Genomic DNA, 48,444 nt, shown 5'->3' with positions numbered 1-48,444 from the left:
CGGGTCCGGGGCGGAGCCCCGAGAAGGTCAAGGGTGTGATGTCCATGGGAGGGACCCACTCGTGGGAGGGACCTGTGGTCATCGCACTCGCGGGTCCGGGGCGGAGCCCCGGAAAGAAGGAGGTCTGACAGGATGGTCACTCTGGGATACCTCGCAGCGGTCCTCATCGGGCTGTCGGTTGCGTTCGTGGCGGTCGGGTTGTCCCGCCGCACCAGCGCCGGTGTGGCCGCGCTGACCCGCGCCGGGGCGGGTGGCCCCGTGGCCGCCGCACCGACCGTCGACCGCGACCCCGGCCTCGGCGCCCGCCTCGGCACGATCGTCAGCCGTCGGATGCCCGGCCGCCGACGGTTGAGCCGCGAGGAGAACAACCGCTGGCGTGGCCGCCTCGACCGGGCCGGCCTGACCATGCCGCCCGAGGCCGTCATGGCGCTCAAGGTCGCCGCCATCGGCGCGGGACTGGTCATCGGGCTGCTCATCAGCCTCGTGTTCGGCCTGTCCGTCGGCGTCGCGCTGGCCACGATCGTCGGCGCCGGCGCCGTCGCCTGGCTGCTGCCCGACCTTTGGGTCCTCAACACCGCCCAGCGGCGTCAGCAGCAGATCACCCGTGCCATGCCCGAGACCCTCGACCTGCTGGCGTTGACCGCGCAGGCCGGCCTGGGACTCGAGCAGGGTGTGGCCGAGGTGGCCGGTGAGCTGCCCGGCCCCCTGGGTGCCGAGCTCGACCGGTTCCTGAAGGAGCAGCAGCTGGGCGTCAGCCGTCAGGCCGCCCTGCAGGGGCTGATCGACCGCAACGACTCCGAGGACCTCACGTCCTTCGCCCTGGCGCTGCTGCAGGCCGAGCAGCTTGGTACGCCCATCTCCAAGACGCTGCAGGTGCAGGCCCGCGAGATGCGACGGCGACGCCGCGCGAGGGCCCGCGAGCGTGCCGGCAAGGCGCCGGTGAAGCTGCTCTTCCCCCTCATCTTCGGCATCTTCCCCGCGCTGTTCATCATCATCATGGGCCCCGGCGTCCTCTCCATCATGGACGCCTTCAGCCGCTGACCCTCGACCCGGGGGCCAGCCGTGTCGCCCCGCCCCCGACCCCGTGTGCGCTGGCCCGCCCATCCCGGCGGCCACCGCACACGCCCTTGGCCCACGTGTGGCATGCCCACCCGCACGGGGCGTGCATCGCACACGTCCCCGCAGGGCGTGTGACATGGCCAGCCCCACGCGCTGCCCACCGCACACGCTGGGCGGGGTGGGCCGCCTCGACGGGGTGGGCCGCCTCGACGGGGTGGGCCGCCTCGACGGGGTGGACCGCCTCGACGAGGTGGGCCGCCCCGACCGCCCTGGCAGAGTCCGCGCGGGCCGACACCGGGTCCCACCCTCGCCCGTGGGCCCTGGGCTGCCCAATCAGGCGTCCACCGCACACGCCCTCGGCCCACGTGTGGCATGCCCACGGGCACGGGGCGTGCATCGCACACGTCCCCGCAGGGTGTGTGGCATGGCCAGCCCCACGGGCTGCCCACCGCACACGCCGGGCAGGCCCAGCCAGCCCGAGGCCCCGCACACGCCGGGGCAGGCCCAGCCAGCCCGAGGCCCCGACCGCCCCGGGGCAGGCCCAACCAGCCCGAAGCCCCGACCGCCCCGACAGACCGACTCCCCGCGGGCCAAGCCGCCGCGAGGCCCCGAGGACCTGCAGGACCAGCAGCCCTGCCCAGCCACCCGGACGGGTTAGCCCATCCCGACGCCCTGCTGGCGCTGGTAGGTCTTGCCCTCGGTCTGCAGGGAGGGGGCGACCATGACCTCGGCGCGCTGGAACTCCTTGATGGTCTGGTACCCGCAGGTGGCCATGGAGGTGGCGAGGGCGCCGAACAGGTTGCGGGTGCCGTCGTTCTCGTTGGCCGGACCGACGAGGATCTCCTCCAGCGACCCGACGCGGTCGACCCGGACACGGGCTCCGCGGGGCAGCGTCGGGTGGAACGTCGCCATGCCCCAGTGGGTCCCCTTGCCGGGGGCCTCGGCCGCGCGGGCGAGGGGCGAGCCGAGCATCACGGCGTCGGCGCCGCAGGCGATGGCCTTGGCGATGTCACCGCCGGTGCGCATGCCGCCGTCGGCGACGATCTGGACGTAGCGGCCGGTCTCCTCGAGGTGGCGGCTGCGTGCGCCGGCCGCGTCGGCGATGGCGGTGGCCTGCGGGACACCGAGGCCGAGCACCCCGCGGGTGGTGCAGGCGTTGCCCGGTCCGACGCCGACGAGGATGCCGGCCGCACCGGTCCGCATGAGGTGCAGGGCGGAGGAGTAGGAGGCGCAGCCGCCGACGATCACCGGGATGTCGTAGCGGGCGATGAACTCCTTGAGGTTCAGCGGCTCGCTGCGGGTGGACACGTGCTCGGCGGACACGACGGTGCCCTGGATCACCAGGATGTCGAGGCCGGCGTCGAGCGCCAGGGAGTGGAACTCGTTGACCTTCTGCGGCGTCAACGAGGCCGCCACGGTGATGCCCGCGGCCGCCATCTCCTCCACACGGCGACCGATCAGCTCGGGCTGCACGGGCTGGGCGTAGATCTCCTGCATCCGTGCGGTGGCGACCTCCTGGTCCAGCTCGGCGATCTCCTGCAGCAGCGGCTCGGGGTCCTCGTAGCGGGTCCACAGGCCCTCGAGGTTCAGCACACCGAGGCCACCGAGCTTGCCCAGCTCGATGCACGTCGCCGGTGAGGACACGCCGTCCATCGCCGACGCCAGCACCGGCAGGTCGAAGGTGTAGGCGTCGATCTGCCAGCTGATGTCGACGTCCTCGGGGTCTCGGGTCCGTCGGGAGGGGACGATGGCGATGTCGTCGAGGCCATAGGCCTGACGACCGCTCTTGCCGATGCCGATCTCGATCTCCGCCATGGTGGGTCCTCACATGGGTTCGTGTGCGTGTGCACCTCGTGCACGACGCGTGGGAAAACAACAAGCCCCGGCGTGAGAACCGACTCACCCGGGGGTCGGGGGCGGATGATACCGAACAGCAGGAAACCCCGCCGCGTGGTGCGACGGGGTCCCTCGGGTTGTCGGTCGACCGCTACTCGGCGGTGCGGCGACGGCTCAGCAGCAGGAACAGCCCACCGGCCAGGAGCGCACCCAGGGTCATGGCGCCCATGCCCTCGGCGTCGATGCCCGTGTCGGCGATGGTGTTGTCAGGCGAGACGGCGACGGAGGGGCCGTCCTCGCACTCCTCGGGGAGCGCGTCGGCGTCGAGGACACCAGCGTCGATCAGGGTCTGGACGGTGTCGCAGCCGCAGTCCTCGAGGAGGCCCTCGGGGAGGTCGGCCGGGTCGATGTCGCCGGCGACGACCGCGTCGGCGAGCGCCTCGCAGCAGGTGGCGAGCAGGTCGCCGAGGTCACCGGGGAGGTTCATCGGGTCGACGGTGCCAGCCACGATGGCGGCGACGAGCTCGTCACAGCCGCACTGGGCGAGCGCCTCGGCGGCCGCAGCCGGGAGGTTGTCGGCGTCCAGCGTGCCAGCGGCGATCGCGTCGAGGATCTCCGCGCACCCGCACTGGGCGAGGGCCTCAGCGGCACCCTCCGGCAGGTTGCTGGCGTCCAGGGTGCCAGCGGCGATCGCGTCGAGGATCTCCGAACATCCGCAGTCCGCCAGCGCGTCCGGTGGGAGGTTGGCCGGATCGATCTCGCCAGCGGCGATCGCGGCGATCAGCTCCTCGCAGGTGCAGGAGGCAGGAAGGTCCTGCTCGTCGAGCACGCCATCCCCGTTGGCGTCCATCTCGGCGAGGGTCTCGTCGCTGGGGTCACCGGCGACGATGGCGGCGACGACGTCAGCACACTCGGGTGCCACGTCGGGGCAGCCGCCCGGCGGGACCGGGTAGCAGGAGTCGTCCTGGGCGCTCACGGGGGTGGCGACTGCCATCATCGTGAACATGCCCACGAGCAGCACGAGGGCGTACATCCCCGTTTGCCGCAGGATCTTGGTCATCTGTGATCATCTCCGTCTGTGGTCGCCCCACCCCTGGCGCCCAACGGGCACCACTGCAACGCGACACGCATGCTGGTCAGAACGGGACGGTAGGCGTCTGATACATGCGTCGTCAACTCTCGGAGGCGATTCACTATGCCTCACGCAGCGCCGAACCCGAGGAGCGTGACCGAACGGCCATGTCCGATACATCCCGAAACCAGCAGTTCAGACGGCGGGGAGGGGGGTCCTTGCGCTACAACGCCCCGCTCTCGCGGTTCCGTGCAACCCGTCTGGCCGGGGTCGTCGCGTCCGACCGACCGGCCACGGTGCTGGACCTCGGCTGCGGTTCCGCCTCGCTGCTGCACGACGTGCTGCTCGCCGCGCCGACGACTCGAGGGCACGGGATCGACGTCGATGCCGAGGCCATCGGACGCGCCCGTCGCGCAGCCCGGACCCTCGGGGTGCACGACCGCGTCACCCACGACGTCGCCGACGCCGGGCAGTCGTCCCTGCAGGCCGATGCCGTCCTGTGCGTCGGGTCGAGCCATGCCGTCGGCGGACTCGACCGTCTCCTCCACGACGTCGACGCCGACACGATGCTGCTCGGTGAGGGCTTCTGGCACGGCAGCCAACCCCTCGCGTGGGCGGAGGCCTTCGGCCGGCTGCCGGAGGGACTCGGCGGGCTCGTCGAGCGCACGCGGGCTGCCGGGTGGTCGGTCATCGGCGCGGAGGCCAGCGATCCCTGGGAATGGGACGCGTTCGAACGGGCATGGGGGGACGGGGTCAGGCGATCGCGCCTGCCCGGGGCAGCCGCCTTCGCCGACCAACGGTGGGATGCCTACGCGACGGGGTATCGGGGTCGGCTCGGCTTCGGCTGGCTGCACCTGCGTCGGTGAGCCGCCGGGCATCGCTCAGGCCTGCAGCAACACGCTCACCGAGAGGGCGACGACGCTGAGGACCGCGACCGGCAGGCCGAGCCTGGCGAAGTCCCCGAACCGGTAGCCGCCCAGCCCGTAGACCATCAGGTTGGTCTGGTAGCCGAGCGGGGTCACGAAGGACAGGGACGCGGCGACCGCCACGGCGAGGAGGAGTGGGCGTGCGGCCAGGTCGGCCCGCTCGGCGGTGGCCACGGCGACGGGGAAGGCCAGCACGGCGGCGGCGTTGTTGGTGATCAGCTCGGTCAGCACGACCACGAGGAGGATCAGCCCCACGACCAAGCCGGCGGCGCCGAAGGGACCCGCCACCTGCTGGACGAGGCCGGCGATGGCGTCGGCCAGCCCGCTGGACTCCACCGCAGCGCCCAGCCCGAACGCGGCGGCGATGACGACGATGACGGGCACATCGATGGCCTGCCGGGCCTGTGCCGGCGACATCACCCTGGAGGCCACCAGCGCGAGGGCGGCGGTCAGCGACGCCTCGAGGATCGTCAGGAGCCCCGAACCGGCCAGCACCAGCATCCCGGCAAGCACCAGCAGCGCCAGGCGGGTACGTCGCTTGTCCAGCGGCGCCTCGGCCCCGATCGCCGCGACCAGCGCGAAGGTGCCGCTGTCCTGCGCCCGAGCCGCGAACCCGGCACCCGCGAGGCACAGCAACGTGTCGCCGGTCCGGAGGGTCACCTCGCCCAGCTTGTCGCCGACGGGGGCGCCGGCGCGGTGGATCGCCACGACCGCGGCGCCGTAGCGGGCCCGGAAGCCAACCTGCTTGAGGGTCTGCCCGACCAGCGGCGAGGACGGGCCGATGACGGCCTCGTAGAACATCTGCGCCGTGCCCCCGATGGCGCTGGCGTGGTGGGCCTCGGAGGAGGAGAGGCCTCGTCGGTGCTGCAGGTCGACCACCCGGTGCACGTTGCCGACGAAGGTCAGCTCGTCCCCGCCGAGCAGCTGGATGTCCGGGGCGACGGGCGCCATGACCTGCTCGCCGCGACGGACCTGCACGCAGTACACCCCGCGCAGTGCACGCAGGCCGGCGTCGGCGATCGTGACGCCGTCGACCGGCCCGTCGGCGACGACCTGCACCGACAGCGTGAACGCCTTGGCCCCGACGCGGAAGGATTCGTGTGCGGCGGTTCGGGTGGGAAGCAGCCGCGGGGCAGCCAGCGCGATCACCGTTCCTCCGACGACGGCGACGGGAAGGCCGAACCGGAGGGGTTCGAGCAGGCCGAGCGGCGCCAGCCCGGACTGCTCCATCAGGCCCGAGACGACGAGGGTCGTCGAGGTGCCGACGGCGGTCAGGACACCCCCGAGGATCGCCGCGTAGCTGAGGGGGATGAGCAGCTTGGACGACGACAGCCCTCGTTCCTCGGCCCACGTGGCGAGGTTCGGCGCCAGGACGGCCACGATCGGCGTGTTGTTCAGCAGCGCCGATGTCGCCATGACCGGCGGCAGCATGCGGACCAGGACCCCACGGGCCGAGGGTGGTCGCTCGCCGTCGTGTGCGCCGGCCAGCAGCATGTCGACCGCGGCGGTGACACCGCCGGTGCGCTGCACGGCCCGGGCCACCACGTAGAGGGCTGCCACGGTGAACGGCGCGGGGTTGGCGAACCCGGCCAGCGCCTGCTCGGTGGTGATGACGTCCAGCAGGAGCAACCCCACCACCGCCCCGAGGATCACGAAGGGTGGCGGTGCCAGCTCGCGGGCCAGCGCGACCAGCACGCCGACGACGACCGCGGCGGTGATCCAGCCGTCGACGGTCACGCCGAGGCGTCCTGTCCCTCGGGCCCGCCGGTCGGCGATGTCCCGGCCGGCAGCAGGCCGCGGTCCCGCAGGGCGGCCATGACTCGTTCGGCGGCGGTGGCGATGGAGATGTCGGTGGTGTCGAGCACCAGCTCGGCGTCCTCGGGAACCTCGTAGGGGTCGGAGATGCCGGTGAACGAGCCGATCTCACCGGCCCTTGCCTTGGCGTACAGGCCCTTCCGGTCACGGGCCTCGCACACCTCCAGCGGCGTGGCGACGTGGACGAGCACGAACCGACCGTGGCGCTCGACCATCTCGCGGACGGTACGTCGCGTGGCGTCGTAGGGGGCGATGGGCGCGCAGACCGCGATGCCCCGGTGCTTGGTGATCTCCGCCGCCACGAACCCGATACGGGTGATGTTGAGGTCGCGGTGCTCCCTCGAGAACGTCAGCTCGCTCGACAGGTGCTGCCGCACCAGGTCCCCGTCCAGCAGGGTCACGGTGCGGTCGGTCTCGGCATGCAGACGCGCCATCACCGCCCCCGCCACCGTGGACTTCCCCGACCCCGACAGGCCGGTGAAGAAGATGGTCAGGCCGGCGCGGTCCGGCGGGGGGTTGCGTGCGTCGAGCAGCGCGGCCACCGAGGCATCGAGGTCCCCGTCCGGGTCCCCCGGCCACCGGACCCGTCCGCCCTCGCCCGCCAGGACGCTGGTGGCCAGCGCGGTGACGGCCGGGACCTCGCCGTCGGCAGGCGGCGGTGCCGGGAGGACGACGTGGTGCACGACGACACCGTCCGCACGCAGCCGGTCGACGTGCAGGCGGTGGGCCCTGACGAGCGAGTGCATCGTCGTGTCGTCGGCCGGTGCGTCGCCGACCAGCGAGACGATCGCCAGCGAGCCGCTCCCCTCGAGGTCGTCGAGCTCTCCGGCGGTCAGCGGCCTGGCCGCGGGGATCACGACGTCCACGCCGTCGGGCGCACCGTCCCGGGTCACGCGCACGTCCTGGTGGTCGTAGCGGACGGCCGGGAGGTCGACGGACTGGGCCCCGTGCAGGTGCACCGTCCCGGGCCCCACCCATGGGGCAGGGGCCGCTCCGGCCACCTCGATGGTTCCCAACCGGACACCCTCGGGTTCGCGCAGCTCGACGGTCTGCCCGACCAGCGACGAGCCGAGGTCGGCGGGCACGTCGAGGGTGACCCGAGGCAGGCCGGCCGCGAGCTCGTCGGGGGACACGAACCCGTCCAGCGGCGAGAGCCACCCGCCGGCCAGCAGCTCCCATGCGGCCAGCTGCGGGCGGCTGAGGGTCAGGGCAGTCATGGGCGGCAGCATAGGGCCGGCCACGACGGACCGACCCGTGCCAACGCCTAGAACTCGAACTCGGTGGGGACCTCGTGGAGGCATTCCAGCAGCGGACGGGCGTCGGAGAGCCGGTCCCGAACCGTGGACAGGTCACCGTCGACCTTGACCTTGCGCATCAGGAACGACATCACGAAGTCGGCCTTCCCGGTGATCAGCCCCTTCCACCGGGGGTAGGCGGCGGTGACGGTCAGGGTGGCGGGCATCGACTCGTCACCGCGTTCGGCGACGAACAGCCCGCCGGGGGCGACGACCATGTCGTGCACCAGGCGGGACTGGAGTCCCCCGCCCTCCTTGACCACGAAGCGGAACCGTCCGGCCAACGCCGTGGAGATCGCGTCGGCACGGGGGTGCGCCGCCACGGTCTCGGCGTAGGCGGTCATCCACTCCGCACGGGGGAAGGTGGGCACTGTCGCTCCTGTCAGGGGGTCTCGGACGGACCCAAGGGTGGCAGGGCGGCGTCCTTGTCGCTGAGGACGGTCACCGGCAGCGGCCAGTCGATGCCGATGGTCGGGTCGTCGAAGCGCACCCCCTGCTCCGTCCCGGGGGCGTAGAACTCGCTCATGACGTAGACCATCACCACGTCGTCGGTCAGCGCCTGGAAGCCGTGTGCGAACCCCTTGGGGATGTGCAGCCCGCGCCCGTTGGCCGCCGACAGCTCGGCCGCCACGTGCTGGGTGCGGGTCGGCGACCCGTCCCTGAGGTCGACCGCCACGTCGAGGATCGCGCCGGACACGACCCACACCGTCTTGGCCTCCGCGTGCGGATCCACCTGGCGGTGCAGTCCGCGGATGGTTCCCCGCCGGGACGTGGAGCTGAAGTTGACCTGCGCGGCGACCGGATCCAGACCAGCGTCGGTGTACTCGTGCTGGCACCACGCCCGTGCGAACCAGCCGCGTTCGTCACCGTGGCGTTGCTGCCGGAGGACCTTGACGTCCTCCAGCGCGGTGTCGAGGACCTCCACCTACCCCTCGTCCTTCCAGGTCCTCCACGGCGGGTCGCCGGCGTCCCACATGTCGTTGAGCGCCACGTAGTCCCGGTAGGTGTCCATCGAGTGCCAGAAGCCGTGGTGGCGATGCATGCCGACCTGCCCCTCGGTGACCAGGCCGGGCAGGACGTCGATCTCCATGAACCCCGTCGGGTCGTGCCCGTCCAGCCGGTCGAACAGCCCCGACGACAGCGCGAAGAACCCCCCGGAGACGTATCCCTCGGCGATCTCCGGCTTCTCGTCGAACGCGGTCACTCGCTCGCCGTCGTGGAGCAACAGCCCGTACCTCGACATCGGCTTCACGCCGGTCACGGTGACCAAGCGGTCGGCCGCGACGTGCTGGCTGTGCACGGCGTCGAGGTCGACGGTGCCGACCCCATCGCCGTAGGTGTACATGAAGTAGGGCGTGTCGATGTACCGCTGCACACCCTGCAGGCGCCCGGTGCTGCCGGAGTTCAGGCCCGTCTCGACGAGGGTGATCTCCCAGTCCTCGACCATCGAGTCACCCAGGTACTCCACGCTGCTGTGGCGGCCCAGCTGCACCCGGAGGTCGGCGGTCTCGGAGTGGTAGTTGAGGAAGTACTCCTTGATCGCCCAGCTCTTGTAGCCGAGGCAGATCGTGAACCGCCGGAAGCCGTAGGTGGAGTAGTGCCGCATGATGTGCCAGAGGATCGGCTTGGTCCCGATCTGCACCATGGGCTTGGGCACGCGCTCGGTTTCCTCGTGGAGGCGCATGCCGAAGCCACCCGCCAGGATGACGACGGGGATGTCGGCCGGATCGAGCCTGTCGGTGCTTCCCATGACGCCGTGTTCTCTTCCCTCGGAAATCGATGTTTCATTCTGGTCGTCGGCAGGTTCGACCGTTCACTGAAGGTCAGTTGTATCGACGCCAGACCTGGTTGGTCGGGTGGCCGTGCAGCAGCCCGTCGGGTCCGTCCTCGAGTGCACGGGCGTAGACCGCAGCCGCCCGGTCCCATGCGGCGACGGTCAGGGCATGCTCGGCGTCGCCGTGCGCGAGGCTCATCACGAGGGAGGTGCCGAGCACGCCGCCGGCGATCAGCTCCTGCATCGCCAGCGCGCGCAGGACCTGCGAGGGTTCCCCATCGGCGTCACGGGTGACGAAGACGAGCACCTGGCCGGGTCCCCAGGCGAAGAAGTGCTCCTCCACCCCGTGGGCCCGGGACACCTCGTTGAGCCGGGCCCTCAGCGCCTCACCGCGTGCGGCGATGCCGGCACCGATGTCGGTCTCCATGCCCACCGCCGTGACCGCCCTGCAGGCGGCGAGTCCGGTGGACTCCGCCCCGTGGGTGTAGCTGGCGAGGAACACCCGGGGACGATCGTGGTCCAGGCCGCCGAGCTCCATGAGCTCGCGCCGACCGGTGACCGCGGAGACGGAGAAGCCGTTGCCGAGCGCCTTGCCGTAGGTCGCCAGGTCCGGGTGGATGCCGTAGTGCCCCATGGCGGTGCGGCCGGGCCAGCGCACGCCGGTGATCATCTCGTCGAGCACGAAGACGGTGCCGGTGTCGTCGCAGAGACGGCGGACGCCCTCGAACCACCCCGGGGAGGGGTCGTCGTACTTGGCGGCCTCCATGACGACCGCCGCCACGGTCCGGTCGGCAAGCAGGTCGCGGAGTGCGTCGAGGTCGTCATAGGGGAAGCCGACGGTGAGGTCGCGAACCGCCGACGGGATGCCGGCGTCCATCGGCGTGGTGCCGATGAACCAGTCCTCGACGGAGAAGAACGGTTGGTCGCGGCAGATGGCGACCAGGTCCCTGCCGGTGGCGGCCCGTGCCAGCCGGATGGCGCTGGAGTTGGCGTCGCTGCCGTTCTTGGTGAACTTCACCATCCAGTCGGGCCGGTCGAGGAAGGCGAGCAGGTCCTCCGCGGCCTCGACCTCCAGGACCGACGGACGCGCGAAGTTCGTGCCCTCGGCGATGGCCCGTTGCACTGCGTCGACCACCCGTGGATGCCCGTGGCCGAGCACGATGGCCCGAAGTCCACCGCCGTACTCCACGTACTCGTTGCCGTCGCTGTCCCACACTCGCGCCCCCTCCCCGCGCACCAGCAGCGGCGGGGCGTTCAGGGGGAACTGGTCGTCGCCCTTGGCGTAGGTGTGGGCACCACCGGGGATCGCCCGGTGGGCACGTCGTTGCAGGGCCCGAGCGGCATCGCTGGGTCCGTGGCGATCCGGTCCGTCGACAAGCACGCGCGGCACGTTAGCCGACGCGCCGGGGCGATGCCGAGCAGTGGGCCCCGGCTCGCGGTGGGCCCGTACCGGTGTGCCGACCCGGCGGGTCAGTCGACGAAGTCGAGCAGGTCGGTGGACGACAGGGCGTCGGCAGCCCTCGCGACCTCCATGACCGGAAGGCCCGACCGGTCGGCGATCTCGAGCACCCCCGTGCTGCCGTCGGCCATGGCGAGCACCCACAGCAGCGCCATCTGGGCCTGCCGGCCCGCGGTCCCCCCGATCGAGGGCCACAGCCCGCGCGGCCCGAGCTGGGGTTCGCCGTGGGGCTTGAGGTTGCGCACCCGCCGGTCGGCGTCCATGGCCTCCAGGCCCGACAGGAGGACGTCGAGGGACTGCGACAGGTGGGTGGGACGCAGGAACGACAGGTCGTCAGCGGAGGTGTGGTACTCCGGGTACGTGCCGTGGGGCGTCCGCTGCAGCAGACCGACCCCGAGGTCGTATCCAAGGGAGTTCAGCTGGCGTTCGTCGTAGCCCCAGGGGGTGTAGTCCACGAGGGCATGGGCGAGTCCGCTGTCCCGCAGGGCCAAGCGCATCGCGGTGTCCATGGGCGCGTCACCCCGGCGTGACCGCTTGTAGGTCACCTGCTCACCCGGGTCGGCCACCCCGGAGAGGACGACGCCGCCGACCACGCGCCGGACCACGTCGGGATGGGTGGCCAGCCACGTGATGACGCCGATCGTGCCCGGGCCGAACAGGAAGCGGTGGGTCCGCCGCAGGGGACGATCCGAGAGGGCTGCCGCCGCAGCCGCCGCGACGACCAGCCCCGACGCGTTGTCGTTGGCCATGGCCGGGTGGCACAGGTGCGCCGTGACGAGTACCTCCTCCGCCGTCCGGCCGGGCAGCACCAGCTCGCCGTAGCTGAGGTGCCCCGGCCCCAGGTCGGCATCGACCACCGCGCGGTACCGCCCCTCCGGCAGGGCCTGCCGAACCCGGTCGGGCAGGCAGAACCCCCATGTCCGCCGGTAGTAGCTGTTGCGCCAGGGGACCACGTCGGGCTGGTCGGGCAGGCTGTGCAGGTGGCCCTGCAGCTCGACGAGGTCGATGGTGGTGTCGACCGGTTCGGAGTAGCCGACGACCTCGAGGATGCTGCGGTCGGAGTCTGCGACGACCGCACCGTCGGGACCGGTCAGCACCGCCCGGCGCAGGTTCCACTCCTCCGGCACCGTCCAGTCGAGCACCTGCTGGCCGCTGGGCACCTCCACGGTCCGCAGGCCCGGGACCCATCCGCGCAGCCGTTCGAGGAGCGTGCGCACCCCGTCGCCGGTCAGGGCTCGGGGCACCGCGACCACCTCAGCCGCCCGCTGCAGCAGCTCCTCCCCATCGGGCACGTCTGCCCGCCCGGTCGAGCGGTCGGTCACAGCGTGGTGAGCTCGGGGATGGCCACCATCAGGCGGGCTCCCCACTCGCGGGTGTACTCCAGCTGTGCGCTGATCTCCTCCCGGAGGTTCCACGGCATGACGAGGATCACGTCGGGTCGTGTCTCGGCCAGCACGTCGGGGTGGAGGATGGGGATCCTCGAGCCGGGTGCCAGGTGCCCGTGCTTGGCCGGGCTGCGGTCGACGAGGTAGTTGAGCAGGTCGCTGCGGATCGCGGCGTGGTTGAGCAGCGTGTTGCCCTTGCCCGGCGCGCCGTACCCGACCACGTGCAGGCCGTCCTGTCGGGCCTGCTCGAGGAAGGACACAAGGTCGTGGCGGACCTTGGCCACCGCGTCGGCGTATCCCTCGTAGTAGGCGGGGGTGTCGACCCCAGCCGCTCGTTCCCGCGCCAGCAGCGCGTCGACGCTCGGGGCGACCACCGGGTTGCCGTCGGTGCGCTGGGCGTACACGCGAAGGGACCCGCCGTGCGTCGGCAGCTCCTCGACGTCGGTGACGGTGAGGCCGTGCCGGGCGTACACGTCCTGCACGGCCACGAGGGAGAAGTAGCTGAAGTGCTCGTGGTAGATCGTGTCGAACTCGCGCCCGTCGATCATGGTCATCAGGTGGGGGAACTCGATGGTGACGGTGCCGGTGGGCGCGACGAGATGGGCCAGGCCGGCGACGAAGTCACGCAGGTCGGGCACCTGCGCCATGACGTTCTTCCCAGCGACCAGGTCGGCCTGCCATCCGTCGGCGACGAGCTCACGGGCCACCGAGAGGCCGAAGAAGTCGACGCGGGTGTCGACGCCCTTCTCCCTGGCCGCCGCGGCGGTGTTGGCCGTGGGGTCCACGCCGAGGCTGGGGATCCCCCGCTGGACCATGTACTGCAGCATGTACCCGTCGTTGGAGCCGACCTCCACGACCCGGCTGTCGGCGTCCAGGCCCAACCGCTCAACCATCGCCTCGACGTAGGCGCGAGCATGGGCCAGCCAGCTGTCGGAGTAGCTGGCGAAGTAGGGATAGGTGTCGTCGAAGATCTGCTGGGGGGCGACGTAGTCCCCGACCTGCACCAGCCAACAGGTCTGGCAGACCATGGCCCGCAGCGGATAGAAGACCTCCCCGACCTCGGCGGCCTCGGGACGGATGACCGTCTGGCACAGCGGCGACATGCCGAGGTCGACGAGCACCTGCTCGAGGCGGTCCCCGCAGGAACGGCAGGACTGGGTCACGGAGGAAGGGGAGGTCCAGGCGGTGTTCACGGCCGGCACCGTATGTTCCCGTAGCATCGATCGCCAGTGCTTGCCCATCACCTCCCCGCCCTCGACCGTCCCGACGCCGTGCTCCTGGCCGTGGGTGCCCACGCCGACGACATCGAGATCGGGGCGGGCGGCACGATCCTGCGTGTCCTCGGCCAGCACCCCGGCACCCTCGCGGTCCGATGGGTCGTCCTCAGCGCCACCCCGGACCGTGCCGAGGAAGCTCGAGCGTCGGCGGCGGCGTTCTGCAGCGACGCACGATCGGTCGACGTGACGGTGCTCGACCTGCCCGACGGCCGCTTCCCCGCCCACTGGGGGGCCGTCAAGCAGTCGTTGCAGGACCTCGCGGCAGACGTCGACCCCGATCTGATCCTCGCCACCCGCCCCGGTGACGCCCATCAGGACCACGACACCGTCGCCACGCTGCTGCCCACCGCGTTCCGCGACCACGCCATCTGGGGCTACGAGATCCCCAAGTACGACGGCGACACGATCCAGCCCAGCCTCTACGTGCCGCTGGACGACGAGCTCGTGGACCGCAAGATCGCGCTGCTCCACGAACACTTCCCCTCACAGGCCGGGCGGGACTGGTGGGACGACGCACTGTTCCGTGCGCTGCCCCGGCTGCGGGGCGTGGAGTGTCGTGCGCGGTGGGCCGAGGCGTTCGTGACGGCCAAGGTGGTCGTGCACCCGTGAGCCGGCAGCCCCGGATCGCGCTGGTCGTGCCGACCGTCGAGCTCGGCGCCTACTGGAAGCCGGTCCTCGACGACCTCGCCGGCCGTTGCGAGGAGACTCGGCTGTTCACCGCCATGCCGTGGCGTGGTATCCGCGACGAGGAGCTCCACCCGGCCGGTCGCGTGACGGTCGTCGGCGAGAAGCGCCGGGTCACCACATCCGGCGACAGCGACTCCGACTACGGCGGCGGGGTCATGGTCCTGTCCCCCGGCATCGCCGCGGAGCTGTGTAGGTTCCGGCCCGACGTGGTCATCACGAGCGGCTTCTCGCTCTGGACGATGATCGCGCTCGCCCTGCGGCCGCTCGCGCGCTGGCGGGTGGTGCTGCTGTGGGAGGGGTCCTCCCCCAGGGTGGACTTCCGCGACGATCCCCGCCGAACGGCGCAGCGACGCCGCGTCGCGCTGGCCGCCGACGCGATCGTGACCAACTCCCCCGGCGGGCGCGACTACCTGCAGGAGCACCTGCGCATCCCTGCCGGCGAGGTCGAGCAGGTCCCCTACATGGTCCCGGACCCCTCGACCCTGGCGGGGGGAACCCCGCCACCCGCCGCTCCTGAGGGCACGGTCACGCTGCTCAGCGTCGGCCGGTGGGAGCCACGCAAGGGTGTCCTGACCCTGCTGGAGGTCGTGGCGGGCCTGGACGCGGAGCTGCGGCGGCGGGTCCGCGTCCGGTTGGTCGGGGCGGGCCCACAGGCCGACGCCATCGAACAGCTGATCGCCGACGAGGGCATGGAGGACCTGGTGGAGCTCGTCGGCTGGGTGCCCTACGAGGAGCTGGGCGCCCACCTGGCGGCCGCCGACCTGCTGGCCTTCATGACCCACGAGGACACCTGGGGCATGGTGGCCCTCGAGGCCATGGCGGTGGGCACGGCCGTGCTGTGCTCGCGATGGGCAGGCGCGCACGCGCTGGTGGATCCGGCGCTGGTGGTGGACCCCCACGACGTCGACGCGACGAGGGCGACGCTCGCCGGACTACTGGCGGACCCGGCACGCATCAGCGAGCTCGGGGCCCGCGCCGAGGAGCGGATGGCCGGCCACCGACCGTCGATGGCGGCGGCACGCCTGTTCGGGGCAGCTCGGCGGGCTGCTGCTGGCTAGGACCGGTCAGTCGCCGCCGCCGACGGCCGCGCGCAGGACGGCCACGGTCCGGCGGACGTAGGGAGACACCCAGTAGGCAGGCCACGCGGGCCCTGCCCATCGCTTGGCGAACGTCTGCCACTCGTCGGTGGGCAGGTGCTTGGTTCCCCGCAGCCGTTCGAGGTCCGCGGCGACGTCACCCGAGGGGACGAACCCCGGGTTGGAGGGACAGTCGCCCACCACCTCCGGCGTGACCCAGATCGGGATCCCGGCCAGCCGTGCACGGAGGCCGTAGTCGTAGTCCCCCATCGAGTGGGTGTAGGCGCGGGCCAGGGTACCGAGGCGTGACACCACGGCCCGTGGGACCAGCACCGCGTTGCCGTTCATGGTATCGGCCCGCTGCGGGCGGCCGTCTGGCTCGATCACGTCGAAGCGCAGGCGCCTGGTCGGGTGCTGGGTGACCCCGCTGTAGTTGACCTGCCCGTCCTCCGGGTCGACGGTGGCGCCGGCGACGATGACCTCCGCCCCGGCGACGGGGACACCCCCGGTCGACTCCAGGGTGTCCAGGAGCGTGCCCAGGGCCGAGGGGTACAGGATGGTGTCGTCGTTGAGCCACAGGGTGACGTCGGGATCGCGCGACAGGGCGTCCGCCCAGGCCATCCGCATGCCACCGTTCCAGAACCGCTGGCCGTCCCCACGCAGGATCCGAACCGAGGGGAAGGCGTCGGCGACACGCGCTGCGGTCCCGTCGGTGCTGCCGTCGTCGACCATCACGACGTCGAGGTCGACGCGATCCAGGGCGTGCTGGGCGTGCAGGCCCTCGAGACAGCGCAGCGTGAGCTCCGCACGGTTGAAGACGGTCATGACCACCGCCAGGCGAACCGGCGGTGCAGCAGGGGCATCGGGCATCCGCACACCGTAACGCCCGGAACCCGTCACTACTTTGTGTCAAGGAGCTAACAGAGCGTGCCGTTACCCTCTGCATGGCAACTTCTACCGACCGTCGCAGCACCGGGATCGTCGCGCTCCTCGTCCTCCTCATCGTCGCCTTCGCCGCTCCCGCGGCCAGCGCGCAGGAGTACTACGGCCGCCGTGGAAGCACTGCCGCTGCCCCCGCCGACGCCCCGCAGGCGCCCGCCGCCCCGCCGGCCCGCACCGGCGACGAGGTCGTCCTCGAGGTCGGCACCGACTTCGCCTCGACGATCGCCCAGCACCCCGCCGGCACCCACTTCCGCATCGCCGCCGGCCGCCACGTCGCCCAGACGATCACCCCCCGCGACGGCGACACCTACACCGGTGACGCCGGCGCCATCATGACCGGCACCGTCACCCTCCCCGCCGACGCCTTCAGCAAGCAGGGCAACGTGTGGGTCGCCGGGGGCCAGACCGCCGAGGCGTTCGTCTTCGACGGCGGCTTCCACGGCAGCACCGAGGACGGGTTCGCCCGCGACGCGGCCAACAACGACCTCTGGGCCGGGGACACCCGCCTGCAGCACGTCAACAGCCGTGGCGAGGTCGACTCGGCCGGCGAGTGGTTCTTCGACTACGCCGCCGACCAGGTCGTCGTCGGCACCGACCCGGCCTCCACGCCCCTGTCCCTGTCGGTCCCGTGGCACGCGTTCCGCTCCGACGCCGACAACGTCACCATCCAGCACATCACCGTCCTTCGCTACGGCTCCTACGCCCAGCACGGCGCCATCCACACCCAGGGCAACGGATGGACGGTCCGCCACGTCACCGTCGCGGAGAACCACGGCGCCGGCATCACCCTCGGCCCCGGCGCCACCCTCACCGACTCGCTGATCACCCGCAACGGCCAGATCGGCGTCACCGCCTGGCACGGCGAGGGCATCGTGGTCGAGCGCAACGAGATCTCCTACAACCGCACCCTGCAGTACCACTGGGGCTGGGAGGGCGGCGGCACGAAGTTCAAGGAGACCACCGGCATGGTGTTCACCAACAACTACGTGCACCACAACTTCGGCCCCGGGGTGTGGTTCGACATCGACAACCGCGACTCGGTCATCACCTCCAACCTCGTCTCGGACAACCTGATCGGTGTCATGGTCGAGATCTCCTACGGCGCGACCATCGCCGACAACCGCGTCACCCGCAACGGGGCGGACGGCTGGGGCGACATCGGGTCCGGCCTGTGGGTCTCCAACTCCTCCGACGTCGAGGTCATGCACAACGACTTCTCCGACAACCGCCTGGAGATCCTCGCCACCCACTACGAGCGCGGGGCCGGCGCGTACGGCCGCTACGAGACCACCGGGCTGAGCGTCCACCACAACGCCGTCACGCTCGGCGGCACCAAGCCGACCGGCCTCCGTGTCTACACCGGCGAGGACGAGTTCTACACCCAGCGCGGCAACACCTTCCAGGACAACACCTACCGCCAGGTCGACAGCGGCGCGGCGTTCTGGTGGAACGGCGACCACGACTTCTCCTCCTGGCAGTCGATGGGCTTCGACGTCAACGCCAGCTTCGCGGGTGCCTCCAGCACCGGCGGCAACCCCATCCGCACCCCCTACCAGGCGGTCGGGTACGGGCACGCTGCGTAGGGGGACTCGCGCCCAGCGTGACACCCTGCGACATCCGTCGCGCGAGGTCGAATTCCTCCCGCCATTTCCGGGCGTTGACCTGTCCGTTCGGTAGCGGCGAATTCGTGGGGTCGGCCTTTACCGTTACCGAACGATGACGCCCTCTCTCCAGCTTCGTTCGTTCCGCGCTGCCCTCGTTGTCCTCCTCGTGGCCCTGATCGCCGTGATGGTCCCGGTGGCCCCACCTGCCGACGCCCAGTCCACCGGCTGGGACGTCGAACGCTTCGAGGCCGACACCGGGACCGGCATCAGCACGGTGGTCGCCCGCCGCATGTGGCCCGACTCCGACACCGTCGTCATGGCCCGTGCCGACCAGTTCGCCGACGCACTCGCGGCTGCGCCGGTCGCCGCCCTGCTGGATGCGCCACTGCTGCTGACCGACCAGTACACGATGCCACGCCACGTGTGGGAGCAGATCGAGCACTACAGCCCCAGCCGGGTCGTCGTCATGGGTGGCAGCGCTGCTGTCGGCGACACCGTCGTGGACGAGCTGCGCGGATGGGGCGTCACGCAGATCGACCGCATCCAGGGCCCCAACCGTTTCGCGACCGCGGCTGCCGCGCTGGACTTCGTCCGGGCCAACGGGGGCAACGCCGACCCCTTCGTCGTCCGGGGCGAGGGCGCCGGACACATCGGTGGTTGGGAGGATGCCGTCGCCGTCTCCCAGCACGCCGCGCTGCTCGGCGCACCGATCCTGCTGAGCCGGCAGGGCGACCTGCCCGCCGAGACCGACGCGGCGCTGGCTGCGGACGCGCCGGACACGATCACCATCGTCGGCGGCGAGGCTGCCGTGAGCCGGGCCGTCTCCGACCAGCTGTGGGCGCGTGGTGACGTCTCCCGACTCGACGGCGTGTCGCGATACCACACGTCGCTGTCGGTCGCTGACGCGACCGAGGCCGCCGGTGCCGACCTGTCCACCGTGTGGTTGGTCAACGGCGCCAACTGGCAGGACGCACTGGTCGCCGGCGCGACCGCCGGCACGCTCGGCGGCGTGCTGCTCTACGTCAACCCCCACGTCTGGTCGACGTCGGTCGGTCGTGACTGGATCCTGGCCCGCACCGGACACCTCGACCAGGTCAACATCGTGGGCGAGCGAGGCCAGCTGCCCACCGAGGTGGACTTCGAGCTCACCGACCTGGCAACCCCCCACGCACCATGGTCGCCGCCGGCCGGGGTTCGCATCACCCCCGGCGCCAACGCGCAGGCCATCGTCGACGCCAACCCCCCGGGAACCACCTACGTCTTCACCGCCGGCGAGCACCGCCTGACGCAGGTCGAGCCGAAGGACGGCGACCGGTTCACCGGCGAGACGGGAGCCGTGCTGCTCGGCGCGATCGACATCGACACCAGCCAGGCCTATCAGGACGGCGACGGGCGCTGGGTCGTGCCGGGCGTGACGTTCGAGCCGCCGCCCCCCGCGGCGATCGCCGAGGCCGAGGAGGGCCGTGAGGGCGAGCTCATCCAGACCGACCTCTTCGCTGGGCGCACTCGCCTCGCGCACACCGGCCAGCGGGGGTCACTGACACTGCCCGACCAGTGGCACCTCGACACCGCCAACGACGTGATCGTGCTCGGCCAGGATCCCGCCACGCTCGGACAGCTCCAGCTGTCGGTCGCCCCCTGGGCGTTCTGGTCCACGGCCCGCGACGTCGAGATCGACCACCTCGAGATCCGCCGGTACGCCACGGCAGCCAAGGTCGGGGCCATCGACGCCCACAACGGCTGGGCGTGGAACATCCATCACGTCACGGTCATGGAGTCCAAGTCCGCTGGTGTCCGCACCGGCGCAGGGACGCGGGTGGCCGACTCCCGGCTGGCGCACAACGGCCAGATCGGCATCACGGGCGGCGACCACCTGCCCGACGGCTCCCAGGCCCCCGTGGTGCTGGAGGGCAACGAGTTCGCCTTCAACGGCGAGGTCGGCTACCGGTGGGACTGGGAGGCCGGCGGCGCCAAGATGACCAACACCGTCAACAGCGTCTTCCTGCAGAACTGGGCCCACCACAACCGTGGTCCCGGCCTGTGGTGCGACCTGGACTGCAACAACCCGCACTGGGTCTCCAACCTGACCGAACACAACGAGTTCGCCGGCATCCTCGTCGAGGAGACGGTGACCGCACTGGTCGACTCCAACGTCTCCCGCGCCAACGGTGCCTTCGCGTTCGGTGACCTCGGCGGCGGCATCTGGGTGTCCAACTCACCGGACACCGAGGTTCGCTCCAACGTCCTGGAGAGCAACCGGTTCCCGATCATGGCCAACCACAACGGGATCCCGAGCGGCGAGTTCGGCGTGCTGGAGATCGCGGACCTGTACGTGCACAGCAACGACATCCGGATCGACGCCTACCTCCCCGGCCTTCGGGTCACCACCAACGAACCGGAGCGCTACGAGCGAGACGACCTGGTGTGGGAGTCCAACGTCTACCGGCTGCGCGAGGATCGTGCGGAGCACTTCTGGTGGGGACGGAAGGTCACCGTTCCGGAGTGGACCGGTCAGCTCAGGTTCGACACCGACGGTCGGTTCCTCCCCGTGGACGCCACCGCGATGGCCCCACCGGCGCCGTTCCGGACCCGCCCCTACGGCAGCGGGTAACCACAGTCCAGCTCCCTCGAAGGGCTCGGCCACGACGGCCGGGCCCTTCGTCGTTCCCCGACCGGGTCAGCGGCGGACGAGGCTGTCGCCCGGCCGCACGAGGTGCAGGCCCCGTCCCATGCGCCGCTGCGGATCCGCCCAGATGGCCATCGCCAGCCCGAACAGCAAGCCCTGCTCCATGCCCAGGTTGTAGGGCACCGAGTAGAGGGCCTGGATGGTGAGGATGGTGAGCATCACCGATGCGTTCAGGTAGCCGTCGTCGACCTCGAGCTCGTGATGCCGGAGGCGCCGCGCCGACATCCAGCCAGCCGCGACGACCAGCAGGATGCCGACCAACCCGATCCGCAGGAGCATCTCCAGGTAGAAGTTGTGGGGGGGTACGTCGACGTCGAAGCCCGCGGACACCGACCGCTCCCAGCCGGATCCGTAGGGAACACCGAAGAGGTATTCGAAGGGTCCCACCGGGCCGGACTCCTCGAGGAGGTCGGCCCAGCCGGAGACTCGCCACTGCCATGTCTTGTCACTGGTGGCGTCAGCCCGACCTGCTTGTTCACCGAGGGCGGCGAAGTCCACGAGGAGGAGGCTGACCAGCCCGAACACGACGACTCCGACACCCACCGACATCACCATCGTCCGGGACACACGCTTGCGGTTGTCCCACACCAGGTACGCCGTCCCCGCGACCAGTGTGAGCCACACGGAACGGTGCTGGAGCAGCACGACGACCACGCCGAAGCATCCGCCCGCCAGCTGCTCCAACCTCGTCGCCCGTCCTCGCAGCAGCCGTGGCAGCAGCATGAGGAACCCGATGGTGAGGACCAGCGCCCCGTTGCTGTCGAGCACTCGGAGGCCCGCGAACTCCGACTCGTACCAGTGCCCGCGGAACGGCAGGCCGCTGAAGACGATGCCCCATCGGAGGATCGCGAGCGCAGCCAGGCCACCACACAGGACGAGCCATCCGTTCATCAGGCGCCGACGGTCCTTGGGGCCGACGGGGGCGAAGCTGCCCAGCAGTCCGGCGCCGAGGAAGTAGAGCGTCTCGCGGGCCTCGTTGATGGCGGCCGGCAGCCCGAACTCGGGCGCACCGCGCAGGACCGACATCATCACGAGGAGTACCGCGAGGGCCATGAGCGTCTGCGGCGTCTGGAGGGCCATGCCGCGGAAGAGCCATCCGGTGACGACCAGCAGCGCAACCGCCAGGATGATGTCCTCGCCGTTGATGGCGATCCCCGCGGCGTTGATGGCCGGCAGCGGGTCGGACATCTCACGGGCCAGGGCGATCGCACAGACGAAGATCCACGGGACGTCCTGTCGCTCCAGGGTGAGGTCCAGCACGAACAGTCCGAGGAGGGCGAACCCTGCGAGGACCGCCAGCACCTCGACACCGAGTCCCAACATCTACCGTTCCTCCTCCAGCACGCCGGCCAGGTCGTTGCCTGCGGCCTGCCAGGCCGCGTAGTCCATCAGCTCGTTGTCCCACTGGAAGCAGCGGTCACACCCGTCCACGACGTAGGTGTTGTCCTCGAAGACGTTGCCCCGATCGGAGAAGAACACCGACTCCATGGTGTCCACCCACAGCCCGACCGCGCCGTCGCGGCCCAGGGTCACGTGGTTGTCGCGCACGACGAGGCGCTCGACAGCGTAGCCAGGACCGATCTCCTCGGCCCGATCGGCGTGCACCGCGACGATCTCCTGGTGGTTGCCCGCCGTCTCGTTGCCCTCGACGAGGACATCGGAGGAGATGGAGACGAAGATCCCCGACCCCAGGTTGCTGAGCTGCTCCTCCCGACCGTTGTCGAGGACCACGTTGTCGCTGATCGTCGCGCTGAACGAGATCTCGTAGAAGATCCCAGCGACGGTGTTGCCCTCCACCAGGTTCCCGTCGATGAGGACGTCCTCGTTGCCGAGGTCGAACCAGATGCCCGGCCCCCGGTTGCCGTGCACGTGGTTGCCCTGGACCACGGCCCCGCTGGTCTCCTTGAACTTCAGCCCTCCCCGCTCCCACGACCACAGGTAGTCGAGCTGGCCGTTGTCGGCGATGACGCTGTCGCGGACGACCACGTCGGTCCCGAGCGTCGCCTCGACGCCGAGCTGGCCGTTCCCGATGACGGTCGCTCGCTCGAGGATCGATCGGTCGTCCAGGCTGACCCCCGCACCGTGTGCCTCACGGATGATGACGTCGCTGATGTGCCAGCGAGCGCCCTCGGCCTGGATGACGCCGTGCTGGGCGGGGGTGGCGAAGCGCTCGAGCTCGAGGTTGCGGATGGTGACGTCCGATGCCTCCGAGCTGATGAACTCCTCGAGGACGGCCAGCTCCAGGTCACGAGCGGTGGAGGGATCGTCGAAGACGACCAGCTGGTCGGCGTCGTAGTCGAAGTACCACTCGCCGCTCGCGTCGACCGATCCCCTCGTCTCGACGTGGTCGAGGCGGACGTCGTCCCACCAGAGGTCGTGGTTCGAGGCCGCCCGGCTGGCCCCCTCCTCCGTGACGCCGTGCAGCGCGCCGTTGTGGGTGAACGGCCACTCGGTTCGACCGTCGAGGACCCATACCGACCCGTTCCGGCGGAAGCCGTCGGTGGGAAGGACCACGCTGCCGCTGACGACCGCGCCCGGTTCGCCGAGGAAGGTGTCACCCCTGTCGGGCACCACGACCTGTCCACGGTGGAGTCCCGCGGCGATCACGTACGTCGTCCCCGGGGGGTGGGCGCGGACTGCCGCGGCGAAGTCGTCGCCCACCTCGAGCCGAACCACGGGGCGGTCATCGGCACGCACCAGCTCCCCGATCCTGGCACCCGGTTCGGCCACGGCGGCCTCCGACGTGCTGCCGGCCGTCGGGGGGACTGGGTCAGGACTGTCTGCTGCTGTCCGAACGACATCCTTCTGCGTGGCTGCGCCCGGCCACGCGCGGAACCCAACCGCCAGCGCGATGGCGGACGCCACCACACACGCGACGATCAGGGTGGTCGGGAGCAGCGGGCGGCCGCGTTGGGACATGAGCAACGTGGACCGATCGTACCGCGACGGGCCCCAGGCCCTTCCGGGCGCTCAGCGCGTGACCAGCTGGCGGACCGTCCCGCCGGGGACGGGTGCGCGTTCGCCGATCTCCCCCCCGTCCTGGGGTGTGCCGAGGAACGACCGAACGGCATCCGCGAACCCGAACAGCGTGCTGAGCATCCCGCCCGGCGTGTGCGCGATGACCTCACCGAGGACCGGCTCCAGTGAACGGCCGAGCCCCGCCTGCTCCAGTGCATCGGTGGCCCGGCGCAGCTCGGAGGTGAGCATTCCGTCGGCGGTGGGGCCCCCGATCCCCATCCGCGTGAACGTGCGGACCCGCGCCATGTCCTTGCGAACGGCCGCGATGACGGCGCCCCGGACATCGGGCGCCAGCAGGTCCAGGTGCCGGCCGAGCTCGGAGAGCCGGATGAGCAGGCGTTCGGTCCGGTAGGCACGTTGGGCATCGCGGTCGGCCAGCATGTTCGCGTCGTAGACCCTGAAGGCGCCCATCTCGACGTCGGCGAAGACCGCATCGCCGATGCCGAGCAGCCGAAGCCACAGGTCGTAGTCGCCCTGGAGTCGGAAGCGACGGTCGAATCCTCCCGAGGCGATCACGGCCGTGCGCCTGACCAGCGTGTGGGAGAACTCGAAGGGACAGCCGTGGATGAGCGCACGGTTGATCAGCTCGACCCCGTCGATGCGGCTCGGGAACTCGATCCCCATGCGGCCCAGACGGGCGTACTGGGCGGCCTGGACCTCTGCGGCCGCCGCCGTGTCCGCGGGGGTCCCGCCCACGAACCCGACGCGGCCGGTGACGATGACGGCCCGATCGTCGTGCAGTGGTTGCACGAGGCCGTCGAGATAGCCCGGCTCGACGACGTCGTCGTCGGCGATCAGGTGGATCCACTCGCCCGAGGCACGGGCGATGAGGGAGTTGAAGTTGCCGTACGGGCCGAGGTCGCCCACGTTCCGCACGTAGTCCACCGACGGGAACTGCGCCATCAGCGCCTCGGTCTCGTCGTTGGTGGAGTTGTCCCCGACGAGGATCTCCACCGAGAGCTCGCTGGGGTCCAGGGCAAGGAGTGACTGCAGCAGCCCGCGGACCATGTCCGGCCTGTTCCTGGTGGGTACGCAGATGCTCAGCAACATGGTCCGAAACCTTGCCTCGTGGTTTCGGTTGCGGTCAACATGTGATGGTCCATCCCCTCGTCCACAGCCGTCGTCGGCGTGGCGCCCGTCCAAGCGGACACATGCATATCATCCACCGAGTCCGCTTCGCATGACGGCCATCAGACGACGAGCCGTGCCGCTCCGTTCGTCGAGGCCGGCGAACTCGAGTCGGACGACGAGCTCGCGACGGACGCCGCGGAGGGGCCCGAAGAAGTACGCCGCGCCCAGCACCGTGGCGCCCACGACGATCTGGCCCAGGAGGGTCAGCAGCACCGGCAGGTCCATGCCCCGGCCGACGACCGTCCAGCCACCGATCGCACCGGCCACGAGCACGGCGCCGAGGACGGGGCCGGCCAGCGCAGCGGGCTGCGCGAGGGCGCCGATCCGGAGCTGACGATGCATGACCACCCAGTACGCCAGCAACCGCCCGACAGCGGCCACCAGCATGACCACCGACAGGGCCAGCAACGAGGCGTCGGAGAAGACGACGAATCCGACTCCGAGGATGATCAGCGTCAGGACCTGGATGACGATCTTCTGCTTCAGCACCCCCATCGCCTCGCAGATGATCGCCGCGTAGTAGGTCAGCATCATGACGGCCGAGTACACGGCCAGGACGGGCAGGACGCGTGCGGCGGGGCCCCACTGATCACCGAGCAGGACGGCGACGATCTCCTCGGCGGCGACTCCGGCTCCGGCCGCGGTGGGCAGCAGGATCGAACCCGTGACGGCCAGGGCCGTCAGGTACGCGCCGCCGACGCGATCTCGTTCGGACTTGATCCGGCTGATGGCCGGGAAGAGGACATCGGCGATCGCCTGGGAGATGTTGGTGAACGGCAGCTCGAGGACGCGGTTGGCCTGGTTGAACTGCCCCAGCTGGGCCGGACCCTGGAAGCGGCTGATCGCGGTGGGGGGCGCGGCCTGCGTGAGGTACTCGACCACGGAGACCAGCGACACCTGGCTGCCGAAGGCGTACAGCGATCGGACCGGCGCCCAGGCCAGGAGCGGGCGCATGTCGTGGCGGGCGATCAGCAGGGCGGATGCCGACAGCAGGACCGCCTTGGAGACGGCCGCGGCGACCAGGGACCACACGCCGAACCCCGCCAGCGCCGATCCGACCCCGATCACGAGGTAGCCGACGACGAAGGAGGTGAACTCGCGCGTGGCCACCGCGCGGATGCGCATGTCCCGCAGCAGCAGCGCCTCGGCGGTGGTGCCCAACGTCGTGGCGAGCAGTACGAACGACAGTCCACGCGTGACGGGCGCAACCCCCGGGTCACCGAACAGCGCCGCGACTGCGGGCGCCGCGAGGAACAGGATGGCGGTGAGCGTGGCACCCATCACGACCGATGCGGTGAAGCCGGCGCGGACCTCCTCCTGGCTGAGGGTGGTCTTCTGCACCAGCGCCCGGCCGATGCCGAGCTCGGCGGCGAGCTGTCCCGCCAGCAGGACGACCTGGGCGCTGGCGACGAGGCCGATCGCCTCCGGGTCCAGCAGCCGGGCGATGACGGAGGTGTAGCCGAGCTGGGCGACGAGTCCGAGCACCCGCAGCCCGACGCTCCAGGTGACGCCGCCGAGGACCCGGCTGGTCAGGTTGCCCTCGTCGGGAGCCTGCTCCTCGGTCACCACGTACCGGCCAGCAGGTCCCGGTAGGCCTCGACGTAGGTGTCGGTGATGCGGTGGTTGTCGAAGGCGTCGGCCACGCGTTGGAGGCCGAGCGCGGAGAACCGCACGTAGTCCTCGGGGTTGTCCAGGTAGCGGAAGACCCCTGCGGCGATGTGCTCGGCTCGGTCGACGTCGACGAGGATGCCGAACGCCCCGTCGTCCAGGATGTAGGGGACGCCCCCGGACTGTTCGCCACCGACGATGGGCAGCCCCTGGGACATCGCCTCGATGATGACCAACCCGAACGGCTCCTCACGGGCGGGGTGCACGAGCAGGTCGGCCTCCCGCATCTCGCGGAGCACGTCCTCGCGGGACTGCATCCCGAGGAAGGTCACGCCGCTGGTCAGCCCGTGCTCGGCGGCCCATTCCTCGGCCTTCTCCCCAGGGCCGTGATCGGCCCCGATGAGCCGCAACGTCGTCCCCGGGTATCGCCGCCGGACGATGTCGAAGGCACGCAGGAGGGTCGCGGTGTTCTTGCGGCCCGAGAACTCGTTGGTGACGCTGAGCAGGGTCGCCGGACTCCCGAGCTGTGATCGCGGGTCGGACAGCCCCGTGGCATCCAGGCGAAGGCCGTTGGGGATCAGCCGCACGTTGCGGAAACCGATGGCGCGAAGTCGGCGATGGACAGACGGCGACGGGGTGGTCATGGGCGGGCGGCCGGCGAACACCTTGGCGTTCATGGCGAGCTTGGCCCACCAGTACGGGATGGGGTTGTACTTGACGACGAGCGGCGCCCAGTCGTGCACGGTCACGAGGTGCGGGACGCGTGCGTGCTCGGCCACCATCGCGAACTCGTAGCTCCAGTGGGCGTGCACGATGTCGAGGTCCATGGTCGCGAGCTCCGCCTGCATGGCCAGCCGCTCGGGGCGATAGGCGTCCCGACCGCGGTGGATCGGGCGCATCGGGACGATGCGCAGGTCGAGCTGGGGGCCGGTGAACCGCACGGGACGGTCGACGGTGGAGTCCATCGTGATGACGCTGACGTGATGCCCGGCACGGATGAGGGAGACCGTCAGGTCGGTGGGGGTCGGGCCGCCGATCCCCGGTGGGACCGTCGACGGATCGGCATCGAGGTGGGGCAGCAACGGCTCGGTGTAGAGGGGGCTGATCATGCCCACGCGCATCGGCGCGTCCGGCAGGACCGTCGAGGGCAGGGCCTCCGACGCTGTGGCCGGTCGGTCACCGGTCACGTCGCGGTAGACCCGTGCGAGCGCGGGGACACGGGCGTCGGGCGAGAAGGTCGACCTGAGCACGTCGAGCGTCCCGGTGGGTGGCGCTGCACGGCTCGCGTCGATCGCAGCGGCAAGGCTCTCGGCGTCGGTGCCGCACCAGCGAGCCGGGACACCCATGTCCCCGAGGTTCCGCAGGCCCGGGACGTCGCTCAGCACCGCCGGCAGTCCCGACGCCAGGGCCTCGATGGCGGAGATGCCCTGCCCCTCGTAGTGGGAGTTCATCACGAACAGATCGGCGGCCCGCAGGGCCTGGAGGGGGTCGCGTTGCCCGAGGAAGCTGATCCGCTTCTCCACGCCGAGCTCGCGTGCCAGCGCCTGCTCCTCCTCCTCCAGCCCGCCGGACCCCACGTGCAGCCACCTGACGCCGTCGTCGAGCTGGGCCATCGCCCGGACCATGGTGAGGTGGTTCTTGAAGTCGTGGCAGTTGGCCACCGACACGAGGACGAACGCCTCGGCGGGGATCCCCAGGGCCTCCCGGGCCGGTCCCCGGGCCGCCGCGTCCGGCTGGTAGCGCTCGAGGTCGGCCCAGTTGAGGAAGGTGGTCGCATCGATGTGGAACCGGTCCCGCTCGTTCTCGACGACGTCGTCGGAGACCGCGAGGAATGGGATCCCTGCCGCACGCATCAGGTTCCGTTGCACCCGACGCTCGAGTCCGTGGGCACCGTCGAAGGCGAAGACGTTGTGCACGTGCTGGACGACCCGGGCCCCGGCGAACCGCGCGAGGGCGGCGACGTAGAAGTTGGCGCGTTCGATGTGGATGTGGACCACGTCGTACCGTTCGGTCCGCAACAGGCGGAGGAACGTCCGGGCGAAGTCCGTGAACGGGTCCAGCGGCAGATGGGCCGTGCGGTAGCCGGCGCGGTGCAGGGGCGCGGCGTAGGGGCCGAGCTCGTCCCCGGTGGCAAGGACGTCGCAGTCGATGTCGAGGTCTGCCCACATGTCGCCGGCGATTCGCAGGCAGGTCTCCGCCCCGGAGGGTCGGAGCACGTCGAGGACGTGGAGGACGCGGATCGTCATCGCGTCGAGCCCATCGTCGGCTCGTGTCCTCCGAGGCGGGAACGCAGCAGCTGGAGGGCGAGCAGCAGGAGGAACATCGGGTTGTTGACCAGGTACCTCGACGTCAGCCGTCGTGGCTCCTGCGCCCACCGGTAGGCCCATTCGAGGCCCTTGTCCTGGATCCAGTCGGGGGCCTGCGAGACGACGCCTGCGTGCATGTCGAACGCGGCGCCGACCGCGAGCAGGGTCTGACCGGGAAGCCGGTCGGCGACGCGGTGCACGAACAGCTCCTGCTTGGGCATGCCGAGACCGACCCACACGTGTGTGGCGCCCGAGTCGCGGATCTCCGCGAGCCGCTCCTCCTCCTCCTGCTCGCTGAGGGCCCGGTACGGCGGGCTGTGGGAGCCGACGATGTCGATCCCGGGAACGCTCGCCCGCACGTTGGCCAGCAGCTTCTCGAGTGTCTCCGGAGCGGCCCCGTAGAAGTAGTGGCGCCAGCCACGGTCGACGCCGTGGGGCAACGCCATCTCCATGAGGTCGGGGCCGTAGACGCGCTCCTGGTCCGGTACACCGAGCCTGCGCAGGGCCCAGACCAACGGCATGCCGTCGGTGGTGGTGACATCGAGCTCGCGGAGTGCCGTGCGGAGGGTCTCGTCACCGCGAGCGGTCATCACGGAGTGCACGTTGCAGAAGGCGAGGGTGCGGGCCCGCTCGCCGACGGGTGGGGTGTCGATGAGCTCGAGCACGTCCGCGTAGGACGTGGCCGACAACGGGACCCCGAGCAGGTCCACCCGGGGCGGGAGCGTCACGATCGCTCCTCGGCCATCACCGCGTCGCGGTTCGCCCGCCACCACGCGATGGTGCCCGCAAGTCCTTCCTCGAAGCCGATCTCGGAGACGAACCCGAACCGGGCCTCGGCCCGTGACGTGTCGAGCTTGCGCCTGGGCTGGCCGTCGGGCTTGGTCGTGTCCCACCGGATCTCGCCGTCGAAACCGGTGAGGCGACCGATGGTCTCCACCAGGTCCTTGATGGTGATCTCGTGCGCCGACCCAAGGTTGACGGGTTCGGAGTCGTGATGGTCCCGGGTGCCCATGAGGATGCCGCGGGCCGCATCGTCGACATGCAGGAACTCGCGGCTCGCGGCCCCGGTCCCCCACACCTCGACGACATCGGTGGCCGCCCCGTCGACGCCGTCGACCGCCGCGGTGAACTTGCGGATCAGGGCCGGGATGACATGGCTGGAATGCAGGTCGAAGTTGTCGCCCGGCCCGTAGAGGTTCACCGGTAGCAGGTAGATCCCGTTGAAGCCGTACTGCTGCCGGTAGGCCTCCAGCATGACCAGCAGGGACTTCTTGGCCACGCCGTAGGGGGCGTTGGTCTCCTCGGGGTACCCGTCCCAGATCGTTTCCTCGCGAAACGGGATGGGGGTGAACTTCGGGTACGCGCAGACCGTACCGATCTGGACGAACTTCTCGACCCCGGTGACGCGGGCCGCTTCGATGAGGTGGATGCCCATCGTGGCGTTGGCGTAGAAGTAGCGGCCGGGGTTGTCCCGGTTGGCCCCGATGCCCCCCACCTCGGCGGCGAGGTGGATGACGATGTCCGGCCGGAGCTCGGCGAGGTACTCCTCGGTCTCCGCCTGACGGGTCAGGTCCACATCGGCGCTTCGGAGCACGACCGGTGCGGCGCCCTCCTCCTCGAGTCGCTCGCAGACCTTGCGACCGAGGAATCCGGCCCCACCGGTGACGAGCACCTGCTTGCCGCTGAGCTGGGTCCGCTCACTCACGGTCGGGACCCTGCTGCCACTCGATGGTCGCCAGCCCGGCGTCGACCAGCGCACGCTCGCGCTTGGCCAGCTCCATGTCGGACTCCACCATCATCTCCACCAGCTCGTCGAAGGAGTGCCGGGGCTTCCAGCCCAGCTGCTCGCGCGCCTTCGTCGGGTCACCGAGCAGCTCCTCGACCTCCGCGGGGCGCATGTACCGCTCGTCGATGCCGGTGTAGCGCTCCCAGTCCAGGTCCAGCAGGGCGAACGTCCGCTCGGCGAACTCCCGCACCGAGTACATCTCCCCCGTCGCCACCACGTAGTCGTCGGGCTCGTCCTGCTGCAGCATCAGCCACATCGCCTCGACATAGTCACCCGCGAACCCCCAGTCACGCTGGGCGTCGAGGTTCCCCAGGTACAGCTTCTCCTGCAGGCCCAGCTTGATGCGCGTCGCCGCCCGGGTGATCTTGCGCGTGACGAACGTCTCACCACGCCGCGGGGACTCGTGGTTGAACAGGATGCCGTTGGAGCAGTGCATCCCGTACGCCTCACGGTGGTTGACCGTCTGCCAGAACCCGTACACCTTCGCGCACCCGTACGGGCTGCGCGGGTGGAACGGGGTGGTCTCGGACTGCGGGACCTCCTGCACCTGGCCGTACATCTCCGAGGACGACGCCTGGTAGTACCGCGGCGGCGTGTCCAGCTGCCGACAGGCCTCCAGCAGCCGCAACGTCCCCAGCGCGTCCACGTCGACGGTGTAGATGGGGTTCTTGAACGACACCCCGACATGGGACTGCGCACCCAGGTTGTAGACCTCCGTCGGCTGCACATCCAGCATCAACCGGGTCAGCGAGTTGCCGTCGGAGAGATCACCGAAGTGCAGGAACATCCGCGCCGCATCGAGGTGCGGGTCCAGGTACAGGTGGTCGATCCGCTCGGTCCCGAACGTCGACGCACGACGCACCAGACCATGCACCTCGTACCCCTTCGCCAACAGCAGCTCGGCCAGGTACGAACCATCCTGTCCGGTGATCCCGGTTATGAACGCGCGAGGTGTCTCAGTCACGGATGAAGGTCCTGACTCGAAGTGGACTACGGTTGGGCAACGGCGATGGATGGTACATCGCGAGGAAAGGGGTTCCGTTGGGCGTACGTCCCGGATCAGTGGTCGTCGGGGCAGGTCTCGTCGGCTTGGCAACGGCCCATGCGATGGCGACCCGGTGGCCCGATGTCCCCGTCACCGTCATCGACAAGGAACTGGGCGTCGCCCGCCATCAGTCCGGCCGCAACTCCGGGGTGATCCACTCCGGCGTCTACTACCCACCCGGGTCGGCGAAGGCCCGCCTGTGCCGTCGGGGCCGGGAGCTCCTGCTCGACTTCGTCCGCACCCACGACATCACTCACGACCTGTGCGGCAAGGTCGTGGTGGCCGTGGAGGATCACGAACGCGCGGGGTTGCACGCCATCGCCGAGCGTGGGCGCGCGAACGGCGTCGACGCGTCGCTCGTCGACAGGGCCGAGCTCGGACGCCTCGAGCCAGCGGTGCGCGGTGTCGAGGCGCTGCACGTCCGTGACGCCGGCATCGTGGACTTCGTGGCCGTCGCCGAGCGACTCGCCACGCTGGTGAGGGAGCGCGGCGGCACGATCCGGACGGGGGAGACCGTCCTCGGCACCACCGAGCGACCGGACGGCCTGGTCGTGCACACCACCGGGGGCGACGTCCTGGCCGACCGCCTGGTGGCCTGCGCCGGCCTGCACAGCGATCGGCTGCTGGAGGCCGTGTCCGGCGAAGCCCCGCCGGTGTCGATCGTCCCGTTCCGTGGCGAGTACCACCGCCTGCGCCCGGAGGCTCGGCAGCTGTGCCGGTCCCTCATCTACCCCGTACCGGACCCACGCTTCCCGTTCCTCGGTGTCCACCTGACCCGACACGTGTCAGGGGAGGTACTCGCTGGACCCAACGCGGTGCTCGCAATGGCTCGGGAGGGCTACACCTGGCAGGACCGGTCGTTGCGGGACCTGCGCGAGATCGCGACGGATCCCGGGATGCGGAGCCTGGCTGCGGCGCACTGGCGCACCGGCGTCGGGGAGATGACCCGCTCGTTGTCACGACGGGCCTTCGCCAGGGCCCTTCGGCGCATGACCCCGGACCTCCGCGTCCAGGACCTGCAGCCGTACCGCTCGGGCGTGCGGGCGCAGGCCCTGTACCCCGACGGCAGCCTCGCGGACGACTTCGTGATGCATCGTGTCGGCCGGACGGTCCACGTGCTCAACGCTCCGTCTCCCGCCGCCACGGCAAGCCTCGCCATCGGCGCGGAGATCGCCGAACGGCTCGTGGACTGACTCAGCGGGTCAGTACCCCTGCTTGGACATCAGGGCCGCGGGCAGCGTCCGGATCAGGATCCGCAGGTCCGTGCCGAGTCCGACCTGATCGACGTAGTCGAGGTCGACATCGACGTGCTCGTGCATCATCCCGTTGCCCCGCTCCGAGACCTGCCACAACCCCGTGATGCCGGGCTTGACGGCGTGGCGCCGGTGCTGCCACGGCTCGTAGTGGCGCTGGACGATGGTCGGCAGCTCGGGGCGGGGGCCGACCAGGCTCATGTCACCGCGCAGCACGTTGAGCAGCTGTGGCAGCTCGTCCAGTGAGAGCTTGCGCAGGAGGCGGCCAGAGGGTGTGAGGCGGGGATCGTCGGGGTGCTTGTGCGTGACCCGACGGTCGATGCCGTCCCAGTCCGTACCACCACCGCGCCGGTCCGGATGCATGGACCGGAACTTGTAGACGGTGAACCGCTTGCCACCACGCCCCACGCGTTCCTGCCGCAGCAGGATCGGTCGACCGAGGCTCACGAAGACCACCGTGGCCACGACCGCCATCACCGGCAGGGCGAGCAGCAGCGCGACGGCCGCGAGCAGCGCGTCGATCGCGGGCTTGACGTAGCGCAGGTACACCGAGTCCGACACCGGCACGACCGTGTCGGCGCACACCGGATCGACCGACAGACGTGAATCGGTCAGGTCGATGGTCACGTCGGTAGCGACTGCAGTTCCCCGTGCTCCCTGCCGCGCCCGACCGGGCGGTGAATCGTGTTCCACGGACCGTGATCCTATCCGGAGGGTTGTTGGACTCCAACCCCCGAGTCCCCGACGGAGGGTGACCTGCTGGCCAACCTCGTCAGCCGAGCAGCTGCCGACCGACGGACGCCACGTTGAGGCCTTCCGCTGCGAGTGCCTCGGGGTCCCAGACCTTCCGGGCGTCGACCACCACCGGGAACTCCAACCACTCGGCGAGCTGCGCCGGGGTCAGCTTCTCGTACTCGGGCCACTCGGTGCACGTCACGACCGCATGTGCACCGCGGATCGCCTCCTCGGCGCTGTCGCACAGGACGACGGCGCGGCCCCACCGGTCGGCCACGTGGGGCAGGGCAACCGGATCGTGCAGCCGGACGGTGGTGCCCTCGGCCACCAGGGCGTCGATGACGTCCAGCGCGGGCGCATCCCGGATGTCGTCGGTGTGCGGCTTGAACGCCACCCCGAGGATCGCGATGGTCTTGTCGCCGATGTTCCACAGCATCCGCCGCAGCTGCCCGATGGGCCACCGCTTGGCCTCGCGGTTGATCCGCTCGGTCTCGCGGAGCAGGCCGAAGTCGTAGCCGAGGTCGCTGGCGATGTGGATGAAGGCCTCGACGTCCTTGGGGAAGCAGGATCCGCCGTATCCGAGCCCGGCGTTGAGGAAGGACCGCCCGATCCGACCGTCGTGGCCCATTGCGTCGGCGACGGTCTCCACGTCCGCGCCGGTGGCCTCGCAGATCCGCGCGACGGCGTTGATGAAGCTGATCTTGGTGGCGAGGAACGCGTTGGAGGCGTGCTTGATCAGCTCGGCGGTCTTCACGTCCGTGGCCACGTACGGGCAGTCGTGGGCGGCAAGCTGCGGCTCGTAGAGGCGACGCATGACCTCGTGTGCCGCGGCGGAGTCGGCACCGACCACGATGCGGTCGGGATACAGCGTGTCCTCGACCGCGGTGCCCTCCTTGAGGAACTCCGGGTTGGACACGACGTCGTGGGTGAGCGACTGGCCCCGGCTCTGGGCCTGCAGCGTGAGCGCCTGCCGGATGCGCTCCCCCGTCTGGACGGGCACCGTGGACTTCTCCACGACCACCGTCGGGCGGGTGGCGTGGGTGCTCACCATGGCCGCGGCGGACTGGACGTAGGTCAGGTTGGGCGACCCGTCCTCGCGACGTGGGGTGCCGACGCAGATGAAGACCACGTCGACGTCGCTGAGCGCGTCGGCGGCGTCGGTCGTGACCCGGATGGAACCGCTGTCCATCCCGGCGGTCAGGAGCTCCTGCAGCCCCGGTTCGTGGAAGGGCACGATCCCGTTGCGCAGGCTCTCGACCTTCGACTCATCGATGTCGAAGCCGATGACGTTGTGGCCGATCTTGGCCATGGTGGCGGCGGTGACCAGGCCGACATGGCCCACACCGATGACGGCGACGTTCACGGATGTTGTCCTTGGCGTTGCGTGTGTGGTTGAAGCGGCGCGCTGACTGCTGCGCGCACAGGAGGATGCTAGACGGGCCTACGAGGCCTTCGAGTGTCCGACCGGGCCGTCGTCGGAATCACCGCGCCTTCGGGGGCGCGGTTCGCGCACCTCGTCGTTGCGGGCGCCCTGCCGCGAACGGGAGCCCGGAAGCAGCCGCCGCTGGCCGTCGTCGTCCTCCGCCACGCCGTAGCCGTAGCCGTACGCACCCGCCGTGGAGGAGTCGGATCGGTTGAAGACATAGCCGAGGAGCGGGGTCGACACGAACTTGAGCCGTTCCCGGACCTTCTGCAGCTCGCTGAAGGGTGTGCCGTGGCTGACGACGATGACGATGCCGTCGACGGAACCGGCGACGATGGTGGCGTCCGCGACCGCCAGCAACGGCGAGGAGTCGACGATCAGCAGCTCGGCGGAGTCCTCGATGCGGTCCATCGCCTTGCGGAAGGCATGCGTCCGCAGCAGTGCTGCCGGATCGCCACGACGCTGGCCGGCCGTCACCACGGGGATCTGGGACTGCTCCGAGAACTTGTAGCGGCGCAGGACCTCGTTGGGTTCGAGGTCGAGGGCTGCCAGGTCGGACAGGCCCACGCGGTCGTCGGCGCCCAGCACCCGTGTCAGCCCGCGGGCGCGGATGTCGGCGTCGACCAGGACCACCCGCCGACGGTCCCTGGATGCCGCGATCGCCAGCTGCAGCGTGGTGGTGGTCTTGCCGTCGCCCGGCAGCGTGGAGGTGATGAGGAGCGACTTCCCGTCGAGGTCCGCCAGGGCGAACTCGATGGAGGACAGGACGAACTCGTAGGCCTCTGCTGCGGCAGGGTCGACCCTGAGCAGGCCGGTCAGCGCGTCCTCGCTCGTCATGCGGTACAGCGGGATCTCGCCGAGCGGGGGCACCCCCAGCACGAGCTCGGGATCCGTGCGCGACGTCACGCGCTGCGACTTGAACGCGTACCAGTAGGCCCACATGGCCGCGGCGACGGCGCCGAGGAAGGCGAAGCTGATCGCGGTCAGGCGTGGACGGGGCCGAGCGGGGAACTCCGGGGGATTGGCGGTCTCGAAGCTCTCGATCCCGTCGCCACGCAGGCGCACCTCGAGCAGCGTGGCGTCGATGCGGCCGCTGATGTCGAGGATCCGCGCGTCAAGGGACTGGATGAGGAAGGGCAGGGCGATGTTCCCCGGATCCGCCTCGAGGTTCTGCTGGAGGGTGTTTCGCTCCTCCTCCAACCGGGTCTGCTGCGCGCGAAGCTCCGCGACGGCGTCCTCGGCCCGCAGCTCCTCCTGCTCCCGACGCTGGCTCCGGTAGGCCTCGGCGATGGCGTTGACCAGCTCTGCGGAGCCCTCGGCGGTGGCGTCCTGGACGAGGATCGTGATCTCGAGGGTCTCGATCGAGGCATCGATGTCGAGGTTCTCCTCGAGGTCGTCGACGGACACGCGGTTGCCCGTCAGCTCCACCGCCTCCTGCAGGACCGCGCGCGACTGGATGCGGGCCGACTGACGTGGGACGTACTCCTCCGCGGAGATCCGCGACCCGACGATGCCCTGGAGGTCGTCACCGAGGTTCGGGTCGGCCAGGAACAGCGTTCCCTCGGCCTCGTAGCTCTCGGCCTCCTGCAGCCCCACGAGGTAGCCGACCACCCCCATGGCCAAGGTGACCCCCATCACGATGACGCGGTACCGCCACAGGGACTCGAGCAGGCTTGGGCCACGGCGAATCTGTTCTTCCACGCCGGAAGCGTACCGCCTGTTCCGCGTGATCAGCCCCCGCCGGGGTCACCGACGGGGGGCGAACCGGACCTCGAGGTCGACGTCGGACTGCGGCTCGAGCGTCAGGATGACCTCCCCGTCCACGACCTCGGCCCCAGGGGGCAGGTCGACGGCGTCCATGCCGTCGGGAACGGCGACACGGACCTCGACCTCGGTCTGCCGAACTGCGGTCTGGTGGATGTAGCGCAGCGCGTAGACGACCTCGTCGCCCTCCTCGGTCCAGGCCCCCGGGGTCGACCAGGAGTAGATCAGCTCCCGGGACTGGCCCGACGGGATCAACATCCACGTCGACGCGACCGGGAAGCCGAGCTCGATCGACGAGCTGGTCGGCAGGTCGGCGTAGCCGATGTCGGGGGTCTCGAAGAAGGTCGTCCCGGGTGCGGTGTAGACCGAGACGTAGGTCACGTTGTCGCCTGCGCCGAAGTCAACCGGTGTGTCGGGCGGTCCGATCATGTACGCCAGCTCACCCGACGTGGGTGCGGTGTTGACGAACCCGGCGGACACCACGCCCGTGGCGACGCCATCGTCCTCGAGGGCCACGTCGTAGCGCACGGTCCGATCGAGGAAGTAGTCGATCTTGGAGCCCGATCCCGAGTTCAGGATGATCGCGAGCATGTCTCCCGGACCGGCCTCGAGCTTGCCGGCGAGGTTCGCCTCCTCCAGGAGTGCCTGCTCGTCGGGGTGGACCGAGTGGATGAGCAGGCTGTCCCGTGCCGTCATGCTGCCGAGCGCGTCCAGCACCGCGGCGGGCGTCACGTCGCCCGGACCGTCGAGGAACCCCTGCAGCGTCTGGGCCGCCACGTTGCCGATCAGCCGCTTCCGCTCGATCGGGTTGCCGATCAGCGAGTACGCGGAGTGGCTGACGAACTCCACCACCTCGGTGGAGGAGACCTCGCCCAGGTCACCGACCTGGATCGGACCGTTGATCTCCAGCATCGCCTCGAAGGCGAACGGGTCGACGGCGATGACGCCGTCGACTGGGTCCCCCAGGACGCTTGCCCAGTAGTTCTCCACCATCCCCGCGGCGGAGGGGAAGTCGGGCGTCATGTTGATGCTGCGGATGCGCGTGGAGCCGCCGTACAGCGCCCAGCGCTCCTCCAGGGAGGGGTCCACCCACTCCACGACGCTGGGGTCCGGCGGCACCGGGAGGTCCAGGGTCTCACCGACGGGCCCGAAGGACAGCTCGCCGTTGTCTGCCTCCATCACGGTGTACCCGCCGAAGAACCCGCCCGTGCCACGTGCCTCGGTCGGGTTGGAGGCCATCACCACGTAGCGCCTGGGTCCATCCGCTCCGAAGATGCGGGGCAGCACCTCTGTGACCTCCGCTCCGAGCGCCAGCTGGTCGGCCGTGGGCTCGAGCACCTCGATGAACTCGCGACGGCCCTCGACGACCGCATCGTCCACCCCCGTGGTCGGCACGTCGCGGGCCATCTGCAGCGCGGTCCCGACGTCCGCTGCGGCGGCCTCGAGCATGGGCGTCAACGCCGCGATGCGGTCCACCGGGACACGGCCGTCCCGTGGCGTGAGCGCGCCGAGACCTCCTTCTCCCTCGGCGAGGACCTCGGCGACCTGACCTGCCGCGGCGGCGGCAAGGCCGCCGGCCCGACCGAGCTCGGCGACCGCGTCCAGGGTGCGGTTGTACGTCGGCACCAACCGGGCGGGCCACACCGCCGGACCGGTGACCCGGTCGGGGAGATCCCGCAGGTCTGCAGCGGCGATGCCGAACAGCTCCGCAGCCCGCTCCACCTCACCGGCCGTCAGGACGCTGCGCGCGTCCAGCAGCGCGGTCCGCGTGTCCCCGACGTCCCCACGGATCCGCAGGAGGGTCAGGGCCGCCACACCCGCCCAGGCGAGGCCGACGACGAGGAGCGCACCGACGACGGCACCCGCCCACCGGCGTCGGGGGGACCGGCCGACCGACCCGCGACCGTCGCGCTCGGTGGGAGGCACCAGGCGGGTCTGGCGAGGAAGGGTCTCGACGCGCTGACGCAGGTCGATGACCTCGATGTCGTCTTGTTCGCTCACCGGATCAAGGGTAGCCGCACGCCATCGGCCGTCCGAGCGCCCTCAGCCCAGCTCGGAGCGGATGCCGTCGACCAGCGCCTGTGCCTGCTCGCCGCGGTCCTCGACCGACGAGCCGCGAGCCCAGCAGGCCATCGTCTCGGAGTCCGCCACGGCCCGATCCTCCCCCAGCGGAGCGCGCGAGAACTGGTCGCGGAGCTCGTCGAACCGAGTGCCAGCACGCTCCAGCGCCGCGTCGCGCAGCGCTGCAGTGCGGACCGCCAGCAGCTCGGCCCAGCGGATCCTGTTGGTGCGAAGCAGGGTGCAGTCGCCGACGTCGAGCCGTCGCGCGGCGCTGACCAGGCCGTCGGCCTCGGCGACCAGCAGCTCGAACCGCTCGACCTGCTGGCTGCGTGAGCCCCGGACGTTCCACGCCTCGACGAGGTCGTCCAGCGCCGTGTCGAAGGCGATGACGGGGGTCAGGCTGTCGACGTCGCGGGTGATCTCCCCCGCCGTCACGCGGCCGAGCTCGCCGAGCTCGGCCGCCATCGCGGCGGCATGCGCCACGGGACCGAGCGGGTCGGGCCCGACCTCGGCCCGCAGCGCTGCGGCGTCGGCCAGCAACGCGTCCGAGTCCGCCATGAGGTCCGCCGCATGTTGTCGGAGGGCCTCCTGGACTGCGCGCTGGGGCGCGCCACGCTCGACCTCGAAGCGCAGCTCCTCGAGACGCGACGGCGCGGCGATGATCAGCCGGGCGACGGCGACGACGTCCTCACCGAGGGCGTCGCGAGCGAGCAGGATGTCGTCCTGGCCGGGGGCCATGGTCTGCACGACCACCGGCGCCGGCACCTCCGGGAGGCACCCGGCAAGCAGCACGAGCAGCACCGCGGCGAGCACGCCGTTTCGGACCCCGGTCACGATGCGGTCAGGGTCTGCGCAGGACGATGAGCGCGCAGTCGTCGTCGGGGGGCCCACCGGACCAAGCATGCACCGCGGACCAGAGCGCCCCCGCCATCTCGCTTGCCCGGACGGCCCCGGGCGTCCACGCGGCCTCCGCTGCCGCCCGGAGGCGGTCCCTGCCGAGCCGCTGACCGTCGGGGGCCTGGGCCTCGGTCGCACCGTCGGTGAACAACACCAACGCGTCACCCGGCTCGAGCTGCCGTTCGTGGGTGGTGAACGCCGGCCCGAGCGGCATGACGCCGAGCGGGCGATCGGCGTGCAGGTCCAGCTCCTCCAGCGGGGTGGTCTGTCGCAGCAGCAACGGTGCGGGATGGCCGGCGAGGACCATGCGCACGCGCCAGGTCGTGGTGTCGATGTCGAGCAGGGCCAGCGTGACGAAGCGTTCGCCGCCGAGCTCCTCCGCGACCGCGGTGTCCAGCAGCCGCGCCAGCACGTTCGGCCCGGTCCCCTGGCGGCCCAGCGCTCGGAGCGACCAGACCGCCATGCTGGCGGCCGCGGCAGCCGGGACACCCTTGCCGGCCACGTCGCCGAGGGCGAGCAGGACACGGTGTTCGTCGGGCTGGAACCAGTCGAAGAAGTCACCGCCGAAGGACTCCGCAGCCGTGGTGTTGGGGTGGTGTTCGACGCCGATGTCGGTGCCGGCCGGTACCCGCCCCGGACGCAGGGTGCGGCTGAACGTGCCGAGCAACGTTCGTCGCTCGGTCGCGAGGCCGGCGTTGACCAGCGCCGGGCCGAGCGCCCCGGCGAGGGTCGACAGGACGCCGTGGACCTCGGGGTCGAGGGGGCGGTCGTGCAGAAGGCCGAGGGCCCGCCGCGGGTCCTCACCGATGAGCAGCAGCGTCAGCAGCCGCCCGTCCGCGAGGGGGGCGGGGGCGCCGAGCATGGCCCGTCCGGCGCGAGAGGTGCCGGGGGCCAGGACACCGCGGATCCGTCGTTCCACCGCCTCGTCCATGCCGTGCTGCAGCACGCGCAGGCCGGGGCCCGCCTCGGCCTCGGCCACGAGTCGGTCGGCGTCGGGATCGGCGACCATGCGCCAGACCACAGTGGCCGTGACGACATCCAGGTCGGCGACCTCCTCGACCAGCGCGGTGAGCAGGCCCGAGACGGTCCCTGCACGGGTGAGCCGTGCGGCCAGCTCCGTCACACGGTCCAGGAGGTTGCGCGTGCGGGCCATGCGTTGGTGCTGACGCAGGGCGTCGAGCGCCGGAGCCACGGCCATCGCCATGTCGCGGCAGGACTGCAGGTGGGCGGGGGCGTGCTCGCCGGCGACCAGCAGGACCCGGTCGGCCGGTTCCTCCGCACCGACGTCGATGACCAGGCCGGCGCCCCATCCGGTCAGGCCACGAAGCGGCGGTGGCACGCCTGCCGCGTCGGTCCAGGCCTGGGGCCGGTCGCGGTCGCTGGTCGCCCACAGCGTTGCCAGTGCGGCTTGGTCGGCGGGGAGGTCCAGGCCGGTGTCGACGGCGACCTCGACCCGTCCGGTGGTGGCGTGCCGCTCCAGCACCGCGGCGCCCGTCGCCTCGGTGGCGTCGACGACGGTGTCGACGAGCGCGGTCAGCACCTCGACGACGGTCGTGGCGCTGGCGAGGTGTCGGATCAGGCCGGTGAGTGCCGTCAGCACCCCCTCGGTGGTGTGGGGTGCCCGGTCAGCGCCCGGGGCGGTGGCGTCGGTGGAGGTCATCGCGATGTGTGGGGAGGCGTCCGGACGTCGCGCAGGGGGTGGGCGCGGCCGTCCAAGCCTACGACCGGTGCACGCGGGGACAACTCGACACCGCGGTCTCAGGCATCGGTGGGGATCTCCAGCGGGGAACCGTCGGTCGTGCCGTGGGCCGCGTGCGTACGGCCGAGCGCCAGCAACCAGCTGGCCGGCGGTCGTTCGCGCGCTTCCTGCTGGAGGGGTTCGGGCAGCGAGTCGATCAGCCCGCCTGCCACTCGCCGCGCCCGGTCGAGGTGCTCGTCGGCGGCGTCGGTGTCCACCTCGGCGAGGATCAGCTCGGCCGGCCAGACCAGCGGGGCCGCACCGCAGCGGGCGGCCAGCTGCAGGCCGCGACGGGCCAGCCGGACGGCCTCGGACTGCTGGTCGCGAGCGGCCGATGCCGCCGCGAGGAAGATCAGTGACTTGGCCTCGTGGCGGCGGGCGCCCTGGTCGTGGGCGATCCGCGCGCCGGTGCCGAAGGCACGGTCGGCCTCACGGTAGGCGCCACGGACCATGGCGACCTCTCCCCGGACCCACGTGAGGCGGACACTCTGCCGCCAGGACCCCGCGGTCGTCACGGCCCCGGCCGCCACCTTGACCCGTCGTGCCAGGACCGCATCGTCGGCGCCGAGCCCCACGGCGTCGGCCACCTGCCCGACCCGGATGGCGGCCCGCACCGACGGGCTGCGCACCCGGGAGGCCCTCAGCGTCTCCAGCGCCATGTCGTCGGCGACCTCGGCCCGGGCGTGCAGCGAGACCTGGCGGTACAGCATCGCCTCGGCCATCAGCGCGGCGGCCTGGATGATCGGCGCACCCTGCTTGGCCTGCTCGCAGGCCTCCAGCGCATCGCCGTACCGCCCCGCGGCGGTGAGCAGCCAGGCGCGTCGCCACTGGATGGACGGACCGTCCCGGCCCTCGAGCGCGGAGAGCGCACGCTCGAGGCGACCGCTCAGCGCGTCTCTTCCCAGCGACGGTGCTGTCTCGCTGGTCGACTCAACCACTGACAGTGCCGCTCGTGCTGCTGCCCATCCGTGCAGACCCTAACAGGGTCGAGGGTCCGCGGCCGGTCGGGTCGGGTCCGGCGTGCCACACTGCGGGGCCGAGACCCACCCCCGCGGGAAGGACCCCCGAGTGAGCGACGCCGACATCCTGTCCACCCAGCACCGCTGGCTGGAGGACGAAGAGCTGTCCTGGATCCGCGAACGCGTCCCGACGGTGTACGTCGAGGCCGTCCCGGTGCGCACCGACCACCTCGGGACGGTGACGAAGGTGGGCCTGCTGCTGCGTCCCCGCCCCGACGGCACGGTCTCCCGCGCCATCGTGAGCGGCCGAGTGCTGTACGGCGAGACCATCCGTGACTCGCTGTGGCGTCACCTGACCAAGGACCTCGGACCGGACGCCGAGCCGCTGCTGCCGCCCAACCCCTCCCCCTTCACGGTGGCCGAGTACTTCCCCGAGCCGTCCAGGACCGGCTACTCCGACCCCCGCCAGCATGCGGTCAGCCTCGTCTACGTCGTGCCGGTGAGCGGTGAGTGCGCCCCGAGCCAGGACACCCTCGACTTCTCGTGGATGAGCGTTGAGGACGCCACGTCCCCCCTCGTCGCCACCGAGATGACCGGCGGCCAGGACCGCCTCGTCCGCATGGCGATGGCCCACGTCGGCGTCCTCCCCTAGCCCGGGTTCGGCCACCCGGGCCGGGTTCGGCCACCCGGGCCGGGTGAGGCCGGTCTCGGGCGTGGGGGCCGTGACCGGGCGTGGGGGCCGTGACCGGGCGTGGGGGCCGTGACCGGGCGTGGGGGCCGTGGCCGGGCCGGTCGCCCGCGACCATCGTGTGCGATACCCACCCACTGAGGGCGTGCATCCCACACGGGGGTGGCCCATGTGTGGGATGCCCACCTCTGGCGGGCCGGCGTGGCACACCAAGCGAGGGGGTGTGGGCCTTCGGCGGCCCAAGAGGTCGTCCAGCGCACACGGGCTGTGCGCCGGCCCGGCCCTGTGGATGAGACCCTGCGGTGGATGAGGCCCTGCGGCGGATGTGGCCCTGCGGCGAATGACCGGACGCAGTGTCGGCCTTGCGCGTGGCCGGTCCGACGCATCGGCTGGCCTGACGCACCGTCCCGGACACGACACCGGCGCGAGCGTCGACGTCTCAGGCGCGGCGCGGGGCGACGTCGTCGCCGAGGCGGTCCACGAGGTCAGCAGCCAGCCGCATAGTGCGTGCGGTGAGCGCGAGCGAGGCAGCGGCGGCCGCCCGTCCAGCGCTCTCCAGCGACGAGATGGCCCTGGCAGCCTCGCCGGTCAGGCTCCTCGACGGCGCTGCCGGCTCTGCGCCGGCCGACGCCGGCGCATCCGTGCGAACGTCGTCCGGTGTCGACTCGTCGTCGACCAGGCCGAGCTTGGCCGCGAACTTGTCGAGGTCGGGCTTGTCCTGCTCCCTGGCCGGGTGGTGTCCCTGCTGGTTGTCCTTCGGAACCGGACGCCCCTTGCCGCCCGACTGTCCGGGCTGATCTCGACCCTCGAGGTCGCCCGCGACGTTGTCGAGGTCCATCTCCGGGGTTTCCTTGCTGCGGTGGAGTTCTGGTTGCTGCGGAGTGCTCATGCGAAGAACGTGCCCCGCGTCGATGCGCCGAAACGCGTCAACCGACGGCCCGTCCGACCGCCCCGGCCCGGGCGACGACGTCGGACCGGAACCGGCGTCGGTACGCGTCGCGGTCGTCGTCGATCATGCGTGTGGGATAGCGCTCCACGACCCAGTCGATGCGCCTGACGTTGCGGTCGCGCCGGCGATCGTGCCGTTGCTGGCTGGGCGACTCGTGGTGGGGACCATCGATCTCGCCGTCGAAGCGGATGTCCGGGATGGCCAGATCGGCTTCTCCGAGTATCCGTCCGCTGTCGTCGACGATGTCGTACGGCGTCGGGTGGAGTCGGAGTCCCAGCTCCGCACACACCGAGGAGGCGATCCGACGTGCCACGTCCTCGGTCCGTGAGTGGGAGAACCCGGGCCGCAGCTCCTCAGCGCATGCCCGCAGCAGCGGAGGGGGCCTGCTCGGCAGTCCGAACGCAGCTGGTTCGTCGACGAGCCCCAGCAGCTCCTCCACCGCGAACCGGCGGGTGCGGTCGAGATGGGTCGCGAGGTCGCCCAGGGCCTCCACGGCGCCGATCGTCCCCCTCGACAGGTGCGCGGCGTCCCAGAGCATCCGCGAGGGAATCGCCACCGGCAGGCCGTCGTGGTCGTCCCAGAATCCGGCGACCCCACGTCGGCTGCGCACCAGGTCCACCGCCGCCCGTCGGGTCGTGACGGTCGCCGGCACCGCGAGCTGCGGTCGCAGCGACCGCCCCCGATCGAACCCGCTCAGACCGGCGGCTGACCACCCGGTGACCATCACCAGGTCGCCCAGCACCCGACGAAGGTCGTCCAGGTCCGGAGGGTCGACCGCGAGACGGGACGCGGCCGAGGTGTTGGCGATCGCCAGCGCCGCAGCCCACAGCCGCCCGAGCACGGAAGCAGGAACGCCGGGCAGGCGCCAGACCGAGTGGTGGACACGCGTCCATGCTTCGCGAACGGCGCGTCGTCTGATGGCTTCCGCCGTCAGGCCCAGCGCTCGCGCCTGCCAGACCGCGACGTGCCCGGCCTGGGACGCCGCGAGCATCCCCACGCCGGCCCACCGGGTCCGGGGCGGCTCGAGGTGGAGCACCCGTGATGAGGCAAGAGGTGTGGCCATGCCGCCGAGGGTGGCCTGTCGCGCAGTCCCCCGTTCCAGGACCTGGCGATGCCTGTGGACAACTGGCGCGAGACCCACCCTCCCCTGAGCCCTCCTCCCCCTGAGCCCGTCGCGCCGGGCCCTCCTCCCGTGGGCCGGGCGTGTGCGATCCACCGCAGCGCACCCGGTCCATCGCACACGGGGTGCGCCACCGTGTCCCTGCGCCGCCCCCGACAGCCCGGGATGCCACACGAGCCCGAAGGGTGTGCGCCATCCCCACCCGCTGCCGGGGTCGACCACACACGGGCGGCTCAGCCACCCGAGAACGAACGACGGGGCGGCCCGTGTGGGCCGGCCCCGTCGAGGGTCTTGCGGGTGACGCTGGACTAGAAGTCCATGCCGCCCATGCCGTGGCCGTGGTCGCCACCGGCCGGAGCCGCAGCAGCGGGCTCGGGCTTGTCGGCGATCAGGGTCTCGGTCGTCAGCATGATGCCAGCGATCGAGGCGGCGTTCTGCAGGGCAGAACGGGTCACCTTGGCCGGGTCGACGACGCCGAAGGCGATCATGTCCCCGTACTCACCGGTCAGGGCGTTGAGGCCTTGGCCAGCGTCCAGGTTGCGCACCTTCTCCACGACAACGGAGCCCTCGAGGCCCGCGTTGGCGGCGATCCAGTACAGCGGCGCGGACAGCGCCTGCTTGACGATGTTGGCACCCGTGGCGTAGTCGCCCTCGAGGTCCAGCTTGTCCAGGGCGTTGCCGGCCTGCAGCAGCGCGGTGCCACCACCGCCGACGATGCCCTCCTCGACAGCAGCGCGGGTCGCGGACAGGGCGTCCTCGATGCGGTGCTTCTTCTCCTTGAGCTCGACCTCGGTGGCCGCGCCGACCTTCACGACAGCGACGCCGCCGGACAGCTTCGCCAGACGCTCCTGGAGCTTCTCGCGGTCCCAGTCGGAGTCGGTGTTGTCGATCTCACCCTTGATCTGCTTGATGCGGCCGTCGATGTCCTCCTGGGACCCGGCGCCCTCAACGATCGTGGTGTTGTCCTTGGTGATCGTGACCTTGCGGGCACGACCCAGCAGGTCCAGCGTGACGCCGTCCAGCTTGAGGCCAACCTCTTCGCTGATGACCTGGCCACCGGTGAGGATGGCGATGTCCTGCAGCATGGCCTTGCGACGGTCGCCGAAGCCGGGGGCCTTGACGGCCACGGACTGGAAGGTGCCGCGGATCTTGTTGACGACCAGGGTCGCGAGGGCTTCGCCCTCCAGGTCCTCGGCGATGATGACGAGCGGCTTGCCGCCCTGCATGACCTTCTCCAGCACCGGCAGCAGGTCCTGGACCGAGCCGATCTTCTGGTTGGCGATCAGGATGTAGGGGTCCTCGAGGACGGCCTCCATCCGGTCGGTGTCGGTCACCATGTAGGGGGAGATGTAGCCCTTGTCGAACTGCATGCCCTCGACGAAGTCGAGCTCCAGGCCGAAGGTCTGGGACTCCTCGACGGTGATGACGCCGTCCTTGCCGACCTTGTCCATCGCCTCGGCGATGACCTCGCCGATGGAGGGGTCGTTGTTGGCCGAGATCGAGGCCACGTTGGTGATCTCGTCCTGGGTCTCGATGTCACGGGCCATCGTGCCGATGGCCTCGACGACGCGCTCGACGGCCGACTGCATGCCGCGCTGCAGCATGGTCGGGTTGGCGCCGGCCGCGACGTTGCGGAGGCCCTCCTTGATCATGGCCTGGGCCAGGACCGTGGCGGTCGTGGTGCCGTCACCAGCGACGTCGTTGGTCTTGGTGGCGACCTCCTTGACCAGCTGGGCGCCCATGTTCTCGTAGGCGTCCTCCAGCTCGATCTCGCGGGCGACGGTGACGCCGTCCTTGGTGATCGTGGGGGAGCCCCACTTCTTCTCGAGGACGACGTTGCGTCCCTTGGGGCCGAGGGTGACCTTGACCGCGTCGGCGAGCTGGTTGACACCAGTCTCGAGCTTGCGGCGGGCGTCCTCGTGGAACTTCAGCTGCTTAGCCATGTCTCGGACTCCTTGTTACTTCTGGATCTTGGCGAGGATGTCGCGAGCGGAGAGGATGATGTACTCCTCGCCGCCCAGCTTGATCTCGGTCCCGCCGTACTTGGAGTAGATGACAACGTCGCCCTCGGCGACGTCCATCGGAACCCGCTCGTTGTCGTCACCGACGCGGCCCGGGCCGACTGCGATGACGGTGCCCTCCTGGGGCTTCTCCTTGGCGGTGTCGGGAATGACCAGTCCGCTGGCGGTGGTCTGCTCGGCCTCGTTGGCCTGCACGACAACACGGTCTTCCAGCGGCTGCAGTGCAACCTTGGTGGCGGTCGCCATCTGTAGCTCCTCCTAAGTCGTCCTTCGGCATCGCACCGCGGAGCAACCCTCGACGGGTGGGTCCGCGCACGACAGCGGGACGTCGGCAATTGGGTTCGGATCGTCTGTGCGTCGCCGGCTGGATCTCGCACCCCCGACGACGCGGTTGGCACTCGGTCATCCGGAGTGCCAGACGGGAAGTTAGCACTCGCCCGTGGAGGCTGCAAGGAGAAGTGCCAACATCTGAGCGTCATACGCTCAAGTCGCGCGCGGTCACGGACGGTGACAAGAACAAGTTTTACAGAGCGTGACGCTGTGTTAGGCTTCACGCAGGGTGTATCGCGGCGAACACGCCGTATCCCCCGTGAGGGGGCGTCGAACGTTGCAGGAGGAACGAGTGGCCACGGACTACCAGAAGCGTCTTGGGGCCCGTCTGCGTGCCATCCGTCAGCAGCAGGGTCTGACCCTGCAGCAGGTGGAGGAGGTCTCGGGCGGCCGTTGGAAGGCGGTCGTCGTCGGGTCCTACGAGCGTGGGGACCGCGCGGTCTCGGTGGCCAAGCTGGCCGAGCTGAGCGAGTTCTACAACGTGCCGGTGTCGGAGCTGCTGCCGAAGGAGGACCTGCCGTCGTCGGCGACGTCCGCTGCCGCCAGCAAGATCATGCTCGACCTGCGCAAGCTCTCGCGGGCCGACCTCGACCCCGAGCTGCGGCCGGTCAGCCGGTTCGCCCACACCATCCAGCTGCAGCGCGGCGACTTCAACGGCAACGTCCTCACCATCCGTGGCGAGGACCTGCGGGCGCTGTCGGTCATCTACGGCACCGACC

General features: G+C 70.8%; 39 protein-coding genes (1 of these 39 cut by a window edge). 9 read left to right on the top strand and 30 right to left on the bottom strand.

Going from position 1 to position 48,444, the window contains the following annotated elements; genetic code table 11:
- Positions 1–132: 132 nt before the first annotated feature.
- The gene (locus CUC05_RS14195; protein WP_108666767.1) at positions 133–1,041 is read left to right on the top strand and encodes a type II secretion system F family protein; all 909 of its coding nucleotides are present in this window, start codon (positions 133–135) and stop codon (positions 1,039–1,041) included.
- Positions 1,042–1,713: 672 nt separating this feature from the next.
- On the opposite strand, the gene CUC05_RS14190 is transcribed toward CUC05_RS14195, so the two are convergent.
- Positions 1,714–2,874 (bottom strand): GuaB3 family IMP dehydrogenase-related protein, encoded by a 1,161-nt coding sequence (locus tag CUC05_RS14190; RefSeq protein ID WP_108666766.1) that lies wholly within the window; start codon positions 2,872–2,874, stop codon positions 1,714–1,716.
- A gap of 172 nt (positions 2,875–3,046) precedes the next feature.
- Entirely contained in the window at positions 3,047–3,955 is a 909-nt protein-coding gene (locus CUC05_RS14185) for an LPXTG cell wall anchor domain-containing protein (protein ID WP_108666765.1), read from the bottom strand.
- Between the two features lie 230 nt (positions 3,956–4,185).
- Here CUC05_RS14185 and CUC05_RS14180 point away from each other — a divergent pair, with 230 nt between their 5' ends.
- Positions 4,186–4,833 (top strand): class I SAM-dependent methyltransferase, encoded by a 648-nt coding sequence (locus CUC05_RS14180; RefSeq protein WP_157965567.1) that lies wholly within the window; start codon positions 4,186–4,188, stop codon positions 4,831–4,833.
- 15 nt (positions 4,834–4,848) lie between these two features.
- Here the strand turns inward: CUC05_RS14180 and CUC05_RS14175 are convergent, their stop codons facing one another.
- The 8 genes from CUC05_RS14175 to CUC05_RS14140 all read right to left on the bottom strand — a co-directional run bounded on the left by CUC05_RS14175 (position 4,849) and on the right by CUC05_RS14140 (position 13,814).
- Positions 4,849–6,630 carry an SLC13 family permease gene (locus CUC05_RS14175; RefSeq protein WP_157965566.1) on the bottom strand — a complete coding sequence of 594 codons (1,782 nt, stop codon included), beginning with the start codon at positions 6,628–6,630 and terminating at the stop codon, positions 4,849–4,851.
- Positions 6,627–7,925 (bottom strand): adenylyl-sulfate kinase, encoded by a 1,299-nt coding sequence (gene cysC / locus CUC05_RS25360; RefSeq protein WP_205712340.1) that lies wholly within the window; start codon positions 7,923–7,925, stop codon positions 6,627–6,629. The genes CUC05_RS14175 and cysC overlap by 4 nt, the downstream gene beginning before the upstream one ends.
- A 47-nt stretch (positions 7,926–7,972) precedes the next feature.
- The gene (locus tag CUC05_RS14165; RefSeq protein ID WP_108666762.1) at positions 7,973–8,374 is read right to left on the bottom strand and encodes an SCP2 sterol-binding domain-containing protein; all 402 of its coding nucleotides are present in this window, start codon (positions 8,372–8,374) and stop codon (positions 7,973–7,975) included.
- Positions 8,375–8,385: 11 nt separating this feature from the next.
- Positions 8,386–8,928: a dTDP-4-dehydrorhamnose 3,5-epimerase gene (rfbC, locus tag CUC05_RS14160; protein ID WP_108666761.1), complete on the bottom strand. Its 543-nt coding sequence runs from the start codon at positions 8,926–8,928 to the stop codon at positions 8,386–8,388.
- A complete protein-coding gene (locus CUC05_RS14155) occupies positions 8,929–9,753 on the bottom strand; it encodes a sugar phosphate nucleotidyltransferase (RefSeq protein ID WP_108666760.1) in 825 nt (274 codons plus the stop codon).
- Between the two features lie 73 nt (positions 9,754–9,826).
- Positions 9,827–11,158 (bottom strand): glutamate-1-semialdehyde 2,1-aminomutase, encoded by a 1,332-nt coding sequence (locus CUC05_RS14150; protein ID WP_157965565.1) that lies wholly within the window; start codon positions 11,156–11,158, stop codon positions 9,827–9,829.
- 89 nt (positions 11,159–11,247) lie between these two features.
- Positions 11,248–12,558, bottom strand: coding sequence for a DUF4910 domain-containing protein (locus CUC05_RS14145; RefSeq protein ID WP_205712339.1), 1,311 nt, complete (start codon positions 12,556–12,558; stop codon positions 11,248–11,250).
- Positions 12,555–13,814, bottom strand: coding sequence for a class I SAM-dependent methyltransferase (locus CUC05_RS14140; protein WP_205712338.1), 1,260 nt, complete (start codon positions 13,812–13,814; stop codon positions 12,555–12,557). The genes CUC05_RS14145 and CUC05_RS14140 overlap by 4 nt, the downstream gene beginning before the upstream one ends.
- Positions 13,815–13,850: 36 nt before the next feature.
- Here CUC05_RS14140 and CUC05_RS14135 point away from each other — a divergent pair, with 36 nt between their 5' ends.
- A complete protein-coding gene (locus tag CUC05_RS14135) occupies positions 13,851–14,507 on the top strand; it encodes a PIG-L deacetylase family protein (RefSeq protein WP_108666757.1) in 657 nt (218 codons plus the stop codon).
- Entirely contained in the window at positions 14,504–15,643 is a 1,140-nt protein-coding gene (locus CUC05_RS14130) for a glycosyltransferase family 4 protein (RefSeq protein ID WP_108666756.1), read from the top strand. Before CUC05_RS14135 ends, CUC05_RS14130 begins: the two co-directional genes overlap by 4 nt.
- 6 nt (positions 15,644–15,649) lie before the next feature.
- Here the strand turns inward: CUC05_RS14130 and CUC05_RS14125 are convergent, their stop codons facing one another.
- Positions 15,650–16,531, bottom strand: coding sequence for a glycosyltransferase family 2 protein (locus tag CUC05_RS14125; protein WP_157965563.1), 882 nt, complete (start codon positions 16,529–16,531; stop codon positions 15,650–15,652).
- 74 nt (positions 16,532–16,605) lie between these two features.
- Here CUC05_RS14125 and CUC05_RS14120 point away from each other — a divergent pair, with 74 nt between their 5' ends.
- Positions 16,606–18,186, top strand: coding sequence for a right-handed parallel beta-helix repeat-containing protein (locus CUC05_RS14120; RefSeq protein ID WP_108666754.1), 1,581 nt, complete (start codon positions 16,606–16,608; stop codon positions 18,184–18,186).
- Between the two features lie 133 nt (positions 18,187–18,319).
- A complete protein-coding gene (locus tag CUC05_RS14115) occupies positions 18,320–20,818 on the top strand; it encodes a cell wall-binding repeat-containing protein (RefSeq protein ID WP_108666753.1) in 2,499 nt (832 codons plus the stop codon).
- A gap of 66 nt (positions 20,819–20,884) precedes the next feature.
- Here the strand turns inward: CUC05_RS14115 and CUC05_RS14110 are convergent, their stop codons facing one another.
- From CUC05_RS14110 to gmd, 8 genes are all read right to left on the bottom strand, one after another.
- The gene (locus CUC05_RS14110; RefSeq protein WP_108666752.1) at positions 20,885–22,216 is read right to left on the bottom strand and encodes an O-antigen ligase family protein; all 1,332 of its coding nucleotides are present in this window, start codon (positions 22,214–22,216) and stop codon (positions 20,885–20,887) included.
- Positions 22,217–23,590 carry a right-handed parallel beta-helix repeat-containing protein gene (locus CUC05_RS14105; protein ID WP_157965562.1) on the bottom strand — a complete coding sequence of 458 codons (1,374 nt, stop codon included), beginning with the start codon at positions 23,588–23,590 and terminating at the stop codon, positions 22,217–22,219.
- A 273-nt stretch (positions 23,591–23,863) separates the two neighbouring features.
- Positions 23,864–24,961, bottom strand: a complete 1,098-nt coding sequence (locus CUC05_RS14100) for a glycosyltransferase family 2 protein (protein WP_108666750.1) — start codon at positions 24,959–24,961, stop codon at positions 23,864–23,866.
- Between the two features lie 108 nt (positions 24,962–25,069).
- Complete coding sequence (locus CUC05_RS14095) at positions 25,070–26,608, bottom strand: lipopolysaccharide biosynthesis protein (protein ID WP_170128016.1); 1,539 nt, start codon at positions 26,606–26,608, stop codon at positions 25,070–25,072.
- Positions 26,605–28,896 (bottom strand): glycosyltransferase, encoded by a 2,292-nt coding sequence (locus tag CUC05_RS14090; protein ID WP_170128015.1) that lies wholly within the window; start codon positions 28,894–28,896, stop codon positions 26,605–26,607. Before CUC05_RS14090 ends, CUC05_RS14095 begins: the two co-directional genes overlap by 4 nt.
- A complete protein-coding gene (locus CUC05_RS14085) occupies positions 28,893–29,684 on the bottom strand; it encodes a WecB/TagA/CpsF family glycosyltransferase (RefSeq protein WP_157965561.1) in 792 nt (263 codons plus the stop codon). The genes CUC05_RS14090 and CUC05_RS14085 overlap by 4 nt, the downstream gene beginning before the upstream one ends.
- Positions 29,681–30,661: a GDP-L-fucose synthase family protein gene (locus CUC05_RS14080; protein WP_108666747.1), complete on the bottom strand. Its 981-nt coding sequence runs from the start codon at positions 30,659–30,661 to the stop codon at positions 29,681–29,683. Before CUC05_RS14080 ends, CUC05_RS14085 begins: the two co-directional genes overlap by 4 nt.
- Positions 30,654–31,706, bottom strand: coding sequence for a GDP-mannose 4,6-dehydratase (gmd, locus tag CUC05_RS14075; RefSeq protein WP_108666746.1), 1,053 nt, complete (start codon positions 31,704–31,706; stop codon positions 30,654–30,656). The genes CUC05_RS14080 and gmd overlap by 8 nt, the downstream gene beginning before the upstream one ends.
- Positions 31,707–31,804: 98 nt before the next feature.
- Here gmd and lhgO point away from each other — a divergent pair, with 98 nt between their 5' ends.
- Entirely contained in the window at positions 31,805–32,980 is a 1,176-nt protein-coding gene (lhgO, locus tag CUC05_RS14070; RefSeq protein ID WP_420810906.1) for an L-2-hydroxyglutarate oxidase, read from the top strand.
- Between the two features lie 9 nt (positions 32,981–32,989).
- Here lhgO and CUC05_RS14065 read toward each other — a convergent pair whose 3' ends face one another.
- The 7 genes from CUC05_RS14065 to CUC05_RS14035 form a co-directional block, all read right to left on the bottom strand.
- The gene (locus CUC05_RS14065; RefSeq protein WP_157965560.1) at positions 32,990–33,667 is read right to left on the bottom strand and encodes a sugar transferase; all 678 of its coding nucleotides are present in this window, start codon (positions 33,665–33,667) and stop codon (positions 32,990–32,992) included.
- A 145-nt stretch (positions 33,668–33,812) separates the two neighbouring features.
- Positions 33,813–35,138 (bottom strand): UDP-glucose dehydrogenase family protein, encoded by a 1,326-nt coding sequence (locus CUC05_RS14060; RefSeq protein WP_108666743.1) that lies wholly within the window; start codon positions 35,136–35,138, stop codon positions 33,813–33,815.
- Between the two features lie 78 nt (positions 35,139–35,216).
- Entirely contained in the window at positions 35,217–36,899 is a 1,683-nt protein-coding gene (locus CUC05_RS14055; protein WP_157965559.1) for a tyrosine-protein kinase domain-containing protein, read from the bottom strand.
- Between the two features lie 45 nt (positions 36,900–36,944).
- Complete coding sequence (locus CUC05_RS14050) at positions 36,945–38,963, bottom strand: DUF4012 domain-containing protein (protein WP_108666741.1); 2,019 nt, start codon at positions 38,961–38,963, stop codon at positions 36,945–36,947.
- A gap of 42 nt (positions 38,964–39,005) precedes the next feature.
- On the bottom strand, positions 39,006–39,857 hold the full coding sequence (locus tag CUC05_RS14045) for a hypothetical protein (protein ID WP_108666740.1): 852 nt from the start codon (positions 39,855–39,857) through the stop codon (positions 39,006–39,008).
- A gap of 7 nt (positions 39,858–39,864) precedes the next feature.
- The gene (locus tag CUC05_RS14040; RefSeq protein ID WP_108666739.1) at positions 39,865–41,580 is read right to left on the bottom strand and encodes a PP2C family protein-serine/threonine phosphatase; all 1,716 of its coding nucleotides are present in this window, start codon (positions 41,578–41,580) and stop codon (positions 39,865–39,867) included.
- Positions 41,581–41,678: 98 nt separating this feature from the next.
- A complete protein-coding gene (locus CUC05_RS14035; RefSeq protein WP_108666738.1) occupies positions 41,679–42,596 on the bottom strand; it encodes a hypothetical protein in 918 nt (305 codons plus the stop codon).
- A 130-nt stretch (positions 42,597–42,726) separates the two neighbouring features.
- Here CUC05_RS14035 and CUC05_RS14030 point away from each other — a divergent pair, with 130 nt between their 5' ends.
- Positions 42,727–43,269 carry a DUF4916 domain-containing protein gene (locus tag CUC05_RS14030; RefSeq protein ID WP_205712336.1) on the top strand — a complete coding sequence of 181 codons (543 nt, stop codon included), beginning with the start codon at positions 42,727–42,729 and terminating at the stop codon, positions 43,267–43,269.
- A 475-nt stretch (positions 43,270–43,744) separates the two neighbouring features.
- On the opposite strand, the gene CUC05_RS14025 is transcribed toward CUC05_RS14030, so the two are convergent.
- From CUC05_RS14025 to groES, 4 genes are all read right to left on the bottom strand, one after another.
- Entirely contained in the window at positions 43,745–44,194 is a 450-nt protein-coding gene (locus CUC05_RS14025) for a hypothetical protein (RefSeq protein WP_157965558.1), read from the bottom strand.
- Between the two features lie 37 nt (positions 44,195–44,231).
- On the bottom strand, positions 44,232–45,317 hold the full coding sequence (locus CUC05_RS14020; RefSeq protein ID WP_157965557.1) for a hypothetical protein: 1,086 nt from the start codon (positions 45,315–45,317) through the stop codon (positions 44,232–44,234).
- A 365-nt stretch (positions 45,318–45,682) separates the two neighbouring features.
- Positions 45,683–47,317: a chaperonin GroEL gene (gene groL / locus CUC05_RS14015; RefSeq protein WP_108666735.1), complete on the bottom strand. Its 1,635-nt coding sequence runs from the start codon at positions 47,315–47,317 to the stop codon at positions 45,683–45,685.
- 15 nt (positions 47,318–47,332) lie between these two features.
- Entirely contained in the window at positions 47,333–47,641 is a 309-nt protein-coding gene (groES, locus tag CUC05_RS14010; RefSeq protein WP_108666734.1) for a co-chaperone GroES, read from the bottom strand.
- A 376-nt stretch (positions 47,642–48,017) separates the two neighbouring features.
- On the opposite strand from groES, the gene CUC05_RS14005 reads away from it, so the two are divergent.
- Positions 48,018–48,444, top strand: partial view of a transcriptional regulator gene (locus CUC05_RS14005; protein ID WP_108666733.1) — the 5' portion only. Its footprint extends 53 nt past the window's final position; only the first 427 of its 480 coding nucleotides appear in the window; it begins with the start codon at positions 48,018–48,020; the stop codon falls past the right edge of the window.

Origin of the sequence: Euzebya rosea (genome assembly GCF_003073135.1) — a bacterium.
Lineage (GTDB): Bacteria > Actinomycetota > Nitriliruptoria > Euzebyales > Euzebyaceae > Euzebya > Euzebya rosea.
The sequence above is the reverse complement of the archived record's forward strand: the minus strand, read 5'-3'. Positions and strand labels throughout refer to the sequence as shown.

Excerpts from the sequence above, each read along its gene's own strand:
- CUC05_RS14025 (WP_157965558.1), bottom strand. The coding sequence starts at position 44,194 with ATGAGCACTCCGCAGCAACCAGAACTCCACCGCAGCAAGGAAACCCCG.
- CUC05_RS14155 (WP_108666760.1), bottom strand. The coding sequence starts at position 9,753 with ATGGGAAGCACCGACAGGCTCGATCCGGCCGACATCCCCGTCGTCATC.
- CUC05_RS14125 (WP_157965563.1), bottom strand. The coding sequence starts at position 16,531 with ATGCCCGATGCCCCTGCTGCACCGCCGGTTCGCCTGGCGGTGGTCATG.
- CUC05_RS14110 (WP_108666752.1), bottom strand. The coding sequence starts at position 22,216 with ATGTTGGGACTCGGTGTCGAGGTGCTGGCGGTCCTCGCAGGGTTCGCC.
- CUC05_RS14120 (WP_108666754.1), top strand. The coding sequence starts at position 16,606 with ATGGCAACTTCTACCGACCGTCGCAGCACCGGGATCGTCGCGCTCCTC.
- CUC05_RS14090 (WP_170128015.1), bottom strand. The coding sequence starts at position 28,896 with ATGACGATCCGCGTCCTCCACGTCCTCGACGTGCTCCGACCCTCCGGG.
- groES (WP_108666734.1), bottom strand. The coding sequence starts at position 47,641 with ATGGCGACCGCCACCAAGGTTGCACTGCAGCCGCTGGAAGACCGTGTT.
- CUC05_RS14100 (WP_108666750.1), bottom strand. The coding sequence starts at position 24,961 with ATGTTGCTGAGCATCTGCGTACCCACCAGGAACAGGCCGGACATGGTC.
- CUC05_RS14185 (WP_108666765.1), bottom strand. The coding sequence starts at position 3,955 with ATGACCAAGATCCTGCGGCAAACGGGGATGTACGCCCTCGTGCTGCTC.
- cysC (WP_205712340.1), bottom strand. The coding sequence starts at position 7,925 with ATGACTGCCCTGACCCTCAGCCGCCCGCAGCTGGCCGCATGGGAGCTG.
- CUC05_RS14115 (WP_108666753.1), top strand. The coding sequence starts at position 18,320 with ATGACGCCCTCTCTCCAGCTTCGTTCGTTCCGCGCTGCCCTCGTTGTC.
- CUC05_RS14190 (WP_108666766.1), bottom strand. The coding sequence starts at position 2,874 with ATGGCGGAGATCGAGATCGGCATCGGCAAGAGCGGTCGTCAGGCCTAT.
- CUC05_RS14040 (WP_108666739.1), bottom strand. The coding sequence starts at position 41,580 with ATGACCTCCACCGACGCCACCGCCCCGGGCGCTGACCGGGCACCCCAC.
- groL (WP_108666735.1), bottom strand. The coding sequence starts at position 47,317 with ATGGCTAAGCAGCTGAAGTTCCACGAGGACGCCCGCCGCAAGCTCGAG.
- CUC05_RS14195 (WP_108666767.1), top strand. The coding sequence starts at position 133 with ATGGTCACTCTGGGATACCTCGCAGCGGTCCTCATCGGGCTGTCGGTT.
- CUC05_RS14020 (WP_157965557.1), bottom strand. The coding sequence starts at position 45,317 with ATGGCCACACCTCTTGCCTCATCACGGGTGCTCCACCTCGAGCCGCCC.